52 protein-coding genes (1 of these 52 running past the window's edge) are annotated in these 57,671 nt (G+C 35.2%); 29 read left to right on the forward strand and 23 right to left on the reverse strand.

Going from position 1 to position 57,671, the window contains the following annotated elements:
* From KO509_RS08035 to KO509_RS08055, 5 genes are all read right to left on the reverse strand, one after another.
* Positions 1-831: cache domain-containing protein (locus KO509_RS08035; RefSeq protein WP_215972769.1), on the reverse strand; the 831-nt coding region annotated here is incomplete at its 3' end.
* A 337-nt stretch (positions 832-1,168) separates the two neighbouring features.
* The gene (locus KO509_RS08040; protein ID WP_215972770.1) at positions 1,169-3,070 is read right to left on the reverse strand and encodes a hypothetical protein; all 1,902 of its coding nucleotides are present in this window, start codon (positions 3,068-3,070) and stop codon (positions 1,169-1,171) included.
* A gap of 36 nt (positions 3,071-3,106) precedes the next feature.
* Positions 3,107-3,508, reverse strand: a complete 402-nt coding sequence (locus KO509_RS08045) for a DUF2069 domain-containing protein (RefSeq protein WP_215972771.1) — start codon at positions 3,506-3,508, stop codon at positions 3,107-3,109.
* 32 nt (positions 3,509-3,540) lie between these two features.
* Positions 3,541-3,882 carry an arsenate reductase (glutaredoxin) gene (gene arsC, locus KO509_RS08050; RefSeq protein ID WP_215972772.1) on the reverse strand — a complete coding sequence of 114 codons (342 nt, stop codon included), beginning with the start codon at positions 3,880-3,882 and terminating at the stop codon, positions 3,541-3,543.
* 29 nt (positions 3,883-3,911) lie between these two features.
* On the reverse strand, positions 3,912-5,378 hold the full coding sequence (locus KO509_RS08055; protein WP_252727450.1) for a M48 family metalloprotease: 1,467 nt from the start codon (positions 5,376-5,378) through the stop codon (positions 3,912-3,914).
* Between the two features lie 234 nt (positions 5,379-5,612).
* Here KO509_RS08055 and KO509_RS08060 point away from each other — a divergent pair, with 234 nt between their 5' ends.
* Both KO509_RS08060 and KO509_RS08065 read left to right on the forward strand, forming a co-directional pair.
* On the forward strand, positions 5,613-5,837 hold the full coding sequence (locus KO509_RS08060) for a sulfurtransferase TusA family protein (protein ID WP_215972773.1): 225 nt from the start codon (positions 5,613-5,615) through the stop codon (positions 5,835-5,837).
* Positions 5,838-5,886: 49 nt separating this feature from the next.
* Positions 5,887-6,957 carry an AI-2E family transporter gene (locus KO509_RS08065; RefSeq protein ID WP_215972774.1) on the forward strand — a complete coding sequence of 357 codons (1,071 nt, stop codon included), beginning with the start codon at positions 5,887-5,889 and terminating at the stop codon, positions 6,955-6,957.
* Positions 6,958-7,100: 143 nt separating this feature from the next.
* Here the strand turns inward: KO509_RS08065 and bcp are convergent, their stop codons facing one another.
* A complete protein-coding gene (gene bcp / locus KO509_RS08070) occupies positions 7,101-7,577 on the reverse strand; it encodes a thioredoxin-dependent thiol peroxidase (protein WP_215972775.1) in 477 nt (158 codons plus the stop codon).
* Between the two features lie 34 nt (positions 7,578-7,611).
* A complete protein-coding gene (locus KO509_RS08075) occupies positions 7,612-8,139 on the reverse strand; it encodes an ACT domain-containing protein (RefSeq protein ID WP_215972776.1) in 528 nt (175 codons plus the stop codon).
* A gap of 251 nt (positions 8,140-8,390) precedes the next feature.
* On the opposite strand from KO509_RS08075, the gene bamC reads away from it, so the two are divergent.
* On the forward strand, positions 8,391-9,512 hold the full coding sequence (gene bamC / locus KO509_RS08080) for an outer membrane protein assembly factor BamC (protein ID WP_215972777.1): 1,122 nt from the start codon (positions 8,391-8,393) through the stop codon (positions 9,510-9,512).
* An 87-nt stretch (positions 9,513-9,599) separates the two neighbouring features.
* On the opposite strand, the gene KO509_RS08085 is transcribed toward bamC, so the two are convergent.
* The 5 genes from KO509_RS08085 to KO509_RS08105 all read right to left on the reverse strand — a co-directional run bounded on the left by KO509_RS08085 (position 9,600) and on the right by KO509_RS08105 (position 12,705).
* Positions 9,600-9,794 (reverse strand): hypothetical protein, encoded by a 195-nt coding sequence (locus KO509_RS08085; protein WP_215972778.1) that lies wholly within the window; start codon positions 9,792-9,794, stop codon positions 9,600-9,602.
* Positions 9,795-9,897: 103 nt separating this feature from the next.
* Positions 9,898-10,653, reverse strand: coding sequence for a M15 family metallopeptidase (locus KO509_RS08090; RefSeq protein WP_252727451.1), 756 nt, complete (start codon positions 10,651-10,653; stop codon positions 9,898-9,900).
* Positions 10,650-11,831 (reverse strand): succinyl-diaminopimelate desuccinylase, encoded by a 1,182-nt coding sequence (gene dapE / locus KO509_RS08095; protein WP_215972779.1) that lies wholly within the window; start codon positions 11,829-11,831, stop codon positions 10,650-10,652. The genes KO509_RS08090 and dapE overlap by 4 nt, the downstream gene beginning before the upstream one ends.
* Before the next feature lie 66 nt (positions 11,832-11,897).
* On the reverse strand, positions 11,898-12,269 hold the full coding sequence (locus KO509_RS08100; RefSeq protein ID WP_215972780.1) for a Spx/MgsR family RNA polymerase-binding regulatory protein: 372 nt from the start codon (positions 12,267-12,269) through the stop codon (positions 11,898-11,900).
* Positions 12,270-12,324: 55 nt separating this feature from the next.
* Positions 12,325-12,705 (reverse strand): ACT domain-containing protein, encoded by a 381-nt coding sequence (locus KO509_RS08105; protein ID WP_215972781.1) that lies wholly within the window; start codon positions 12,703-12,705, stop codon positions 12,325-12,327.
* A 329-nt stretch (positions 12,706-13,034) separates the two neighbouring features.
* Here KO509_RS08105 and yfbV point away from each other — a divergent pair, with 329 nt between their 5' ends.
* Positions 13,035-13,505: a terminus macrodomain insulation protein YfbV gene (gene yfbV / locus KO509_RS08110; RefSeq protein WP_215972782.1), complete on the forward strand. Its 471-nt coding sequence runs from the start codon at positions 13,035-13,037 to the stop codon at positions 13,503-13,505.
* 64 nt (positions 13,506-13,569) lie between these two features.
* Here yfbV and rlmA read toward each other — a convergent pair whose 3' ends face one another.
* Complete coding sequence (gene rlmA / locus KO509_RS08115) at positions 13,570-14,379, reverse strand: 23S rRNA (guanine(745)-N(1))-methyltransferase (protein WP_215972783.1); 810 nt, start codon at positions 14,377-14,379, stop codon at positions 13,570-13,572.
* A gap of 55 nt (positions 14,380-14,434) precedes the next feature.
* Complete coding sequence (gene xthA / locus KO509_RS08120) at positions 14,435-15,244, reverse strand: exodeoxyribonuclease III (protein WP_215972784.1); 810 nt, start codon at positions 15,242-15,244, stop codon at positions 14,435-14,437.
* A 312-nt stretch (positions 15,245-15,556) separates the two neighbouring features.
* On the opposite strand from xthA, the gene KO509_RS08125 reads away from it, so the two are divergent.
* The 9 genes from KO509_RS08125 (at position 15,557) to KO509_RS08165 (ending at position 27,969) form a co-directional block, all read left to right on the forward strand.
* On the forward strand, positions 15,557-17,185 hold the full coding sequence (locus KO509_RS08125) for a TldD/PmbA family protein (protein WP_215972785.1): 1,629 nt from the start codon (positions 15,557-15,559) through the stop codon (positions 17,183-17,185).
* Between the two features lie 48 nt (positions 17,186-17,233).
* Complete coding sequence (locus tag KO509_RS08130; protein ID WP_215972786.1) at positions 17,234-18,610, forward strand: TldD/PmbA family protein; 1,377 nt, start codon at positions 17,234-17,236, stop codon at positions 18,608-18,610.
* 130 nt (positions 18,611-18,740) lie between these two features.
* Positions 18,741-19,442 (forward strand): DUF4159 domain-containing protein, encoded by a 702-nt coding sequence (locus tag KO509_RS08135; protein WP_215972787.1) that lies wholly within the window; start codon positions 18,741-18,743, stop codon positions 19,440-19,442.
* A 22-nt stretch (positions 19,443-19,464) separates the two neighbouring features.
* A complete protein-coding gene (locus KO509_RS08140; protein WP_215972788.1) occupies positions 19,465-20,475 on the forward strand; it encodes a MoxR family ATPase in 1,011 nt (336 codons plus the stop codon).
* 20 nt (positions 20,476-20,495) lie between these two features.
* Positions 20,496-21,404, forward strand: a complete 909-nt coding sequence (locus KO509_RS08145) for a DUF58 domain-containing protein (RefSeq protein WP_215972789.1) — start codon at positions 20,496-20,498, stop codon at positions 21,402-21,404.
* Positions 21,401-22,870, forward strand: a complete 1,470-nt coding sequence (locus KO509_RS08150; RefSeq protein WP_215972790.1) for a BatA domain-containing protein — start codon at positions 21,401-21,403, stop codon at positions 22,868-22,870. Before KO509_RS08145 ends, KO509_RS08150 begins: the two co-directional genes overlap by 4 nt.
* Positions 22,863-25,226 (forward strand): hypothetical protein, encoded by a 2,364-nt coding sequence (locus tag KO509_RS08155; protein ID WP_215972791.1) that lies wholly within the window; start codon positions 22,863-22,865, stop codon positions 25,224-25,226. Before KO509_RS08150 ends, KO509_RS08155 begins: the two co-directional genes overlap by 8 nt.
* On the forward strand, positions 25,223-27,259 hold the full coding sequence (locus KO509_RS08160; RefSeq protein WP_215972792.1) for a hypothetical protein: 2,037 nt from the start codon (positions 25,223-25,225) through the stop codon (positions 27,257-27,259). Before KO509_RS08155 ends, KO509_RS08160 begins: the two co-directional genes overlap by 4 nt.
* A gap of 128 nt (positions 27,260-27,387) precedes the next feature.
* Complete coding sequence (locus KO509_RS08165; RefSeq protein ID WP_215972793.1) at positions 27,388-27,969, forward strand: VC2046/SO_2500 family protein; 582 nt, start codon at positions 27,388-27,390, stop codon at positions 27,967-27,969.
* A gap of 122 nt (positions 27,970-28,091) precedes the next feature.
* Here the strand turns inward: KO509_RS08165 and KO509_RS08170 are convergent, their stop codons facing one another.
* A complete protein-coding gene (locus KO509_RS08170; protein WP_215972794.1) occupies positions 28,092-28,679 on the reverse strand; it encodes a YchJ family metal-binding protein in 588 nt (195 codons plus the stop codon).
* Between the two features lie 289 nt (positions 28,680-28,968).
* On the opposite strand from KO509_RS08170, the gene KO509_RS08175 reads away from it, so the two are divergent.
* Entirely contained in the window at positions 28,969-31,455 is a 2,487-nt protein-coding gene (locus KO509_RS08175) for a prolyl oligopeptidase family serine peptidase (protein WP_215972795.1), read from the forward strand.
* 200 nt (positions 31,456-31,655) lie between these two features.
* On the opposite strand, the gene rrtA is transcribed toward KO509_RS08175, so the two are convergent.
* Positions 31,656-32,273, reverse strand: a complete 618-nt coding sequence (gene rrtA, locus KO509_RS08180; RefSeq protein ID WP_215972796.1) for a rhombosortase — start codon at positions 32,271-32,273, stop codon at positions 31,656-31,658.
* Positions 32,274-32,360: 87 nt separating this feature from the next.
* On the opposite strand from rrtA, the gene KO509_RS08185 reads away from it, so the two are divergent.
* The 3 genes from KO509_RS08185 to KO509_RS08195 all read left to right on the forward strand — a co-directional run bounded on the left by KO509_RS08185 (position 32,361) and on the right by KO509_RS08195 (position 36,156).
* Positions 32,361-33,023 (forward strand): tRNA-uridine aminocarboxypropyltransferase, encoded by a 663-nt coding sequence (locus tag KO509_RS08185; RefSeq protein WP_215972797.1) that lies wholly within the window; start codon positions 32,361-32,363, stop codon positions 33,021-33,023.
* A gap of 249 nt (positions 33,024-33,272) precedes the next feature.
* Positions 33,273-35,423 carry a TonB-dependent receptor gene (locus tag KO509_RS08190; RefSeq protein ID WP_252727452.1) on the forward strand — a complete coding sequence of 717 codons (2,151 nt, stop codon included), beginning with the start codon at positions 33,273-33,275 and terminating at the stop codon, positions 35,421-35,423.
* A 262-nt stretch (positions 35,424-35,685) separates the two neighbouring features.
* The gene (locus tag KO509_RS08195) at positions 35,686-36,156 is read left to right on the forward strand and encodes a low molecular weight protein-tyrosine-phosphatase (RefSeq protein ID WP_215972798.1); all 471 of its coding nucleotides are present in this window, start codon (positions 35,686-35,688) and stop codon (positions 36,154-36,156) included.
* Positions 36,157-36,308: 152 nt separating this feature from the next.
* Here KO509_RS08195 and KO509_RS08200 read toward each other — a convergent pair whose 3' ends face one another.
* From KO509_RS08200 to KO509_RS08225, 6 genes are all read right to left on the reverse strand, one after another.
* Positions 36,309-37,154, reverse strand: a complete 846-nt coding sequence (locus KO509_RS08200) for a fumarylacetoacetate hydrolase family protein (protein WP_215972799.1) — start codon at positions 37,152-37,154, stop codon at positions 36,309-36,311.
* Between the two features lie 55 nt (positions 37,155-37,209).
* A complete protein-coding gene (locus KO509_RS08205; RefSeq protein ID WP_215972800.1) occupies positions 37,210-37,986 on the reverse strand; it encodes a glucose 1-dehydrogenase in 777 nt (258 codons plus the stop codon).
* 21 nt (positions 37,987-38,007) lie between these two features.
* The gene (locus KO509_RS08210) at positions 38,008-38,880 is read right to left on the reverse strand and encodes an amidohydrolase family protein (protein ID WP_252727453.1); all 873 of its coding nucleotides are present in this window, start codon (positions 38,878-38,880) and stop codon (positions 38,008-38,010) included.
* Positions 38,880-39,926 carry an aldo/keto reductase gene (locus KO509_RS08215; protein WP_215972801.1) on the reverse strand — a complete coding sequence of 349 codons (1,047 nt, stop codon included), beginning with the start codon at positions 39,924-39,926 and terminating at the stop codon, positions 38,880-38,882. Before KO509_RS08215 ends, KO509_RS08210 begins: the two co-directional genes overlap by 1 nt.
* Before the next feature lie 133 nt (positions 39,927-40,059).
* Positions 40,060-41,262 carry a UxaA family hydrolase gene (locus KO509_RS08220; RefSeq protein ID WP_215972802.1) on the reverse strand — a complete coding sequence of 401 codons (1,203 nt, stop codon included), beginning with the start codon at positions 41,260-41,262 and terminating at the stop codon, positions 40,060-40,062.
* Between the two features lies 1 nt (position 41,263).
* Positions 41,264-41,560: a UxaA family hydrolase gene (locus KO509_RS08225; RefSeq protein WP_215972803.1), complete on the reverse strand. Its 297-nt coding sequence runs from the start codon at positions 41,558-41,560 to the stop codon at positions 41,264-41,266.
* Between the two features lie 375 nt (positions 41,561-41,935).
* On the opposite strand from KO509_RS08225, the gene KO509_RS08230 reads away from it, so the two are divergent.
* From KO509_RS08230 to KO509_RS18005, 12 genes are all read left to right on the forward strand, one after another.
* Positions 41,936-44,695 carry a TonB-dependent receptor gene (locus KO509_RS08230; protein ID WP_215972804.1) on the forward strand — a complete coding sequence of 920 codons (2,760 nt, stop codon included), beginning with the start codon at positions 41,936-41,938 and terminating at the stop codon, positions 44,693-44,695.
* 92 nt (positions 44,696-44,787) lie between these two features.
* Complete coding sequence (locus tag KO509_RS08235; RefSeq protein WP_215972805.1) at positions 44,788-47,187, forward strand: PDZ domain-containing protein; 2,400 nt, start codon at positions 44,788-44,790, stop codon at positions 47,185-47,187.
* Between the two features lie 58 nt (positions 47,188-47,245).
* Positions 47,246-48,706, forward strand: a complete 1,461-nt coding sequence (locus KO509_RS08240) for a sulfatase-like hydrolase/transferase (protein WP_252727454.1) — start codon at positions 47,246-47,248, stop codon at positions 48,704-48,706.
* Positions 48,707-48,829: 123 nt separating this feature from the next.
* Entirely contained in the window at positions 48,830-50,245 is a 1,416-nt protein-coding gene (fucP, locus tag KO509_RS08245; RefSeq protein WP_215972807.1) for an L-fucose:H+ symporter permease, read from the forward strand.
* Positions 50,246-50,253: 8 nt separating this feature from the next.
* Positions 50,254-50,601 (forward strand): L-rhamnose mutarotase, encoded by a 348-nt coding sequence (locus KO509_RS08250; protein WP_215972808.1) that lies wholly within the window; start codon positions 50,254-50,256, stop codon positions 50,599-50,601.
* Positions 50,602-50,731: 130 nt separating this feature from the next.
* Positions 50,732-51,523: an IclR family transcriptional regulator gene (locus KO509_RS08255; protein ID WP_215972809.1), complete on the forward strand. Its 792-nt coding sequence runs from the start codon at positions 50,732-50,734 to the stop codon at positions 51,521-51,523.
* 239 nt (positions 51,524-51,762) lie between these two features.
* Positions 51,763-54,147, forward strand: a complete 2,385-nt coding sequence (locus KO509_RS08260) for a DUF1566 domain-containing protein (protein WP_215972810.1) — start codon at positions 51,763-51,765, stop codon at positions 54,145-54,147.
* A 656-nt stretch (positions 54,148-54,803) separates the two neighbouring features.
* A complete protein-coding gene (locus KO509_RS08265) occupies positions 54,804-55,460 on the forward strand; it encodes a Bax inhibitor-1 family protein (protein WP_159820052.1) in 657 nt (218 codons plus the stop codon).
* A 59-nt stretch (positions 55,461-55,519) separates the two neighbouring features.
* Entirely contained in the window at positions 55,520-55,888 is a 369-nt protein-coding gene (locus tag KO509_RS08270; protein ID WP_215972811.1) for a DUF1304 domain-containing protein, read from the forward strand.
* A gap of 128 nt (positions 55,889-56,016) precedes the next feature.
* Complete coding sequence (locus tag KO509_RS08275; protein WP_215972812.1) at positions 56,017-56,343, forward strand: YceK/YidQ family lipoprotein; 327 nt, start codon at positions 56,017-56,019, stop codon at positions 56,341-56,343.
* Positions 56,344-56,394: 51 nt separating this feature from the next.
* Positions 56,395-57,000: a GDSL-type esterase/lipase family protein gene (locus KO509_RS08280; RefSeq protein WP_215972813.1), complete on the forward strand. Its 606-nt coding sequence runs from the start codon at positions 56,395-56,397 to the stop codon at positions 56,998-57,000.
* A 76-nt stretch (positions 57,001-57,076) separates the two neighbouring features.
* Positions 57,077-57,217: a hypothetical protein gene (locus tag KO509_RS18005; protein WP_252727455.1), complete on the forward strand. Its 141-nt coding sequence runs from the start codon at positions 57,077-57,079 to the stop codon at positions 57,215-57,217.
* 231 nt (positions 57,218-57,448) lie between these two features.
* Here the strand turns inward: KO509_RS18005 and msrA are convergent, their stop codons facing one another.
* Positions 57,449-57,671, reverse strand: partial view of a peptide-methionine (S)-S-oxide reductase MsrA gene (gene msrA, locus KO509_RS08290; protein ID WP_215972814.1) — the final stretch only. The gene runs 368 nt beyond the window's last position; only the last 223 of its 591 coding nucleotides appear in the window; the start codon falls outside the window, past its right edge; it ends in the stop codon at positions 57,449-57,451.

Consider the following 57,671-nt stretch of genomic DNA (forward strand, 5'->3'; position numbering starts at 1 on the left):
AAATAAGTTGAATCCTTTTGATACTTGTCCAACTTCATCTTCCGCATATATTTTTAAGCGGCGGGTTAGGTCACCTTCGCCTTGGCTAATATCGTCTAATGCAAGTGCGGTGTCACATAAAGGTCGGGTGATTTTAGCAGAGATATAAAGACTGATAAAAATTACAAGTGCAATTAACGAAGCACCGACAGTCCCAATGAGCAACATGGCTTTATTAATACTAGCATTCACTTTTAAACGAATACTAGCAATCTCATCTTCAATATCATCAATATAGAAACCTGAACCTACCATCCATTGAAATTTATCAATAGATTTAGCATAACCTAATTTAGTTACTTCCATATCTTTAGATGGTTTATGCCACATATATTCTACATAGCCACCACCATCTTGTGCTTTATCTATTAATTCCTTAATAACAAGCACACCGTTTGGATCTTTTAAATTATAAAGATTTTTGCCTTCAAGCTCCGGCTTTTCTTTATGGGCAATGTTTATACCATCGTATTTATAAATAAAAATATAACCATCTTTAGACTCTTCAAAAACAATATTACGTAAATAGCCGGCAACTACATTTTTTATTTGCTCATCATTAATCCCACTCGCTTGTTCAACTAAACTACTCACGGCAGACAATGATATATCAACATAATTTTTAAGGGTTGCTCGTTTATCCTCCATCATTTTACTTTTAGTATTTTGAACTTGTTCTTCACCAAGTTCTTTAAGTTGGATATTGACCAAAAACATAACCACTAGAACAGCGACTGTTATAGGAGCAATTGAAAGCAACAAAATCCTTTGCTTAATACTGAGTGTGTTCATGATATTCCTTACCAGTTAGAGTGTTTTTTTAAGAAGGTAAAGCTAACCTTAAATCGATTGGAAGCCCTTACATGCTTATTTTTAAATAATATTTTATTTATCAAGGAGTATAGATAAATTAGTTATTTCTACAAAGAAGTGAGTGTAAATTTTTTGTTTTATTATTAGAGTAAACTCTAAAAGAGGAGCAAAATGGTAATCACAAGTGATGTGAACTAAACCAAATCTACACATACTTTACTTAGTCGATTCTAGCGAATTGTAAGAAATATTACTATTATTTACGCTCTCTAATAATATTTCTTACTGCTTTTGATGTCAAAGTTTGATGTTTAAATTAATGCTTGGGCAATGGCTTATGATGATACAAATAGGGGATAGCTTGTTGATCTTGTTTCGTTGTAAATACACGTTTGGCATTTTTAAGGTTATTGGATTGTATCGGGCCTATGGTTAAATTTTCTATCCAATCATTACCACTTGTCATTTGAATAGGGGTAGGTACATTTAGTAAAGCGGTTTCACTATCAAATTCAGGTAATACTCGGCTAGCACTAAATAATACTCTAGGTTTAATATCTTGTTCGCCTATTCTACCGCGTTGACCCCAGGTAACCTTATAATCACTACTGGAAATAGTATCACCAATAGGTTGATTTGTTATTGCAACATCTCTAAAAATATTAAAACGTTTTTGCATCATCAATTCTTCAAACAACATGGCGTAATCTTCTCGTAAACTTGAATAAGCATAAAAGTCGGTGGCAGAATCAGGGCTAAAAATTATTTCTATATCTGTTGGTAAATAGGATTTTTGTGTATTGGTGGCACTTTCACCAGCAAAGCTAACTTGAGCCAAATCACGCATCGTTTGACTTTGCAGAGGGTACGCTACAGACAAGTTGTCTGATTCTGTATTATTGCTAACAGCAGCATCTAATATACGTTGTGAAGAAGAGTAGGTTGACCATCGACTACTAGGAAAAAAATCATTTGCATGGGCTAATTCATGGTACATTAAAGATGTAAGTCGATACAGACCATCACTTTCGGTTCGGTCAGTACGTACTGAACTAGGAATAGTAGAATAAGCGTAATCATTATCTTTTACATAACGCCAAGGCATTACAAATTGAAGATCGTTTCCAAAATCAGCACGATAATCTGGAGCTTCATTTATTGTGTCTCGCTCTTGCGCAGTTAACCAAAAATTATTGGCATCAAGATAAATAGCACCTGTTGCCGCCCAGTAAAATGAGGGACGAACATCGTAGCTGATAACAATTGCAGTTGTTGCTCTAAGTAGGCGTTTTATATCATCATGAGGATCATTATTAATTAAAAACGATTTAAACTTTTCCCCCATCCATTGGTGGGATACAACAACTCGATCCATAATGGTATCTACAGATGGAATATCTGCAGCGTTTTGAACCTCACTCGCAATAAGAGGTAATTTATTTAGCGTACAAGAACTCGTTAAGGCATTTGAGTATACACAATCAACTAAATCATCTTTATAAGGGCTAGATTCATTGTAAGAGAATACCTTAGCAACGCGTGTCTCAAAATAAGCGTTATTGCTGATCGTATCAGCTGATTCAACAAGTATTGTTACTGTATCACTATATTTTACTCCATCTGAGGAAATTGAGGCTGTAAAGCTCAGATAAGTATCTTTATTAACTTGTGGTGCATCGAAAAAAATTGCTAATTTTCCGTTAGTGTCAGTATCAGTTAATGTCACAGTAGGACCAGCAACTTGTTCCCAATTTAATAAATTACTATCAATGTCTTCATTAATTTCAGCTCTTAAGGATACTTTATTACCGCTACGTACTTCATGTGCTAATCGTGTGGTGATTAAACTTGATTCCCCTGTTACCGTGATAGTTTTTGTTAATGTTTGACTTGCACCACCATCATTATTAAAACTTACCGAAAAACTATATTCTCCTGCGCTAGCAGGTGTAAACCCTATAGCTTTACTTTTAGGAGCAAGCAAGTCTACAGCGTCACCAGCTGTTTGTTGCCACTGTATATTGGTTAAGTCACCATCAGGGAAATACAAAATTAAATCTACACCTTGGTTTATTGAAAGTGAGTCTTCAAGTTGCAAAATACTTCCTATAGTATCAACATTATTAGTATTATCAGATTGAGAGCTTCCACCACCGCAAGCTGACAACATGAGTGTTGATGAAAGTGTTAAGTGTAAGAAAGTATTTTTAAATGTCATGCTTTGAATCCTTTAAGTGCAGATAAAACAACCAAGTTAATCAGCTTTATCCGTTTTAGGTTTACGAATACTAAGTCCAAGTTCTTGTCCTTTATATTTTGCATAATAGCTACATCCTAAAAACATAGTAGAAGCAAATATAAGCTCTAATAGCGCCCAAATTCTATCACTTGGTAAGACCCATAATGTAGTTAATGAGTGTAAAAAGTAAATTAATACAATGAAATTTGCCCAAGCATGGGTAAATGGATTACCTTGTAAAATTCCCTTCATAGGGAAGAGTAGTGGCAAAATAAATAATAGAAATGTTGTTAAAGCGCTTAAACTTTCGCTCGGTGATAATACAAGCAACCATAAAGGCATAAAAATAAGTAAAGAAAAATAGCCAAATAAGGCTAATTTTCTGAGGTTTGGGGTAGAGATTTTTTGAGTTTTCATTTATTGCTTATAACCTTTAATCTAGAGCAAAGTTAGCATAAAGCTAGGGCATTTTGTGGCGGTCTACCTATCACGGCTTTATTACCATCACTTACAATAGGGCGTTCAATTAATTTTGGTGTAGCAACCATTGCCGCTATCAGTGTTTTATCATCGGCTTTACTTAGGTTTTGCTCCTTAAACTCAGCTTCCTTTACTCGCATCATTTCGATAGGAGTACAAGATAGTAAGGATAATATTGTTTCAATTTCTGCTTCGGTTAGTGGCTCTTTAAGATATTCAATAACTTTAATTTCTTTTTGTGAATTTTCTTTAATCAGCTCAAGAGTTTGTCTGCTTTTTGAACATCTTGGGTTGTGGTAAATTGTTAACATAATATATTCTTAATCAGTAAGGGTTAGTATTATAAACGTTTCAGCTTATTCTCTTGTTCTTGAAGTTGTAATATTCTAGCTTTTACGCGTTTTTGTAAAAGCGGTTGTCCTTCAATAAAATCATAACTTGTTTGTAATTCATCTACGGCTTTTTTATATGCACCCAATAAAGCTAATACCTCAGCGTTTGTTATATGCATTAAGCCTTTATTTTCTTGTTTTCTATAAACTTTTGTTAAAATATCATAAGCAATAAAGTTCTCTGGACTAACGATTAAAAAATCTTGAAGAACACTTGCAGCTTGTTCATATTTACCAGCAGTAAGTAACGCATTAGCATGATTTAAACTAATAACTTGATTGTTCGGCATCAATAAACTTAATTCACTTAACATGGATATTGCTTTGTCATATTCTTTTAATGATAAATAAACATCAGTTAGCGCATCAATATAAAATAGATTATTTTTATCTTCTTGCCTTAGAGCTTCTAAAATACTTTTAGCTTGTTCATAATTTTTATTTTCGAAATATGATAACGCTAATCCATATTTTGCACCAGCCTCTACAGCATAACTTTGCGTTCGTAATTGTCGTGCAAAATAGGCAATATTGTCGTTCGGGTTACCTTGATATCGAGCTTGAATTCTAGACTTAGCTAATTCAAAGTTGAGACTTGGAGCTAAACGACGTATTGGGTAATTATGAGCACGTTGTCTTGCGTCGGCTATTCGTGATTCAGGTAAAGGATGTGTAAGTAACATTGCAGGTGGTTTACTGGCGTAGCGGTATTTCTCAGACATCTTAGCAAAGAAACTTGGAGCACCTTGAGGATCAAAATTACTGTTTGCTAGCAAAGCAATACCAACTCTATCGGCTTCTTTTTCATTACTACGAGTATAATTGATACTGGCTTGTTGAGAAGCAGCCATAGAAGCACTTAATGCCGCCATGCCAACGGTAGGATTGACTAGGGCAAGTAATATACCTGAAACCATTCCTGCCATCGTTAACGATTGGCTATTACTTTGTGATTCTAAACGGCGTGCTAAATGACGTTGTGTAACATGAGATATTTCATGAGCTATAACAGATGCAAGCTCACTTTCATTATCAGCAGTTGTTAATAAACCACTATGAATACCAACATGACCACCAAAAAAAGCAAATGCGTTGAGTTCATCATTGTTAATTAAAAAAAATTCAAACGGATAATTAACATCATTAGCATTCTTAACTAGTTGATTGCCTAAATGATTGATGTATTCTATTAAAACGGGATCTTGAATGACAGGCTGAGTGGCACGAAGTTGGCGCATCATTGCTGTACCTATTTGTCCCTCTTTATCTAAAGAGAGGACACTAAAACCCGAAATACCTATCTCAGGTAATTTGTTTTTATTGTTTTGCCCATGGGCCTCGGCATCTAAATTAAACGTATTTGCTATTAACGTGGTGATAGCAATGCCTATTAATAAAGGTTTTATGTTAAACAATATGTAATCCTGTAATTAGTTTTATGAGAATGATATAAATAAAAGCAGTATATTAATGCTAAATACCCATCATTCTTTGACACCGATTATGAAGAAAGATTCGGTTAAAAATTAAATTATTATAAATTAAGTTGTTTGAGTAAGCTGTTCATTTAGCTATTTATATAAGAACAGTTAAGATAAGATATCAAATTGATTGTCGCAGATTACCTTGTTAAAAAAAAGAACTAAATAATGATCTTTCAATATGATGCTAGTCAAGAAAAGTGTCCACTTCCATTGGTTCAGTTACGCTTGATTTTGAAGAAAATGACTAAAGATGATGTTTGTGTGTTAAAAATACGTGATTCAGGCTCTAAAGAAAGTATACCTAAATTATTGTCTAAGTTAGGGTATGGTTTTAAGCAAAATATTATTGGCAATAACATTGTAGAAATAACGTTATCTAAAAATAATTAAATTTAATTAATGTAAAATATAATAAAACACAGTGGAGTAAAGGAAATATATGTTTAAGCTTTTTAGCGACTGGTATACCCGTAAGTTTTCAGACCCTCATGCTGTTACGCTTGTGGTTATTTTGCTCGGTCTATTTTTATTCCTCGCCTTATTTAGTCATTTATTAATGCCAGTACTTGTTGCGTTAGGAATTGCTTTTTTATTAGATCTACCTGTCAATAAATTGGTGGCTTTAAAACTTTCCAGAACTGGTTCAACCGTTGTTATTGTAGCAAGTTTTGTCGGGATATCATTAATTTCTCTGCTTGGCTTGATGCCAATTATTTGGCAACAAAGTAGTAATTTATTGCAAGAAGTACCAAACATGGTGACTGAAGGACAAAAATATTTATTAACGTTACCTGAAAAATATCCAGATATTATTCAAGCTTCACAGATTGAAACTTTTATTAATACAATTAAAGATAAGTCCCTTGAATGGGGGGAAGTTGCACTTAAGGCGTCTCTTAATTCTATTTCTGATATTGTAGCCTTAATGGTTTATCTTATTTTAGTGCCTCTGATGGTGTTCTTTTTTCTGAAAGATAAGCAAGATTTGTTTGCTACTTTCAGTCGATTCTTACCTAAAGAGCGTCGTATGGCGACAGCAGTTGGTAAAGAAATGAATCAGCAAATATTAAATTATATACGCGGTAAAGTAATTGAAATTCTTATTGTTGGCGCTTCTACCACTATCGCATTTGTATTTCTTGATTTACGATATTCTGTTTTATTAGGCGTATTAGTTGGTTTGTCAGTATTAGTGCCTTATGTTGGAGCAACGATTGTAACTATTCCTGTTTTTCTAGTTGCCTTGTTTCAGTTTGGTTTTAGTCAAGAGCTAGGATATGTAATGTTGGCTTATGGGATTATTCAAGCCATAGACGGTAATGTAATAGTGCCATTATTATTTTCAGAAGCCGTTAACCTTCACCCTGTCACTATAATTATTGCTGTAATACTCTTTGGTGGTTTATGGGGATTTTGGGGAATATTTTTCGCGATACCTTTAGCAACATTAGTTAAAGCAGTGATTAATGCTTGGTCTTCAACACAGGAAGACTTTGAATCTATAAATTAACTTAACTAGCAAGTAACATAAAGCGGCTATTGTTGTTTGTGCTGTGAAACCAGCGATATTACAGATAGTGATAGATAAATAAACGCTTTTCATTGATAAAGTCTCCATAATTAACATATGGTAGACTTTATCAATATTAACGCTTAAGCTTGGTTTTCAGTTAAGTAATCAATTACTACTTGGTGATGATCTTTCGTTTTGAACTTGTTAAATACATGCGCTATTTTACCATCTAAGCCAATTAGAAAACTTAAACGGTGAATGCCGTCGTATTCTTTACCCATAAATTTCTTTAACCCCCAAACACCAAATTCATCAGCTACTTTATGATCAACATCAGAAAGTAAGGTGAAGTTAAGTTGGTCACGCTCGCAAAATTTAGCTAAACGTTTAGGTTCGTCTGGAGAAATACCAAAAACAACAGTGTTTAGATTACTTAATTCACTTTTATTGTCACGTAGGGCTTGCGCTTGAACTGTACAACCAGGGGTCATCGCTTTAGGGTAAAAGTAAACCAATACCTGCTTCTTACCAATATAGTCTGCTAATGCAACCTTGTTTTCATTTTCATCTTTTAACGTAAATAATGGCGCAGTATCACCAATAGTTAAGGTGTTCATATTTATCCTTTCTTAAATAATTTTGTTTAAATAACTATACAAGCCCGTGAGTTGTTTCTTTTATACACCCTTGTACGCCAAATTGCTCGCAAAGTCGTAAAAAATCATTCTCAATATCATTAATGCTTATTTTTTGCGTTAATGCAATGGAAATACTCGCACTTATAATGCTAGTTTTGGGGTCTATTTCAGATTTCAATGAGGAAATATCGATTTTTCTTGTGGCAAAAAACGCAGTCATTGCCTTGAGTAGACCGGGTTGATCAGTACCGGTGTAATCCGCTTGATAATGTTCAACAAGGTCATAAGTTTTGTGACCAGAAGTGCGTTTCATCATTGTGATTAAATCTAGCGCATGAGCGACCATGGGAAGCCGAGTTTCAATCTTATTTATAGCACGGTTATCGCCATGCAAAAGCATTATAAACGTAAACTCTTGCCCGAATATAGCCATCCTGCTATCTAAAATATTACAGCCGCATTCACTTGCTAATTTAGTTAATTCGCTAACACAGCCTGTTCTATCAGAACCCATAGCGGTTAACACTAAATATTGAGACATTTATTTGCCTAGTCGGTGAAAAGGGAGATTATAACGTATCTAATTAATATAGCGTACCCATATAGGGAAAATAACCGTCACGAATCATAATAATAGGCTTGTGTTTGCAAAAACAGGCAAGTACCATGGTGCGCTAATAAATCGATGTGTTTTAAACTCAATATTTTTTAATGTTACAATTGAACCAATTACGCTTTAAACCATCAAATGAATACTATTATATACCCAAGTGGGATTTCTCAGGAGTTTTAATGAATCGCCAATTGTTTTATTTTTCTGTTATCAGCTTAACATTATCTGCATGTAGTAGTGTTGATAGTAAGCGGGCGCAGGGAGATTTTGATTATGCAAAAAAACAAGAGTCTAAAGAATTTGTTGTCCCTGAAAATTTGGATAAACCAACAAGAAAACAGCAATTTGCTATTACGAGTATTGTAAATACTCGAGGCCCTGTTGGTGAAGAGATGGATATCAGAGCGCCATCTTTGGTATTGCCGCTAGCTGATTCTTCACGAACGATCCCTGAATCAGCGGATCCTATCATTTGGTTTGATAAAGTACTTGAAGATAGAAGCTTACTTACCTTTGTTAAAGATGCTCTTATTGGACAGTTAACTTCAGATGGTGTTAATTATAATACCGTTAATGTTGATCCTAAAAAGAATGATGAAGTAGGGGGCACGACTGAAATCATTGAATCGCAATGGTATCATCAAGAAGTTGAAACAGGTTGGTTGTTTAAAGAAATAGAACAATCTATCAGCATGCGCTTTCGTTATGAGTTTTACCTTAAACCACATGGCCGTAGTTTATCTTTAAAAGTTTCTTTAATTGATTATATGAAAACTGATATGCGTGGTGGTACTAAAACTATTGATCCTATTGATAAACAACGTGTTGAAATGGCGATGTTAAATGAAGTGATCGGACAAGTTGATTATAATTATCGCTTACAACAGCGAGAAAGTCGCTTAGTACGTGCGAACCAAAAACTGGTCACGATTAGTGAAAATAGAGCAGCCGAAAATGCCTATGCTGTTGAAATGAGTTTAGATAATTTATGGGATAATATGCCTATATTTTTCGAAAATCATGGTTTCACAATTACCGATTTAAATGAAAATGATAAAATTTATTATGTAGATTTTGTCAAACCAACTATGAGTCTTTGGGCTAGTATTTGGGGAGACGATCGACCTGTTATTGAACTAAATGATGCTAAGTATCAATTTGTACTTGCACCTATTGAAGACGATAGCCTAAGAACATCAGTGACTATTTATGATGCTAATGGTGAGCCTTTACCTTTATCAGTATTAGAACTGATATTTCCTGTGATGGAAAAAGGGTTATCTTTTAAAAATATTTACTAAAAATAGACTATTGCATATTAAAAAGCGCTGATGGTTCAGCGCTTTTTTTTTAAATTTAATTTTTAATTATTTTTAGTTTACGTAATATTACTTTTTAAACTGATCTTGCTTAATCGTCGGCATTTTATGCTCAGACTTATTTGTTCTTGGTAATGTTTCTTCTCGATCATTTAACGCTTTTTTACGCATTTTATGATTGGTGCTTTTATAGAAGGTACTAAAATTACCAATAAGTAAGGCAATCGTGACACCTATAATTAAAATCGCTAACCAATTTTCCATGTATTATCCTATGTATTTGTTATGCAAGATGCTATTGATAAGATCATCATAAGCTTTACTGAGTTTATTTTAGCAATGTCTCCAACAAAATAATGTTATTCAATCAATAAATTGTATTAACGTTATTGATGTAACGTTTAAAAATTACCGGTAAATGTTCAATTATAGTATCTTTGCCTGCGATATCGGTTTCTAATAATAAGTTTTGTAGTAACTCTATACTCAATATCGCTTGATATTGTTTAGCAAGTGGAGCGTAAGACAAATGCCACGGTTCTTCTGCTATACCACCTCGGAAACGATCATATGGAAAATAAAAACCATATTGTTCAGCATGCTCTACTAACCAAGATGACAGCTTAGCGAAAGGACCTGAAGCAGCATACTCCCATGGCTCTAATTGTAATTTATCATCACCTAATAAATTGGGTGCATAAATATCAATATCACAGCCCCAATGATGCCTACTTCCACCTGGAAGAGCAGAAAATAGTAAGATAGCATTCATTATCTCAAATTCAGAAAGTTTATTAATATTTATTACTTTACCATCAATATCTTTAATGGCCGTTTTACCGGTAAATTTATTATTCCAAATTAACAATTGTCGTTCAAATGAGCGAAAGCCACTTGCAAGTTGTATTTCAATACCTGCTTTAGCTGCATGGTCTACTAATGCTTGGTAATCGTTTTGCATCAGTTTATGTATGCCTAATACTTTTGCATTAGCCGGTTTATCTGTATTAAGTGACGTAGCATTTTCAAAAAAATCGATATGTTGATCAGTTAAGCCAAGTGCTTGCGCTGAAAATTGACCACTTATTTTTTTATTAGTTACTCCAGGGCTCATAGCAGTCATTCAGTTTTATCTTGCAGTAATACTTGCTGTAAACAAGTATAATAAATATCACAAAGTTTTTCTAAATCCTCACATGTAACCGATTCATTGACTTGATGAATAGTTGCATTACATGGCCCTAACTCTATTACTTTTGCACCTGTTGGCGCAATAAAACGGCCATCAGAAGTCCCTCCTGATGTTGAAAGTTTTGGTGCTATACCGGTAACAGAGCTGACAGCTTGTGTTACTGATGTTAGAAAATCACCTTTTTCATTACCCAGTTCGGTAATAAAAGGCTTGCCGTTAAATGTCCATTTTATATCGTAGTCTAATTGATGCTTATTGAGAATTGATTCAACTTGTTGAACAATAATTTGATCTGTTAACTCTGTACTATAACGTAAATTAAACAACGCAGTTAAATGCCCAGGGACAACATTAGTCGCACCGGTACCTGAATTAATGTTTGATATTTGAAAACTTGTGGCAGGGAAGTAATCATTTCCATTATCCCAATGATATTGACTGAGCTCTGTTAAAGCAGGCATTGCTATATGAATTGGATTGATAACATGTTCAGGGTAGGCAACATGTCCTTGTTTTCCTTTAATATCTACATCTGCCGAAATAGAGCCTCGACGACCATTCTTTATCACATCACCAACAAAATCGGTACTTGATGGTTCACCAACAATACAATAAGTTATTTTTTCATTTCGTGCTTCTAATGCATCAATAACACGAGTGGTACCATTAATAAAAGGGCCTTCTTCATCGCTCGTTATTAAGTAGGTGATAGCGCCATGATAGTGAGGGTAATCAGTAACAAATCGCTCTGTTGCCACAAGCATTGCAGCAAGACTGCCTTTCATATCTGCAGCACCTCGTCCATAGAGAACTCCATCAATAATGGTTGGCTCAAAGGGTGGTGTATGCCATAGTTCTAAATTTCCAGCGGGAACAACATCAGTATGACCTGCAAAACAGAATATAGGGTCACTTTCATTTAACGTTTTACCATCACGTCTAGACCATAAGTTAGTCGTATCTTCAAACACCATTGTTTCGTTAATAAAACCAAGCTTTGCAAGTCTATCTTTCATTAATTGCTGACAACCCGCATCTTCAGGGGTTACTGATGGGCGCGAAATTAAATCGATTGCTAGCTTGATCACATCACTAGTTTGGTCAGACATAAGGATCCTTGAAATATAAATAATTTACATAGCTATCATAGGTAATTTGCACAGGTAATTTGATATTTATTGGCAAATACTTTGGTAGAGTTCAGCTTTAAAGCCTAAGTGTAACAGTTGACTTGACTCATCAGATGACTCTATTAACAACAAAGGTCGCTTCAACAAAGTAGGTTGCGCAATAACTTGTTCAAAAGCGACTTCATCAGTGAGATTATTTTTAATATCATCACTTAAGTTGCGATAAGTCGTACTACGTTTATTCAGTAGAGTACTCCAATCATTAAGTTCAACAAATTTAGTTAATAGAGCCTCTGTCAGTGGCTGCTTTTTAAAATCGTAAAATTGATGCTCGATATTATTTGTTGTAAGCCATTTTAAAGCCTTTTTAACTGTATCGCAGTTATTGATTCCGTATAGTGTTAATTTTTTAGTCATAATAGTTACTAGTTGATTATCCTATTGTAAAATTGAATTGTAGCTGAAAAATTAATTATTCAATCACGTTGTAATCGTTTAATTTAAGTGTTTCGATTGCTGCCGAAATAGCCTCTTTTTTTACTAATATGTAGTCGGTATCAAATGTAGAAATAGCGAAAATGCTAATGCTTTCATTAGCCAGCAAAGTGGCAATGCGCGATAAAATTCCTGTTAACGAGAAATCTAATGGGCCAACAACTTCTAATGCTTGCCAATTAGTTTCAATTGCATCGCTATTAATTTTAATGTTTTCAGGTAAAACGATAGAGACTTCATTAAACGTTTTCGCAATAAAATAAATAGGTGCGGTAAAAACTTGATCGGGTATGTCACGCTCTTTAGATAAGCGATGAATAGTAAAAGATTCATTTAAGCGTTTTAAGGTTAAAGCCATTGTAAATCCATATTTTATTAAAGGTGTTATTATAACTATTTTTTAGTATGAACTCTAGCAAAGGACAAAATATTGCAGTAGTGATAACATCCACAAAACCTGTGGACATCTTTGTGTGTAATTATGTGGGTAAAGTTTAAGGTATTGATTGTAATGGGTTTAATGCTGTGTTTGTTTTTTAACACATCGTTAGTTTTCTCGATTGCGCTTCATTTGTGGATGTTATTAACGTTGAAAATGCAAGCTATAAAATAATTTTTTTAGTTTGTCATGCTAAGTTTATTTTCGAGTCACTTTTCCAGACTGTACATTAGTGCTATAGTTTAAATATGAATATATCTGTAATAGACCTCATTAAATTAGGTCAAAAATATTGTAAGCTTTGGCCTGAAAAAGCCGAATTAGCTCGGTATTTTTCTGATTATCGTGCGGTACAAAGTGCACGGTTTGTTTGTCGCTATTTCCCTGCATTGTCGTTATTTACTGTTATTATGCAGCTTTATTTTGCGTCTGGCTTTTTTAGTGGCAATGGTAATATCAATAATGCGATTAACGCATTACCCCAAGCTTTAGTGTATGGAATCTTTTTATTATCTATTCCTGTGCAAGCTTTAGTGATGTTAGGCGTTAAAGCGGATAAAATTTTACCTCCGCCTTTAGCATCTTGGTATCGGAGCGGATTAGAAAAAGCATTAACTCAAGGAAGTAATAAACACCTTAATGATTTAGCCACGTCAAACCCAAGATATATTGATTTAGCCCAATTGTTGCAGATTACTTACGCCTCTCGAAATACATAATTTTAGGTCATATAAGCGTTTTATCACTAATACTTATATTTTAATGAAAGAATAAGTATTATTTTTACTTTTTGTATAAACGTAAAATAAAGTCTGCCTGGCAAGTAAATTGATCCATTGCTTTAATTTGTGCCATTAATTCTTTTGAGGCTTTAAAGGCAAAGGGTGTCATCGCTAATAAGTTTAAGACATCTTCACTGCTGCTAAAGTGCATTGGGTATGTTAATTTCTGCTCTTCAATGAGCGTTAAATTTTCAATAGGACTCTTACTCGTGTCATGCTGGTTAGCTTGTTCATAAATAAGTTCTTTTAATTCAAATAGGTGTTTTTCAGCCGGGGTCACTGTTAAAAGGTAGCCGTTTTCACTAAGAATACGTGTAAATTCCGTTTCTAAAATTGGCGCATACACAGATACAAGCCAAGCAAAGTAATTATCACTAAAACTTAATTTAGATAATGTCCCTACACTAAAGTGGCAGGTCTTATAACGTTTAGCGGCAATTTTTATTGTTTCTTTGGCAATATCAACACCGTACACATTATTTGTACCATTTTTATGTTGATGAGTATAAAAACCTTCTCCACAACCCGCATCAAGTAAAGGCGCACTTGTATTGCCATATTGCTGATAAAGCTCAAGCATTTTATCAACTAATGGTTGATAGAAACCTTTATCAAGAAAAGCTCTTCTGGCAACAACCATTGCTTTATTATCACCTGGCTCTTTTGAGTGTTTAAATTGCACAGGAAGCAAATTTACATAACCTTGTTTAGCCTGATCAAAACTATGTTTATTATCACAACAATAAGTTTTACCGATAAGAGATAATGGTTGCTGGCAAAGAGGGCAGAGGTATTTTTCTAATTGAGACATAGTTTACCTTTAGCATTAACGTATAATAGTTAATGCTAATATTTTATAGAAATATTTAGTGGTTAAAAGTAGACCAAATTGGTGCATGATCAGATGGCTTTTCTATACCGCGTAATTCATAATCAATATCTGATTCAATACATTGTTCACTTAAGCTTTGTGTTGCTAGTACAACGTCAATTCGTAAACCACGATTGTCATCAAAACCCCGTGAACGATAATCAAACCAAGAATATTTTTCAGTCTGTTCAGGATGAAGTTGACGGAAAGTATCAATAAAGCCCCAAGCCATTAATTTGGCTAACCATTCACGTTCTTCTAATTGAAATGAACATTTTCCTGACTTTAACCAACGCTTACGATTTATCTCACCAATACCAATATCTAAATCGAGTGGAGAGATATTGATATCACCCATCACAACAATTTTCTCATCTTTGGTGTGATGTTCATTTAAGTAAGTCATTAGATCTTGATAAAATTTACGTTTATAAGGAAATTTAGTTTCATGGTTAATATTCTCACCTTGTGGGAAATAACCATTTAAAACGGTGATCTTTTCGCCTATATCATTAGTGGTTTCTACCATGATCATTCGGCGTTGCGCTTCTTCATCATCAGTAGGAAATCCTTTTTGAACTTTTATTGCAGGTTTTTTACATAGCATTGCCACACCATAATGGGCTTTTTGTCCATGAAAATATACGTGATATCCCATGGCTTCAACCGCTTCAAGTGGGAATATCTCATCGTGAACCTTGATTTCTTGTAGGCCAATAATATCGGGTTGGTGTTTATCAATAATGGCTTGTAATTGATGAAGACGAGCGCGAAGGCCATTAATGTTAAAAGAGATAATTTTCATAAAACAGACTCAGTAAAAAATTTGTTGAATATGCTAACAGAAACTTTTTTTAAAAACCCTAATTATTACCTGATCTTACTATTTTTACTCAAAGATGTTTATTTTTTAACTTTTGTAATAGATTGTTACCGATTTAGTTTTTTTAAGCTATTGAGCTTTTTTGTATTATTGTTATAAACTGAAGGTATAAGTTATATTAAAAAATATTTTTAGAACCTTTTTTGATATACCTTATGAATGAAGTTAATAACTTGAATTACATTAAAAATAATTACAATGAATAAAACAAATAACTAATAGAAGGGAATACCAATGCAAAGACGTGACTTTATTAAACTCACTGGTGTCGGTGTCGGCGGGCTTGTACTGCCTATGTCGGGCATGGCTGTTTCAGCAGAACAATTATTAGACAAACCAATGGATGTCGTGTTTAAGAAAAAACTTGCCGATATAGCGCTCAATGCTGCTAAAGCGAAAGGCGCAACTTATGCCGATGTACGTATTGGACGGTATTTAAATCAATTTATTACCACACAAGAAAAGCGTGTTGATAACATAGTTAATACTGAGTCTGCTGGTATTGGTGTTCGTGTTATTGCAAATGGTACATGGGGATTTGCTTCTACCTCTAATATGACACCAGATAGCGTAGCTAAAGCCGCTGAACAAGCGGTTGCGGTTGCTGTTGCTAATTCAAAATTTCAAACCGTGCCAGTACAATTAGCACCAGTTAAAGGGGTTGGTGATGTTACTTGGAATACACCAATCACAAAGAATGCATTTGAAGTACCTATTAAAGATAAAGTTGATTTATTGCTGTCAGTAAATGATGCAGCCATGACGAATGGTGCTAATTATATTACGTCAGTGCTATTTCTGGTTAATGAACAAAAATATTTTGCTTCTACTGATGGCTCTTATATTGATCAAGATGTACATCGTTTATGGGCACCATTTTTTGCTACTGCTATTGGCGAATCAGGCTTTAAGCAACGTACAGGTTTAGGTAATCCTGTTGGTATGGGGTTTGAGTACTTAGACGGCAAAGAAGAAGATAAAATTCGTATTTCTGGTGCTAATGTTGGTTATAAAAATTCTTACGATATACTCGAAGATGCTGCTGAAGCAGGTAAACAGCTCAAAGTTAAGCTGAAAGCTAAATCAGTTGAACCAGGAAAATATGATTTAGTGTTAGACCCTGCGCATTTAATGTTAACTATCCATGAATCAGTAGGCCATCCATTAGAGTTAGACCGAGTATTAGGTTATGAAGCTAACTTTGCTGGAACAAGTTTTGCTACTTTAGACAAATGGAAAAGTGGCAAGTTTAATTATGGCTCTAAAATAGTTAATTTAGTAGCAGATAAAACACAACCTTATTCATTAGGGAATGTCGGCTTTGATGATGAAGGCGTTAAAACCAAAGAATGGGATCTAGTTAAAGATGGTACGTTAGTCAATTACCAAGCTACTCGCGATCAAGTACATATGATTGATCAAAAAGAATCACACGGTTGTTGTTATGCACAAAGCTGGCGTGACGTGCAATTTCAACGTATGCCTAATGTATCATTAAAACCAAACAAAGAAGATATTTCAGCAGAAGATGTTATTAAAGATGTTGAAAATGGTATTTATATCGCAGGTCGTGGTTCGTTCTCAATTGATCAACAACGTTATAACTTCCAGTTTGGCGGTCAATTATTTTATGAAATTAAAAATGGTAAAATTACTGAACAAATTGAAGATGTTGCTTATCAATCGAATACGCAGGAGTTTTGGAACAGTTGTACGCAAATGGCAGGAAAATCGGATTACAGAATAGGCGGTTCTTTCTTTGATGGTAAAGGTCAACCTTCGCAAGTGAGTGCAGTATCTCACGGTTGTCCAACGACACGTTTTAACAATATAAATGTGATTAATACCGCACGTAATGTGTAGTCGTTAATTCGATACACAAAGCAAAATAATTTAAAGAAGGAATATGTAATGACTATTTTATCAGAGCAACATGCAAAAACATTGCTTACTAAAGTTTTAAAGTTTTCAAAGGCAGATGAATGTGAGTGTAATTTAGATGGCCAAGTTGGTGGCAATATTCGTTATGCACGTAACACTGTCTCTACCGCGGGCGAGCAAAGTGATTTAACACTTTCAGTTCAGTCTACTTTTGGACTTCGTACCGGTGTTGCGACTATTAATGAGTTTGATGATGCTTCAATTCAAAAAGTAGTACAACGCTCGGAAGAGTTAGCTAAATTAGCACCAGAAAACCCAGAAAGAATGCCTGTTTTTGGTCCGCAAAAATATAGTAAACCAACAGGTTTTTTTGATTCAACAGCTAATGTTACTCCTGAAGATAGAGCACAAGCAGCTGAAAACAGTATTAAACCCTCAAAAGCGAATAAATTAGTCTCTTCAGGTTTTTTACAAGAAGGTACTAGCTTTACTGCAATCATGAATAACAAAGGTTTGTTCGCTTATGACAAATCAACTAATGTCGATTTCACGGTAACCATTAGAACTGAAGATGGTAAAGGATCGGGTTGGGCAACGAGCGATTACAGTGATGTGAGTTTACTTGATACTAAAAAAACTTCAGATGCGGCTATTAAAAAAGCATTAGGTTCGGTTGATGCTAAAGAAATGGAGCCAGGTAAATATACGGTAATTTTAGAGCCTGCCGCGAGTGTGCAACTACTAAGTAACATGTTTGGCAGTATGGGACAGAGACCAGCAGATGAAGGCCGTAGTTTTTTAAGTAAAAAACAAACTAAAGATAGTGAAGGTAACTTGGTTGGTGCAACGAATAAATTAGGTGAGAAGCTTTTCGATGAGCGAGTTCATATTTATTCAGACCCAATGCACCCTGAAGTACCAACACCACCTTTCTCTGGTGACGGTTATAGTGTGAGTAAAACTGACTGGGTAAAAGATGGCAAAATTATCAATATGCCAAATTCTGCTTATTGGGCTAAAAAAACGGGTGTTGAATATAAACCTACAGCTTATGCGGGTTCAGGTATTTTTGGTGGTGCAGCACAGTTTATTATGGCCGGTGGTGATGAAAGTCTTGAAGAGATGATCAAAAATACACGTCGAGGGGTATTGGTTACTCGTTTATGGTATATCCGCGCTTTAGACCCACAAACCTTGCTTTATACTGGTTTAACGCGCGATGGTACTTTTTATATTGAAAACGGCAAAATTAAGTATCCAATTAAAAATTTCAGATTTAATGAAAGTCCTATCGTAATGTTAAATAATATCGAAGCATTAGGTAAGTCAGTGAGAATAAATGGCTCTATGGTACCACCTATGAAAATTCGTGATTTTACCTTTAGTAGTTTATCTGATGCGGTATAAATCTATTTCATTATCGTAAATATGCTGAATTAACTTCAAACCTTGGTTTATTGTTTGAAGTTAATTCAATTCTAGTAAGAAGAGTTTATATTCTTTACTATCATCTTCTAATTACGCTAATTTTTTTATTATGAATAGACGCTATTTTCTAAAATCACTTTCTGCACTTACAGGTATTACAGCCTTAGGAAAGGTACCTTCAGTATTATCAGCGCCTTATTTTGATTTTTACTTCACCCGTTTAAGTTATGAATCGGGAGATTGGGAGGTTGATGAGCGAATGCCTGCCAATGTTTTAAATTCGCTGATTGAATACACAAGTTTACGAGTTGATATAAAAGAACGAATTGTCCCGTTATCTGATCCCATTATGTTAACCGCACCATTTTGTTATTTAGCGGGCCATCGGTTAGTACAATTTAATCATGAAGAAAAACAAAATTTTAAACGTTATGTAGAAAATGGCGGCTTCGTTTTTGTTGACGATTGTAATCATGATATTGATGGCATGTTTGCACGTAGCTTTGAACAACAAATGAGGGAAATTTTTGGCGAGAACTCATTAAACAAAATACCAAATGACCATGCTATTTACTCTTCTTTTTTTAAGTTTGATGGGCCGCCTCGAACATCTATTGAGCTGAATGGCTGGGGAGACGATCTAGTGCATGATTATCTAAAAGCGATTGAAGTAGATGGCCGAATTGGTGTGCTTTATAGCAATAAAGATTTAGGATGCGAATGGGATTATGACTTTAGAAATAAGCGTTGGTTAAAAGTTGATAATACACGCTTTGCCGTCAATATTGTTATGTATGCAATGACAGCTTAACCGTACAACAATGGATGAAAGAATGAACGAACAAGAGATTACCGCGACATTAGATAAACTTTCTCAAGTCATCGATGAAGTTGGAAAAGTAATTGTTGGCCAAAAGAATGTGATGGAAGAGTTGCTAATCAGCATTTTAGCAGGAGGGCACTGCTTACTTGAGGGTGTACCAGGCTTAGCAAAAACGTTAATGGTGAGTTCATTAGCGCAAACATTAGAACTAAACTTTAATCGCGTGCAATTTACCCCTGATTTAATGCCGAGTGATATTATTGGTACCGAAATATTAGAAACAGACCATAGCAGTGGTGAGCGTTTTTTTAAATTTCAAAAAGGACCTGTTTTTACCAATATTTTGTTAGCGGATGAAATCAATCGTACACCACCGAAGACGCAAGCCGCACTCCTTGAAGCAATGCAGGAAAAGAGTGTCAGTTATGGTGGGGAAAGCCATGCCTTACCTAAACCATTTTTTGTTTTAGCAACCCAGAATCCAGTTGAGCAAGCAGGCACTTATCCTTTACCAGAGGCACAATTAGATCGTTTTTTAATGTTTATTCGTGTGGGCTACCCAACTCAAGCCGAAGAAGTAGAAATATTAAAAAGAACCACAGGTAACGCAGAATCTACCTTAACACGCGTATTAAAAGGTGAAGAGTTACTCGTATTGCAACAACTTGTACGCTCAGTTGAAGTATCTGATACTTTGCTTGATTATGTGAGTGCACTTGTTAGAACAACAAGGCCCGATTCAAGCGATAATGAGCTTGTTAAGTGTGATAAAGTTAACTCGTTTGTACGTTGGGGAGCAGGACCTAGAGCAGGGCAAGCATTAGTACTATGCGCTAAAGCTAAGGCATTATTGTCAGGACGTTATGCGATGACTTTAGCCGATCTTATTTTTGTTGCCCCTGCTGTTTTACGGCATCGAATTTTACTTAATTTTCAAGCTGAAGCTGACAATGTATCAACAGATGATGTAATTAGTGATTTATTATTAAGCGTTCCAAAACCTACTAGTCCGTTAGCATAGGTTGGGTTTAAGTTATTACAATGCATGAATTTGTTGATCCCAAAACATTATCTCGAATTAAAGACCTACCTTTAGTTGCTAAAACCTTAGCACAAGGTTTTTTACATGGCCTACATACTGGTACTCAACGAGGCGTTGGCATAGAGTTTAGCCAATACCGTGTTTATGAGCCTGGTGATGATCTGTCTCGAGTTGATTGGAAGCTGTTTGCTCGTTCTGATAAGTATTTTGTCAGAGAGGCTGAGCGGGAAAGTGACATTAATGCTTGGTTTGTCTTAGATACCAGTGCTTCAATGTTACAAAAATCTCAGTTCAGCTCAAATGAAAATTCATGGCATAAACTTGATTATGCGCGTTGCTTAGTAGCAACGGCTGCTTATCTTGCCCAAAAGCAAGGTGATAATGTTGGCTTTTTATCCTTAGATAACGATAATCAAACGTTTCTTCCTGCGTTATCTGGCGAACGTCATTGGCAAAAAATTCTTCTAGGATTAACGCGCTTAAAAGCACAAAACACTTTTCCTACGCTTGAACATGTTATGAATCAATTAGGTCGTGTACAAAGAAACGGCATTATTTTTGTTATTAGTGACTTTCATCAGCAAAGTGATGAAATTGTTGAGCTGGTAGGGCAACTCAGTAATACCAGAACTGACGTCGTTACTATTCAATTAAGCTGTGATGATGAGGAGCTATTTCCTTATAAAGGTGCGATTCGATTTGAAGATTTAGAAACTAAGGAGCAAGTGTTAGTTTCGGCAAATCAAGTTAAAGAAAAGTACTATGTTGAAAAGAAAAAATATCAAACGGACTTGCTGAATAGATTAACCAAAAACAAAGTGAAACACTTTATTGCTAATATAGATGAGCCGCTTGATCAAACCTTATTTGATATTCTAACGATGAGAAATAAGGCTGTTATAAAATGACATTTCCTTCAATAGCCTACTGGTTTGTACAATCGCCTTGGATGCTACTTGCGCTTTTGAGTTTACTTGTACCGTTAATTATTCATTTATTCAGTAAAAGTAAGGGGAAATTAGTCCCTTTTGGTAATATTCGGTTAATTCAATTAAGTAAACCGGTAAAAATGAATGAAATACGTTTAGTTGAGCGCTTATTATTATGTTGTCGTTTACTTATGCTGTTTTTTTCGGTGCTATTGTTAGCTCAGCTTTATTACGATGAGAGAAGTAATACTGATGGCGCTACTGAAGGTAATATCTTAATTACTAATGATTGGCTAAATAATGCCACTGAAGCGGAATTAAAGACCTTAGCATTAAAAGCTGAAAATGTGCCTACTTATCTTTTATCAGCAAGGGTTGAACGATTAACCAGTGATAAAATTGTTACTTGGAAAAATACGGTCACCAATACTAATAAAAGCAATTATTTAAAAGAAAGTAAGCAACAAAATACTTGGTTACTTGTTAATAACTATGCCAAAACTTTACCTAATAACGTAAATATCAAGGTTTATACTACTAATCGTTTATCACAATTTATTAACGGTAAAATCTATTTTCCGGATAATATTACATGGAATATTAAGCACTTATCTGAAGATGAAATCACTAACTCAATGGAGTCATTAATCAATAAAACACTATCAGTAGTCGTCATTAGTGATAAAAGTAATAGTGAATATTTACCGGCGTTAAAGGCTGTTCTTTCTATTATTCAAACGACTAAGCTTGAGAACTTAGCCTTTAGTTTCCACCTTTCTGATGAACTTAACGATGAACTATTTCAATATGAGCAACCTAAAGATGATTTACCTAAAGGTAACTCTCTTGAATATGAACCATCCAAAAGTGATCAGCTTCATAATAATATTACAGGCAAGTATGATTCGATTTTATATTTAAGCTCTGCGCCAATTCCTTTGTTTATTAATCAAGAAGTTCGAAAAGGAACAAGCTTAATTGCTGATATAACGCATGCAAAAGATCCTACTGTGACTCATTTGGTGAACTGGGATGAACTTGTGACAAAAATAACGTTTCCATCAGAATTGATGTCACTATTGCTAGATGAAGCAATAAAAGATCACCGAATGCAGCAACAGTTAAGCGATGAACAAATAACGAGTCAACTTGTCCATGAAAGCTCTGCTATTGCATCGACCTTAGGTGATAAAGATGATTATAAAGAACAAACTAATAAAGAACACTATGCAAGTAAGTATACGGAATCATTTAAAAACGAATCAATGACTCAATTATTGATTATACTGTTAGTGCTTTTCTGGTCGCTTGAGCGCTTGTTAAGTGAAAGATTTCGAAAAGCGCAGGAGGAAAGTACGCTAACTAAGGCGTTTAACTCAGATAATGTCAGTCATTCTAGTGACATGCTTGTTACTCAGACATTGAGAGGTAAGGATAATGTCTGATAATAATAACGCAGAAAATTCGATTAACGTTCAACTTAATGCTGTAGTGAAACAACTAAAAGTTAGATGGCATTGCTATACTGTGGTTAATTTTTTGCCATGGCTAATAGTATTGTTAACTATGGGGTTTTACATAAACATACCTATTATTTTACTCATTATAATAAGCACATTAACTCTTATTTTAACTATTTGGATAAGAATTAAATCTTCAAGTTATCAACAACTAACGTTAAGTAATTTATTACAGCATTTAAACCGGCTATACCCTGAACTACAAGAAAGTGCACAACTCGTTACTCGAGATGACGATTCACTTTCAATATTACAGACATTACAAAAACAAAAAACAATTAGCAATATTGAACTTTTATTAAGCGATAACCAGGGTGCAATTTACCCTAAAATATCTTATCAAAATAGTATTGTGTCATTTGTTTGTGCGATGATAATTTTACTATTAATGTATTTTAGTCATCTATGGTTACCATTACTGACTGTAAGCGAGAATGACGCTATTAAGGTAACTGTTAGTAAAGATAAAATGGCAGAGACTAGCCAAACACTTTTATTGACACAACATGAAGTCCTTATAACACCACCAGGTTATACCAAGTTACAAAGCCGCCAGCAAAATGATTTAAATGTATCAGCTGTTGAGGGCTCAATTCTGCGTTGGCAATTAGCTTTTACTAACACTGTCGATAATGTTTTCATTGAATTTTCAGATAATCAAAAATTATATTTTACCAAAGAAAGCCAAGATTTTTATAGCCTAGAAAAATCCGCTGATTATACCAGTGTTTATCGTTTGGGCATTCTCGTTAACGGCGTTGAGACCTTATTACCTGAGGTTTATACTTTAACAATAGTTAAAGATCAAAAAGCTAAAATCACTATTATTAGCCCGAAAAAAACGATTACTGAAATTGCGACACAAGATCATACTGACGTGTTGACACAGGTTAAAATAACCGATGATTATAATGTCGCTAAGGTTGAAATATTAGCTTCTATCGCTAAAGGCTCTGGTGAGTCGGTTAAGTTTAGAGATCAAACTTTTAATTTTGATTCCACTGACGTAATTGACGGGGTTGATCATTATTATATTAATTGGCAGTTAGAAAAATTGGGTATGGAGCCAGGTGATGAACTTTATTTTACTGTCAAAGCATGGGATAACCGCCAACCAACTCCGCAAATAACACGGTCAATAACAAAAATAATACGTTGGCTTGAAGATGAAGATCAGGCTGTGATGTTTGACGGTGCATTGTTTGATTTTATGCCGGAATATTTTAAAAGTCAGCGACAAATTATTATTGAAACCATTGAGCTTATAAATGATAGAACAGAGTTAACTACGGAACAATTTGTTGAAAAATCAGAGTTATTAGGTATTGCTCAGCGTGAGTTGAAAGAAAAGTATGGCCAGTACTTGGGTGATGAAGTAGAAGATGGCGGCGGTAGCCATGCCATGAGTCATGAAGCTAGTGAGCAAGTTTCGAGTCGAGTAGAGAGTGTCACGAATCAAGATAATCATGATGAATCAGAAGAACATCATCATGCTCCTGAGCATCACCATGAAGAAGCAGGACACCATGCCAGTGATGATTTTGCAATGAAAGGCTTTGGTACAGATAAATCAGGTAGTAGTGAGGTTATTAGTCAATTTGGGCACAATCATGAAGAAGCAGATATTGGTATTATGGCACGCCAAGACCCTAAAGCTTTAATGAAACGTTCTATCACTAATATGTGGCAAGCAGAGTCGCACTTAATGTTATCAGTACCTGAAAAAGCGCTTCCTTATGAAGAAGAAGCATTAAAGTATTTAAATATGGCAAAAAAAGCAGAGCGTATTTATGTTAAACGCCTTGGGTTTGAACCACCACCGGTGACTGAACAGCGGCGATATCAAGGTGACTTGGATGATATTTTAAGCTATCGACACCATCAAACCATAGATTTAACTGATAATGAAAAAAATCAGTTAAATAAATTTTATCGTTTATTAAATAGATTGCTAAGTCGTGTGAACAATAAGGTGCCAACGTCAAAAGAAATGTTGCTCTCAAATACAGAGCGACAACTTGTTAGCAATGTAAAAAAGCAACTTGAAGCGTTACTTGATAAACGCCCTGTATTGATAAAATATGTCGCTATTATAGAGCGAATATTACTCGCTAATAGTTTTACACTTGATAATTGTCAATTGTGTTTACCTGACTTAGCAGAAAAAATTTGGCAATTACTACCTGAGCCTAATGCAAAACCCCAAGTATTGAGAAAGCCTTACCTTACTACAGATGCTTTAACTCAGCAGTACGCTGAATTTTTGTCGGTACAACCATGATTTTTAATATAACGGAAAACTTACAGTTAGCTCTTCCAAGCCATCTTATCGCTATTGAATATGGGCTTATTATGCTGAGTTTTATTATCTTAGGCATTACCATTGTTGCAGCTTATCAACGCTTAACTTATTCACGCCGCTTTTTTGTGATTGTTTTACTTAATATGCTCTCATTTTGTGCAATTATTGGTTTGATAAGTGATATAAAAATAAAAACGCAAACTGAAATGTCAGCTGTGTTATTAACCTATGGAACGAGTCAGCAACAAATTGAATCAATACCTAAGGATAATAATACACAGATTTTTCTTTTATCTTCGCTACCCAATTGGCAAGCTTCGTTAGATTTATCTACGTTAACTAAACCCTTGCTCATTGATAATGTGGGTGAAATATTGTTATATCAGCCTCAGATTACTCAGTTAAGTGTTTATGGCGATGGCTTGGCGACACCAGAGTGGCAAATATTGAATAGCTTGATTAATTCAACAGCGCATGAAAACTTAAGTAAACAGCAATTTAATGTTAATTTTTATCCTTCAAGTATTCGAACTGGCCCAGTAAAACTTAACTGGCCTAAACAATTAGTACTAGGCCAACCTTTCTATATTTCTGGAACATTAAGAGCACAAAAGCAAGATGAAGAACGAATTTTTAAAATAAGTTTATCAAATGCTTATGATGAAGTTGTTGATGAATTTTTAATTAAACATAATGAACGTTTTAATTTATCGGCTTCGTTAAAAAGCCAAGGTTTATTTACGTATCAGTTGAAAGTTTTCGATGATGATCAAACGTTGCTAATGTCAGAGCCGGTATCATTTAGTGTTACTTCAGCTGAAAAAATAAAAGTTGTTATTAAGCAGTCGGCAGCTTCTTTTGAAAGTAAACATTTAAAAAATTGGTTAGCAGAGCAGGGTGAGGAAGTATTAGTTTTTACACAAGTGAGTAAAAATAAACATATTCAGCAAGTTGTTAATGCGACGACTGATGTAGAAGTTATATCTAAGCCAAATAAGGGAGATAAAAGTACTGTAAACATAATTGACAAAGCGTTTACAAGCATTTTATTGAAAGATACTGACTTACTTTATATGGATGGTCGTGCAGTTTTATCCTTAACGCAGGAAGAAAGTACACAAGTTGAAATGGCTGTAAAAAATGGCCTAGGTTTAATTATTATTGTCGATGATGAATTACTGTTATCTTCTAATGAAGCGTTAAGTCATTCATTATTAAAGCGTGTTTTTTCACAAGAATCATGGCCATTAAGTACAAAAGTGAATCAAGGGTTAACCACTATACCGCGTTGGTTACATAGCCAAGAAGAGCATACTTTATCCTATACCAATGCAATTTTACCTAAAGTTAACGGTGAGGTGCTTGTTGAGGGCAATGTTGAGGGCAATGACAGTCAAACGTTGGCGATTGCACATAATTACGGTTTAGGCACCGCAACTTTCTCATTAATTAATAGCAGTTACCAATGGCTAACCTCTGATAATAAAAGTCATTATAGTCGCTATTGGCAGCATATTATTGAAAATACTGCGCGTTCAGCGCAAGAGTCAGGATGGCAAAAATCACCTATTGAACAGATTTATTTTCAAGGTAATACACAACCAATGTGCGCGCAACTAAATGGAGATGATATCAGTGACTTACAAGTTGAAAATATTAATTTATTACCGTCAGTTGTTCTCGATTCTGCTTATTGTGGCGTGTATTTAAGTGATTATTTAGGTTGGCATAACTTTACTCTTAAGAATGAAAAGACGGATTTAAATCAAGTTAATATGAGTACATCATTACAAAATAATATACGCTCAAATAGTCAATCAGTTTTTGTGTATTCACAACGAAATTGGCTAACTTGGCAACAATTATTGAAGCATGAAGCGAGTCATTTAGCACATAAAAACTCATCAAAAATAGCAGACAAATTCAGCTACTTACCTATTGATAAATTGGCGTTTTGGTGGTTATTGTTTATCAGTTCATCTTTATTGTGGTACGAAAGAAAAATATTTTAAATTTTTATTAAATTAATACTAAAGCTTTACATTTTTGGGTCGATAACTTCTTTACATAACATTATTTAATCAACAACTTTTTTAAATTTAAATTTTTAATTATAGTTTTGTAAAGAAGAGATAATCCTTTGGCTGTAAACGTTGTAGATGACACAGTTAACACTAATTCGGTAGCTTCAAAGCCTTTATTGCATGAATTGCAATTAGGTGAGCAGTTAAACGAATGTGTGCATCAGTCAAGACGTTCCGACTTTTCTTTAATGTTAGCGATGCTTTGTGATGATGTTAGAGAGCAAAGCCAATTTATCTTACCAAAGTCTGCACCAATCGATGGTACGTCAACAGATATCAAAGAAGTTAACAATAAAACGTTAAGAAAACATTTTGATCTGCCAGATGAAGCACCGTTAGCATTAAAAAACATGCAACAAATTAATCGCTATAACCAAAGCCAATTGATTATTGATAATGATTTAGCTTCCTTGCATTTATCTAATGCTATATCACCAAATCCACTTGCGTTTCGTGATGATAAAAAACATATTGAGAGTAATATCTTAACTAACACGAATGTGATCTGCCAAGAAAAACATGCCAATAAACAAGAAGGGCAAGTGATGAACAAGCCGTTAAATATGGATGTTGATGGTTGGTTGAAAGCGGTTCAAAATTCAGTTGTTGAATCAAGCTTAGTTAATGTAGCAGCTTAAGATCTCATATTTTAAATAACTCTTAAATCTGCGTTACCTCTACTTAAGTTAAAACTTAATTGATGAGTCTGAAAATTAGTAGTTTTATTTTCTAACAACTCTTATGAATGTTCGTCAATTGCTCACTTATCACAACATTGTTTAAATTTTTTGCCTTTTTTTATTGACCAGGCAGTAGGGTAATTATTGCAAGGGCATAAATCTTTTCGTTTTATTTGCTTTAGTTCGCTATGTTCAATAATTTCACCATCGATATAACGCCATTGTAAGTTTTGTCTTTCTTCAGCATTATTCTCTAAGGTAACGGGGTTTGATGAAACATGCTCTAGAATAAAGCGTGAGTTTTCTCTTAATTCACACAGAGTATTATTTGTTATATAAAAAGCTGAAAATTCAACAAATTGATCAGAATATTCATTATATATTGTATTTGAATTATTGTTTATTGCATGAATTTTAAGTGCTATCCATGTACAAGACTTCCCCCAATCATTAATTTCTTTCACCGACTGTGAAGCTTGGCTTATTTTGGCGTAAGTGTCATAAATGTATTGACCATTTCCCAAGGCATAAGCACTAAAGCGTGAGCGCATTAATTGTTCAGGGTCCTCAGGATATATTGCTTTTATTTCATTATTTTCAATAAAAACTTGGCAGCAATTAGCAAAGCTTTTTTCTGAGCCGCAAAAACAGGGATTATTAGTTAACATAGAGGACTACACATACAAAAAATAGGACTTTAGTGATTAATGAATTAGGATTCGTTTTATTATAGCTTTTATTGTTGTTAACCTTAACTTGGTTTTCGTGTTATTTAGCGAGTTTTATCGCAGAAACCAGGCTACTGGTGGTTTTCCCTTACACTTTCGCAAAAAATTACAATACTCTATTCTCCTATGAGTATTGATCAATTCCTATTTGATTAGTATAACTGTGAACACGTGAATAAATTAATCCAATATATTAATTCTTACTCTCAAATTAAGAGACTATAACTTTATGAAATTAAACTTAATAGCGGCTGTTTTAAGTATTTCTTTAGTTGCTTGTGCAAGCACTGAAGATACTACAAAAACTAGCTCAACTTCGTTAAAATCGCCTGCCACTGTTTTATCACCTACAAGCAATAGTGGCGATGTAACCAATAATAATGAAGTTATTACATTAAAAAAAATCACATTAGAAAAAATCATGTCAGATCCTGACTGGTTTGGACGTGCGCCTGAATCTTGGTATTGGGGTGATGATAGCAATACCATTTTCTATAAACAAAAACAGTTAGGTAACCCGCTAAGAGATCTTTGGGTTAAAAATTTAGGCTCAGGCTCACAAGCACAGCAAGTTAGTTTATCTGAGCTACATAAAGTTGCAGACAGCAATGCAAAAAGTAATAGCGATGGTAGTCTTGAGATTTATAGCTTTGAAGGTAATGTTTTTGTTAAAAATGTTGCGACTAAATCAGTAAAACAGATTACGTATACTTCTGCCAATGAAAGCGATGCGTTATTTTTAACTAACGGAAAAATCGCTTACCGTATCGACAATGTTTTTTATGCACATGACTTAGTCACCGGGCAGGTTGTTGAATTAGCTAACTTACAAATGGCTGAAAAACCTAAAGGTATTGAAGCACCTACAAGTTACTTAGCTAAAGAACAGCATAAACTGATTAACTACATTGCATTACAGCAACGTAATGGCGAATTAAAAGAGCAACAAAAAGACAGCTTAACAGCACAAAACACGACAGTGACACAAACCAAATATTATTTTGGTAAAGATAATCAAGTAAGCCACGCAAGCTTGTCGCCAGCGGGTGATAAATTATTTGTGAGTATTACTGAGGCTAAATCAAGCCGAGATGATTCGGATATTATGCCAAACTATGTTACTAAAGATGGCGTGATTGCCGCTGAAAAAGTACGCGCTCGTGTGGCTAATAACCGTCAGTATAAAGAAGAGCTATTTTTTATCGATTTAAAAGCAGGTAAAAAAGTGGCGTTGAACTACGAATCACTGCCTAATTTTGATACTGATGTGCTTGCAGCAGTAAAAAAAGAGAACTATGCACGTGAAGGAAAAACCTATAAAAGTAGTAAAACGGCTAGAAATATTCATTTATTACAAATGTGGTTTCCTGTTAAATGGAACGACGATGGCAGCCAAGTTGCTTTAATGTTAGAAGCTTGGGACAACAAAACTCGTTGGTTAGCTACTGTTGATTTTGAAAAAGAAGCCTTAGTTAATCAGCACGAGTTACAAGATGATGCTTGGATTAACTGGAGCTTTAACGAATTTGATTGGGTAGGAAATGACGCGCTTTACTATTTATCAGAAGAAAGTGGTTATTCTCATCTTTATTACAAAACGTTAAATAATGGTAAAACTAAACAGCTAACGTCGGGTAAATTTGAAGTAAGTGACGTTACTCTAACAAAAGACCAAAAACGCTTTATTTTTAAAGCCAATAAAAAACATCCTGGTATACATGAAATTTACCAAGTTGATTTGGCTAACAATGTTACGGCATTAACAGATCTTGGTGGTCAAAATAGCTATGCTTTAAGTCCTGACGAATCTGCATTGCTTATTGAACATTCTAGCTTAACTATGCCGCCAGAATTATATGTTCAATCATTAACGTCAAATGCACCAGCTACACAAATAACGCATACCGTTTCTGATGAATTTAAAGCTTTACCATGGGTTTCACCAAGTATTGTGGCTATACCGTCAAGCAAGCAAAAAGAGCCGATTTACTCGCGTGTTTATTTACCTAAGAATTATGACAAAACAACTGAGAAAAACCGCGCAGTAATGTTTACGCATGGTGCTGGGTACTTACAAAATTCTCACCTTGGTTGGTCTGGTTATTTCCGTGAATTCATGTTTCATTCAATGTTAGTACAGCAAGGCTACGTGGTTATTGATATGGACTACCGTGCTTCAGCAGGTTACGGCCGAGATTGGCGTACTAGTATTTATAGACATATGGGAAAAGTTGAAGTTGAAGATATGCGTGATGGTGTTAACTGGATTGTTGACAATGCTAACGTAGATGCTAAGCGTGTAGGCACTTATGGTGGGTCTTATGGCGGGTTCTTAACATTAATGTCAATGTTCACAGACCCTACGTTATTTGAATCTGGCTCAGCTATTCGTTTAGTATCAGATTGGGCTTATTATAATCATGGTTATACGTCTAATATTTTAAATACTCCTGAAGATGATGCCATTGCTTATGAGCGTAGTTCACCTATTTATTTTGCCGAAGGTTTAACTAAACCCTTATTAATTAACGCACCAATGGTTGATGATAATGTGTTTTTTGAAGACACTGTTCGTTTAGTTCAACGTTTAATTGAATTAGAAAAACAAGACTTTGAAACGGCTATTTATCCGGTTGAACCACATGGTTTTGTACAACCGAGTTCATGGTTGAATGAATACCGTCGTATTTATAAGTTGTTTGAAAATACATTATAAAGATAAATTTATAATGAAAACCAATTAGCTAAGCTAAATTAGTTAAACCAAATTGGATAAGATAAGTAGTTTATAAAGCTTTTTAGCGATCATCAGTGGTTGCTAAAAAGTTTTTTTTAAACAAAATAATTATTTAGAAAAGAAGATAATACGTGAATTAAAAGCGTTAGGCTTTTGGCGTGAAAGGTGAGTTTATTTCACTAATCGATAGTAATGGTTTTAAAACGAAAGAAACGTAAATAAATCACCGTAAATACTAATCCACCAATCGCGCCCCATAAATGCGCATCAACAGCAACACTCGCTTCAATTAAATCACTGACCTCGGTACTAGCACCATAAATTTGTTCGTGAGCTATTTTCATAAAAACGCCGATAAAAAGTAAATAACCTGTTCTATCTTTTGCAGCAATATCCATTATCGCCCCGAACACAAATATGCCATGTAATACACCAGATAAACCAACATATTGTATTAATGACGGTGAGCCATAATAAATACCCATGCTGGTAATGAAGGCGCAGAAAGTAAATAAAGCACAATAATTTTTAATGGTGTAGAAACGCCCATGTAATGCCCAAAGCAGAACTAGTGCGGCTAAGTTGAGCAATAAATGATAACCGTTAGTGTGTAATAAATGTCCTGTGAATAATCGCCATATTTCACCTTGAGTAATTAAATTACGGTTATAAACGAATACCTGAGTAACAGAATCATTAATGAAAAACTCAGCAGCAAAAGCAACAATTGAAATAACAGCAAGAATTAATACCATTAGCACGTGCTGTTTTGAAAATGGAAAAGAACTTAATTTCATTTATGTTGATGCTTTAGGCTGAACTCATTGAAAGTTGAGTATACAATGTTAGCCTATTAATTTTAAGATTCTTGATGTTTTTCTTTTATGGCCAGAAATTTATGCACACAATGCCAACGCCCCACAAGCGCTTGTATTTGTCGTTTTATCATAGAAACACACAATAAAACGCCTTTGTTAGTATTACAACATCCGAATGAAGTTAAACAAAGTAAAGGCACTGTCGCTTTATTAAATGGTTCGCTAACATCTTGTAAAGTACTGGTAGGCGAAGACTTTACTCATCACACTGAGCTGAATGAAATATTAGCGTCGCATCAAGTTTTACTACTTTATCCTGGTGAACACTCACAAATTCTCTCTTTACCTGATAAAAAGAATGGAGGTAAGTTTACACAAACAGATAAGGCTAAGCCGCTTTTGTTACTGGTACTCGACGGCACCTGGAAAAAGTCGTACCGTATGTTTATGTTGTCTAAAAACCTACATTCATTGTCACAAGTCAGTTTACCTGATTATCTGGCGAATAATGGGCAATACTTAATTCGTAAAGTCGCCAAAAAAAATGCGTTATCGAGTTTAGAAGCAACTTGTTATGCATTAGCATTATTGGAAGGGGAAATGAAAATTACAACAGCAGACAAAAGGCTGAATACGGTAGGAGTCGATAATATCGATTGTGGTAATTATCAACCTATGCTAAATAATTTTATAAAATTCAATCACTTTCAGTTATCTTTTAGAGGGTAACAGTTTTAATATTAGTGTTAAGTACCATCGTAACTTTTCATTATTCCTGTTTTAATATAAATAATAACTGTCATTAAATGCTTTCTAAACCCCTTTTAACATTATCTACGGTGAGTTTACTGTTAATTAGTAATCTACGAATATTCAATATATTCTCCTTTCATCGAATAAAACAGGTGTTTACGAGTAACAACTCCCTTTGTTAAAGTGCTATTTTTCCCGCAATACCTCTTAAAGGATACAGTATAGATGTTATCAGGATTCCCCAGAACAGTTGTTAGCACGGTTTGTTTATCTATGGTTAGTTGCTCAACCTTAGCTGCTACTAATAAAACAGTGTTATCCACGTCGAATGATAGTAAGAATATAGCAGAGGTTATCGTTGTTACCGGTACGCGTCATCAATCAGATCTTCTTTCACTAACCGGTAATATCGATCGTATATCAAGTGATGATATTGCTTTAGTTAACGCTGTTCATCCAAGTGACATTTTAAACAGAGCAACAGGCGTTCATATACAAACTAATAATGGTATGGAAACGTTACCTTCGTTACGATCTCCGGTGTTAAGTGGTCCAGGCGCTGCAGGCGCTTTTTTATTTCTTGAGGACGGTGTTGCTACCCGAGCAGCCGGCTTTGCTAATAATAATGCGTTGTCAGAGTTAAACTTAGCTCAGGCGAGAGAAATAGAAATAATTCGCGGTCCTGCCAGTGCAATTTATGGATCAAATGCGGTTCATGGCGTGGTGAATGTTCTAACTAAAGCTCCTAAAAATGGTGGGGATGTAACACTACTTGCTGGGCCTAACGACAGGTATCAACTGCAGGGAACAATTGGTAGCGAATCAGATAATCAAGGTGTTAGTGCTAGTGTTCAAGTTGTTGATGATGGTGGTTACCGTGATGATAGTGACTTTCGCTCTTTAAAATTGGGACTTCGTCATGATTATGTTAACGGAGATGATCATTTCAAAACGGTCATTGCTGGTTTTGTGCTTGATCAGAATACCGCTGGGTTTGTATCCTCTGGAGACAATGGCAATGAATGCTATAGTTCAATTTATTCAGATGAAACACTTTACAAAGATACTAACGCCATGCAAAAAAATTGTGATAGCGATGCTTATCGTGAATGGTCTTCAGTTCGTGTTGCAACGAGTTGGCAAAGAGAGTTAAGCGCAGACAGCAGCTTTACTATAACGCCATATTTTCGACTTAACCAAATGGAGTTTAGCCAGCATTATTTACCGTCAAAGGCTATTGAAGAAAATAGTCATTATAGTGTGGGCATCATAAATAACTATCATTGGCAGATCGATCAAGACCTTGCTGTTGTAATGGGTATTGATCTGGAATGGACAGAAGGGGAGTTAACACAAACTCAAGAACAGCCTGACAGCTATAGCTTTGGTAAAGCACGTCAACAAGGCTTACATTATGACTATAATGTTGATGCCTCAATTATTGCTCCTTATATCCAAACAGATTGGCAATTAACAGAACAATTGCAACTTACCGGTAGTGTCCGCTTTGATGCAACTCAATATCGATATAATAATTTAATTGCCGATGGCACGACTAAAGCCGACGGCAGTGCATGTGTAAATAGTAATAACGAGCCTATAGCTTGTTTATTTAAACGTCCTAGTGATAATAACGATAGTTTTAATAATACTAGTACTAAATTAGGGTTTAATTATCGATTAAATAACAAAATTGCATTTTTTGGTAGTTGGTCACAAGGCTTTAGAGCACCGCAAACAACCGACATGTACCGACTTCAAAACCAACAGTTGGTTGGTGAGATTGAAGCTGAACAACTTGACAGTTTAGAGCTAGGTTTACGTGGAATAAGTAATAGCCTCACTTATGAACTTGTTATTTATAGCATGAATAAAGATAATTTCTTTTTTCGTGATGACGACGGTTTAAATGTTACGGATGGTGAAACCTCACAGAAAGGGCTTGAACTGAGTATTAATTATGATTTAACTGAGCAATTTAGTGTGGCAGTTAATTATAGTTATGGTCAGCATGAATATGAATTTTATCGTGCTAGCAGTGGAGTTACTAAAGGCAATAAAGTAGACACAGCACCAGAGCAAATGGCTAATATTCGCTTTGCTTGGCAGCCTACAGATAACAGTAAACTTGAACTAGAATGGCTACATATGGGTGAATATTATTTAGATCCTGCTAACGAACATAATTATGCTGGACATGACTTATTACAACTTAGAGCCTCACTAGCACTCAATCATAATACGCGTATATTTGCGCGAATAGAAAACCTTACGGATGAGCAATATGCAAGTAGGGCTGACTTCGCCTTTGGAACATACCGTTTCTTTGGTGGTCAAACTCGAGCATTACACATAGGTGCCGCTATTTCTTTTTAAACAAAGTGAATGGCTTAAATTAGTTTGTATTTTAATCATACCTAAGCCATTTTTTCATGGTGATGATTTATATTACTTATGTTAATGTAATGTAAATTTATTGCGCACCTATTTATTACACGCTTAGTTTTCCTCTTTTATATTGATAGAAGACAGAGCAAAGTGTTTTCTATACTGTGAAAGCGAAAATAACGCAATAATGGATGTCGCATGGTAAATGCTAAACATTACATATTAAATACATATATTGGTTGATAAGTTTATGAATTATAAAGCAGTTAAGAGTGTACTTTTTGTTTGTATGGGCAATATTTGTCGCTCACCAAGCGCTGAAGCTGTTTTTAGGCAGAAAGCACAAGCGGAAGGTTTATCATTAAAGGTTGATTCAGCTGGTACTGTAGGTGCTCATGTTAGAGAAAAACCTGATCATCGAGCGCAAAAAGTAGGTGTTGAACGTGGCTATTCATTTAAAGGTATTAAAGCCCGAAGAGTGACAGTACAAGATTTTGATAACTTCGATCTTATATTAGCGATGGACAATGCTAACCTTGCAGAACTTCATAAAATTGCACCTGAGCACTTACAATATAAAGCTAAACTTTTTTTAGATTTCGCTGATAACCATGACGAAGAGGAAGTACCAGACCCTTATTACGGTGGCGCTAATGGTTTTCGTTTTGTTCTAGATTTAGTTGAAGATGCCAGTGACGGTTTACTAAAACAGTTGAAGTAAGTGCTTATAAAGTTATTCAATTTGAACTGTTTTATGATTTTTAGAAAATTATCAGAATTTAAAAAGGAGTACACGTGTTGTACTCCATATAGTTATGAACCTTTGCGATAGTAAACAATTTTTTATAGCGTTTTTAATATAATAAAATCACACTACTTTAGTGATGTAACTACTTGCTCTTGGCTACCTAAACCTTCAATACTTAGAGTGATTTTATCACCTGGCTTTAAATATAAAGGTGGAGTTTGACCTAATCCAACACCTGGAGGCGTCCCTGTCGAGATAACATCACCCGGTTGTAAACTCATAAATTGGCTTAGATAACTGACAATATATGCGGGCTTGAATACCATAGTTTTGGTATTACCATTTTGAAATGTCTTTCCGTTAACAGCTAAATGCATTGATAAGTTATTTGGATCTTTCACTTCATCACTGGTAACTAACCAAGGTCCAATAGGACCAAAAGTATCACAGCCTTTACCTTTATCCCACTGGCTGCCTTTTTCTAGTTGAAAAGTGCGCTCAGAAACATCGTTACATACACAATAACCAGCAATATAATCGGTCGCTTCTTCTTCGCTAACATAGGAAGCATGTTTACCTATAACTATGGCAAGCTCAACTTCCCAGTCTAACTTATCACTGTTTCTAGGTTGTACTATGTCATCATTAGGGCCAGAAATGGCACTGGTGGCCTTAGTGAAAACTTCAGGCTCGTTTGGAATTTTCATACCAGATTCTGCAGCATGATCTGCATAATTAAGACCAATACAAAGAAACTTTCCTACATTACCCACACAGGCACCTAGTCGAATATCAGTACTGATTATTGGTAAACTTGATAAATCTAAAGCTTGAATACGTTGCAAGTTATCATCTGATAATATCGTACCGTCAATATCACTAACAACACTATGTAAACTCCTAATATTGCCATGATCATCCATAATTCCTGGTTTTTCTTGACCTACAGGTCCATAACGAAGTAATTTCATTTGATTTTTCTCTTAATTTCAGTTGTTCAGTTAAATTTTAGTAAGTTCTGTTACCTTAATTATTTAAGGTGACAAAGCCGCCATCTATCGGAATATTACTTCCTGTAATGAATGCCGCATCATCTGTACAAAGATAATCGACTAATCCTGCAATTTCATCAGGAGTTCCCATACGGCCGATAGGCTGACTTTTTGATAACTTTTCAAACATTTCTGCTTTGTTATCTGCATAATTATTTTCTAAAAAATTATCTACAAAAGGGGTATGAACTCGACCAGGAGATATACAATTACAACGAATACCATCAGCCAAGTAATCTTTAGCAACAGAATACGTCATAGTTAACACCGCACCTTTAGTCATTGAATATGCAAATCTGTCAGCAATACCAACGGAAGCAGCCACAGATGCCATATTAATAATAACTCCACTTTTTTGTGCTTTCATTGCCTCGATAGTGCCTGATATACAGTTATAAACGCCTTTAACATTGATATTGTAGAGTCGATCTAAGTCTGATTCGCTGGTGTGTTCAATATTACCAATATGTGCTATGCCAGCATTATTAACTAATATATCGATAGTGTGTTCTTCATTAATTTTTTTAAGTAAAGCTAATACTTCTTTATTGTTTGCTACATCAAGAGCATAGGCTTCAGCATTTCCGCCTGCACTGATGATTTCCTCTACGGTTATCTGAGCGGCTTCAAGATTAAGATCCGCAACCAATATTTTTATATTTTTTTGTGCAAGGCGCAAACAAATACTTTTACCTATACCACTTGCACCTCCAGTTACTAATGCAACTTTCGTTTTATTTTCTAATGTCATAATTAATTCCTAAATTGATAATTAATGTGAAGGTAATTGATAAAACTTGCGAGCATTGTCTGCCCAAATTTTATGTTTATCTTCATCTGTATACTTGCTGAGTAATAATTGGGTTAACTCTATCCATGAGTCATAGTTACCATTGACTTTGAGTACCGGCCAATCACTGCCCCACATGATTCTGTTTGAGCCAAACTCTTGAATAATGTGATCAACATAGGGTTGTATAATATTGGCATCAACTTGCCCATGAGGCGCTTCTGTTAATAAGCCCGACAGTTTAATGTAGACATTTTTGCAGCTAGCAATGCTCGTTATATGTCTTTCCCAAAATCGAGATAGTGGCGTAGATAAATTTGGCTTAGCGCAATGATCTATCACAATTTTTAACGTTGTATGTCTATTGGCAATGCTCTTAATATTTGATAAATGAACATCGTTAACTAACGCATCAAAAGTTAATTGCTTTTTTGCCATATATTCAAAAATAAGATTAAACTTATCGTTTAAGATCCAATTCACGTCGTCAATATCTTGTAGCATTGGACGAAGGCCTTTGAAGTAAGGATTCTGAGCCAAACGTTCTAAGGTTGTTATTGCGTTAACGTCTTCCATGTCAATCCAACCAACCACGCCTGCTACAAACCTTGTATTCTCGGCAATTTTAAGTAAAAAATGTGTTTCTTCTTCAGTAGCAGCTGCTTGTACTAATATGGTTTGATTAATACTTTGCTGCTCAAGATCAGGAGCCAATTGTCCAGGTAGAAAATCTTGATAAAGTACCGACAATTCAGGGGTTAGCCAATGATAGTCACCCCGCGATAGTTGCCAAAAATGTTGATGACTATCAACGCGCGCTATATTGGGTTTATTGTCTATTTTTGAATTAGCCATTACACAGTACCGGCTGAGGAGGGTAATGGTGCGTCTTTATCTAGCAAGTTTTCATCTTTCAATGTTTGCCAAAACTCTGCAGGGATAACCTCATTAAATAGCGCGATAGTTTGCTCTACACGTTTAGCACTACCTAGCCCAGGAATAACAGAGGCAACAACTGAGTGCCCCAAGGGAAATTGTAAAGCAGCGGCAGCTAAGGTGACTTGATATTGATGACAAACTGCTTCAATTTTGGCAACTTTATTAATAATATGCTGTGGCGCAGGCTCATAATCATAATAAGGCGTGTTATTACCTTTGACCCCCGTCGCTAAAATACCTGAATTATAAGGGCCGCCTAAAATAATTGACGCGCCATGAGCTTCACATTGTGGAAAAAATTGCTGAAGCGGTGCTTGCTCCAATAATGAGTATCTTCCCGCTAGCAAAAAGCAGTCAAACTGACCAATATTCATGACCCGTTCGCAAATTTCAATTTCATTCACACCTAAGCCTACTGCTTTTATATGGCCATGTTTTCTTAGCTCATCTAAGGCTTTATAACCATCAATCTCAAATTGGTCAAAGTAGCGTTTGTCACTATCTCCATGCGTATAAGCACCCAGATCATGTACCAACAAAACATCTATTTCAGCTAAACCTAAACGTTGTTGACTGTCTTCAAATGAACGCATAATGCCGGTGTAAGAGTAATCATAATGGGCATCGAAGGGCATAGGAGTAATAAAGCCATGACGCAATTGACTGATATCGGCTTTCGCGTCAGGTTTAAGCAATCGGCCAACTTTTGTTGATAACACATACTGGTCATGAGCTAAGGGTCTTAACGCATCTCCTATTCGGCGCTCACTAAGACCAGCGCCATAACGAGGTGAAGTATCAAACAAAGTCATACCCAATTTAATAGCTTTATCTAATGTGGATTTTGCTTCTTTATCTGACACAGGTTGATACAGGTTACCCATTGAAGCAGCGCCAAAGCCCAATGTTGATAAGTAAAGTGAGGTTTTACCGAGTTGTCTTTTATCGTCAATATTATTCATAAGTAATTACTTCTTTTAAGTACCGCTTTCATTAACTACATTGTTAATAAAAATGTTACGTTTTACATCTTAGCTGTTTCATTATTTTAGTTAATTTCAGCTTATTCGAATTAATGGTATGAACTCTTCCTCATTACCTAAGGCAAGATGGGCCTATTGCAATAGGCTTTCCAGTGTCATTAAAGGCTTTATAAGTCAAAATAAACTCCTTGTGTCCTAATTGTTCTGACTTACTCATATTACCACTAGCAACACTAATCACTTGATCTAAAATAGTTTCCCCTACTTCAGTAACAGTAGATTTACCTTCAATTATTGATCCTGCATTCACATCCATATCTTCGCTTAAATTATTATATGTTTCAGGATTTGCGCATATTTTTATTACAGGAGATATGGCCGAGCCAACTACAGATCCTCTTCCAGTAGTAAATAAAATTAATAAAGCGCCAGAGGCAATCATTTCAACAATTTCAGCATTATCTGATATATTTGGGAAGCCGAACATTGGTTCACCGTCGGGTACGACATCCATAAGAAATAAACCTTTCTTATTAGGAAGCTCGCCTGGTTTAATCAATCCGTTAATCTTTGACGCTCCAGATTTTGCATAGGCACCCATTGATTTTTCTTCTTGAGTGGTTAATCCACCTTCGGCGTTCCCGGGTGCAAAACTACCATAGCCCATTTTAGTGTAGTATTTTTCAGCTTTTTCAACACAAGTGACTAGAGCTTTACCTAATTTTGGTGTTTCAGCTCTATCAGCCATAATGTGTTCACAACCAATTAATTCACCGGTCTCCTCAAAAATACAAGTAGCCCCTTTAGCTAATAGCATATCAAAGCAAACTCCTACAGCTGGGTTTGCACTAATTCCGCTAGTTCCGTCTGAACCACCACAAATTGTACCTATAACTAAATCTTCAATGGCTAACTCTGCGCGATCTGCTGTTGCTATTTCATTTAATATAGCTGTGCCTTTCTTAATACCTAACTCTATAGTCGTTTTGGTTCCACCACATTTTTGAATGATTAAGGTTTCTACTGGGCGTTTACTGTCAATAATAGTTTGTAATAGTTTCTCACGATTAAAACCCTCACAGCCAAGAGAAACTAGTACTACACCACCTACATTAGGGTGTGTACAAAGCTTTTCCATCATCTGTAAAGAATAGTCATTTGGGTAACAACCAGGAAAACCAATAAGTTGTACATCATCATGATCTATTTTGTTAACAATAGTTTTTGCTACATGATGTGCACACTCTACTAAATAAGCAACAATGACAGTATTTCGAATACCTTTACGGCCATCTGATCTTAGAAACCCTTTCATATTACTCTCCAATTACTAATGATTGTCTGGTATGGCTAGGAATGTAATCACTTTTCATATTATGCAAATGCACATGCTCACCGACTGCTATATCAGAAATAGCAGAGCCAATAGGAACACCGTATCGAATTATTTTTTGACCATTTTTAATCGCTTTCTTAGCTATTTTATGACCAACATCTATTGAAGTAGTTAAGGGGTACTCTAGCTTATCAATACATACGCTTTCTCCTGCTTTTGCTGCTTGACAACAGATAAAAACATTATCTGCATTATTCAGTAAAACAAATTTTGACATGTCTATTTCATCCTCTAAAACTTCAAATTAGGTATTTTTATAGGTATTGCAGTGGTGAATATATATCCAATACACTATGTTTTATATATAAAATATTATTTTATGTACAAAACATAAGTCTTAATGTTAAACAAGTCAACTTTTTTTAATTTTTATTCGATATAATAGTTCATATTTACACTTACTTTTTAAGTTAACGTGTTGATAATATGGAGTATTTAAAAAAAACATATCTTTTAAGTGTAAAAATGATTTGCATATATGAAATTATTGTGTGAGTCTATAGTTAGTTTATATACAAAAAATAATTCTAAATGTAAATAAATAGACCTTCCTTAAAGAGAAGGTTAACTTAATGATAACGGGGAGATAAAAATGAAGAGTTCAATAGGTGTTAATAGATTTGCACATAACAAGACTGCGAAGTTAGTCAATTTAGCAATAAAGGGAATGGCGATTACTGCGCTCAGTATGCCGATTATGTTCCAGGCATCTGCTGAAGAGAGTAAAGAAGAAATTGAAAAGATAACTGTGACAGGAATTAGAGGTAGTATAGCTAAAGCTACCGAAGTTAAACGTTCGTTAGATGTGGTCGCTGATGTTATTTCAGCGGAAGATATTGGTAAGTTTCCAGATCAAAATTTAGCCGAATCTTTACAACGTATTAGTGGCGTCCAGATTTCTAGAAATAGAGGTGAAGGTGACGATGTAAGTATAAGAGGTTTAAGCCCAGCATTTACACGTATTCAATTTAATGGTAGAACATTACCTTCAGCTACAGGTGGTCGTAGCTTTGACTTTACTATTTTGCCTTCAGACTTTGTAAGTTCATTAGAAGTATATAAAACACCTTCTGCAAACATGGAAGAAGGCGCTCTATCTGGAACAGTTAATGTAAAAACTCCTCGCCCCCTTGATTTAGGTAAAAGTTCGCTCATTGCAAGTGTCAAAGGTATTTATGAAGAAAACTCAGGGAAAACAACGCCTGATTTATCTGTACTTTATACTAATGTTAATGACGATAATAGTTTTGGTATAACACTCGGCGCGCATTACGATAAACGGACATTAGAATCTCATTTTTATGAAGCCTTTGGACTAGAGCCTGCCTCTGAATCTGCGAAAGGTTTGGATTATGATTTAAATGGCACTATTGATGGTTCACGATATCAATTTGATCACGCGACAAACTTTGCTCAAGCACAAGAAGATCGTGAACGAACTACTTTTTTAGCAACAGCGCAATGGCGTCCATCTGATAAAGTAGATATATGGTTAGAGGGCTTATATTCAGAATTTGATATTGCTGGCGCTAAAGCGTTGAACTCATTCCGTTGGACTAACGTTGTTGCTGGTGGTTCAGTATATGATAGCCAAATTTCAGGTGATTTAATTGAGAGTTTAGGCGTTATTGGTGTTGATAACCGTAACAATGCCAGAACTTCAGATTCAAACGATACTTTAACCTCTGTGTCTTTAGGCTCTGATTATCAGCTTAGTGATGATTGGCTTATTTCGGGGGAAATTGCTTATGCTAAATCTGAAAATGTTAGTTCGTCACTTTCACATGAAGTCATCGGCCGTGCTAATGCAGCTTATGACTTTAGTGATGACTACGCTGGTATACCAACATTAACGTATGCTTCAGGTTACGATCCTTTAGACGGTAATAGCTTTCGCTCACTTGGCTTTAATGGTGCTCTTGACCAACCAATAAGCGATAAGAATATTGATCTTAAAATTGACGTGAAACACAGTATAGAATGGAAAATGGGAGATAGTATTTCTTTTTATAATCTAGAGTTCGGTGCAAAATATAGCTCAAGAGAAAAATTTAATGGCTTTCGCAATATTGGTGTAAGTTCAGAGTCACTGGCTGGCCTTTTAGGTGAAACATTTGATCCAAGTATTGAAGGCGGGAGCTTTAATGCTGCTAACTATATGTCTGTGTATAGCCCAAGTAATTTCTTTGATGGTTATGGTGGTTCTGCCACTTACCCAACACAATGGCTTTCTGCTAATGTAGATACATTGTTATCGCATGTTTCTTTAGCTGAATTAATTGCAGCAGGCACGCTTACAGAAGGTGGTTCAAGCGTAATTGATGTCAAAGAAAATGTATTTTCTGGCTATGCAAAACTTAGCTTTACCAGTGCTGATGATCGACTTAATGGTAATTTTGGTATTCGCGTAGTTTCAACTGATCAAGAGTCAAGTGGTAATATTCCTGACTTTTCAACAGTTAAGTTTGACCAAGGTGGTGCCCAAACTTTTGTAGACACTTCTGAAAGCTCAGTTAGCCGTTCATACACTGAAGTACTGCCAAGCTTTAACTTAGCCTATGACGTTTCTGACGATGTCATCGTTAGATTTGGCGCGGCACGAGTTATGTCTAGACCTGATTTATCGGTATTGTCTCCAGCGACAACGATCAATGTAAACATTAAATCAATTAACTCAAGTAACCCAAATGTAGATGCCTACTTAGCAGATCAACTCGATTTGTCTTTTGAATGGTATTTTGAAGAAGCAGGTATGCTTTCCGTTTCACCATTTGTTAAATTTATTGACTCGTTTGTTGTTTCTTCAACAAACCAAGAAGAGGTAACTTATACCAACTTAGATGGCAGTAATTCAAAAACAGAAACGTTTACACGATTTTTGCCAGATAACGGTAAAGGCTCAGACATGTATGGTTTTGAAGTGAACTGGCAGCAACCACTTGATATTATTGTTGAAGGTCTTGGTTTTATGGCCAACTTTACTGTGGTTCATGCTGATGAAATTCAAACAGCAGAAAATGGTCCACTATTGACCTTAGATGGTTTATCTGAAACAAGTTATAACATGGTTGCCTATTATGAGAACGAAACCTTCGGAGCAAGATTAGCTTATAACTACCGAGATAAATTTGTAAACAATGGTACTAACTATTTTGGTGATGGTTCATTTACTAATGAATATAAACAGTTAGACTTTTCAGCTAGTTACAATGTAACAGAGAATATATCAATTGATTTTGAAGCACTTAACTTAACTAATGAAGTTCAAATACAAACTAACTCATTAGGTGTTAACCGTGGTTTAGAAGATGTTGGCAGTCGTTTCACTCTCGGTGTTAGGGCTTCATTTTAAAGGGAGTTAATCTTTTAATATAGCTCAGGAGATAGCAAGTTCAGCTATCTCCTTTTTCAATTATTATCCAAATTTAATCTTAGGTGTAGTCAATGCGTATTCTTATATCGTTTATTAGTCTCTTTTTATTTTCATGCTCAGGAATGAATGAAAGTTCAGAAAAGGAAAGTAACTCTTCTATTAGCACGACAGAACGCTTAATTGTTTATCCTGAAAGCCAACAGGACAAAAATGGTTTCAGCTTAGATGACGCTCTGGCGAAAGCTAAAATATTATTATCAGCGAAAAAGAATGTTGAAATAAGACTAACTTCTGGCACCTATTACTTAACAAAACCTATTATTCTGGGTCCTGAATTTTCAGGAACCAAAGAACAGCCTTTTATCATCCGTGCAGATGAAAATGCGACGGTAATCTTGAGCGCTGCAAAATTATTAGATGTTAATTGGCAAACTAATAACCAACTGATGAAAGCTCAACTTTCGGTTGATAAAATAGACCAATTATACATTAATGGACAAAAACAAATTAGCGCACGCTTTCCTAATTTTGATTCATCGGTACAAGTGTTTAATGGTTATGCTGCAGATGCCATTTCACCTGAACGTGTCGCCACATGGAAAAATCCTAAAGGTGGTTTTGTTCATGCTCTACACGAAGGACGATGGGGTGGAATGCATTACTTAATCAAAGGGGTTACTAATCAAGGTGAGCTGACCCTTGAAGGTGGTTTTCAAAATAACCGTCAATCACCTATGCATAAAAAATACCGCTATGTAGAGAATATATTTGAAGAGTTAGATGCCCCTGGTGAATGGTATTTCGATCAAAACTTGTCGGTCTTATACTTTTATCCCCCCGCAGATTTAGACTTAAGTAATGCTAGAGTTGAAATATCACAGCTAGATAATTTAATAGAATTACGCGGTAACTCAAAAAATCCAGTAAAACATATTAATATACATGGTTTAACGTTTACCCAAACTAATCAAACATTTATGAAAACTAAAGAGCCACTTTTACGCAGTGATTGGGCTATTTACAGAGGTGGGGCAATATTATTAGAAGGTACAGAAAATATTCATATTTCTAATAATGAATTTAACAATCTAGGCGGAAATGCCATTTTTGTTAGCAACTATAATCGTAATGCTAATATTTCTGGCAATCAGATATTTGATATAGGGGCCAGTGCTATTAGTTTTGTTGGTAATGCCTCTGCCGTTAGATCCCCTAGTTTCGAATACCATGAGTTTGTTGATATTACTAAAATGGATATGAAGCTAGGGCCAAAAAATGAAAACTACCCTGCTCATTCAATTGTTAGTGATAATTTAATTCACGACATTGGTTTAGTTGAGAAACAAGTTGCTGGCGTGCAGCTATCTATGTCATCAGATATTACGGTTAGCCATAACTCGATCTATCGAGTACCACGCTCAGGTATCAATGTAAGTGAAGGAACTTGGGGCGGCCATATTATTGAATATAACGATGTTTTCGATACTGTGTTAGAAACCGGAGATCATGGTGCATTTAATTCATGGGGCAGAGATCGTTTTTGGCATCCAGAACGTGCTGAAATGGATAAATTAGTTAAAGAGCACCCTAATTTATACAAAGCTGACGTACTTAATCCAATTATAATAAGAAACAACCGCTTTCAGTGTGATCATGGTTGGGATATAGATTTAGATGATGGTTCTTCCAACTATAAAATTTACAATAATGTTGCGTTAAGTGGCGGTTTAAAATTGCGTGAAGGCTTTAATCGCACCGTTGAAAACAATATTCTTTTAAATAACTCTTTTCACCCTCATGTATGGTTTGAGAACAGTGATGATACTTTCCGCCACAACATAGTATTAGCAAGCCACAAGCCAATATTAAATAACTATTGGGGGAATGAAGTCGATAAAAACTTTTTTACCACCGAGCAAGCCTTACTAAAAGCTCAAAAATTGGGACTGGACTCTCATTCAAAATTTGGTGACCCAAAATTTATAGCACCTGAAAAAGGTAATTATCAAGTCAGTAAAAATTCACTCGCGCTAACCGTCGGTTTTACTAACTTTCCTATGGATGAATTTGGTGTAACAAGTGAAAAGTTAAAAGCAAAGGCAGAAAAACCAGAATTCCCTAATTTATATCTCAATGCTAATGATGTCTCTAACTCAGCCGATTTGGAGTTATTTGATGCGACCTTTAAGTCAGTAATGACACTTGGTGAACAGTCAGCTTTAGGTATCCCCGAAATTGCAGGAGCGCTTATTCTAGAAATTGTTCCTAATGGTAAGGCGCATTTAAGCGGATTAAAAAAAGGTGATGTTATTTTACGTGTTATCGATAGTGAGTTTGGTGGTATGGATAAAATTACAACTATTAAAGATTTGTTGACCTCATACCGTTCGCGTAAATGGCGCGGTAACTTAGAGGTGGTTATTATGAGAAATCAACAAGAACAACTTTTAGTTATTAATTTACTCGATTGATATTTTATTTCAGTTTTTTATTAGCAATTATTTAGAGGCAAACATGGTAATCAATAGAATGTTAGTTAAATTTGTTGGCGCTTCACTACTAACAATTTTCAGTATGTCAAGTGCTTACGCACAAAATAGTAAACCTAATATATTATTTATTTTAACCGACGATCAAAGCTTTGATGCTTTAGGTAGCGCAGGCAATACTGTAATAAAAACACCTAACTTGGATAAATTAGCTGCCCAAGGGACAAAGTTTACACATGTCTATAATCAAGGCTCATGGTCTCCAGCCGTTTGTGCTCCAAGTAGAGCAATGATTAATACAGGACGAAATTTATTTGAAACAGGTATGCAAAACCGAAAAATCCCTCTTAATGCTAGGCCTGATTACCCACTGTGGGGAGAAACATTTAGGAATGCTGGCTATGAAACTTTTATCACGGGCAAGTGGCACATCTCGCGAGACGCATTGCTACGAAGTTTTAGTGTAGGTAAAGCGGTTCATGAAGGCGGTATGACTTATGATCATTATAACGCTGTCATGCTAGATATTAATGATTCTGAAAATAGAGTTTCTGCAACCTACCCATCGAAGAAACATACGAGTGAATTAATTGCTGATGAAGCTGTTAATTTTTTGCAGAAAAATAAAGCAATTCAAGATAAACCTTTCTTAATGTATGTCGCTTTTTTAGCGCCTCATGATACACGACAATCACCAAAAAAATTTCTTGAAATGTATTCCAAAGCATCAATACCGTTGCCAAATTCTTTTAAGCAGCAACACCAATTAGATCAAGGTGATTTTTGGATTAGAGATGAGAAATTACTCAGCATTCCAAGAGACAAAGATAAAACAAAACAATTTATCGGCGAATACTATTCAATGATCACTCATTTGGATGAGCAAATCGGTCGGATACTTGATTCACTTGACTCATCACCTTATGCAGATAATACCCTTATTGTTTTTACTTCTGACCATGGTTTAGCGGTAGGTCGTCATGGATTATTAGGTAAACAAAATCAATATGACCATAGTGTTCGTGCCCCATTTATCATTGCGGGAAAAAAAATTACTAAAGGAAAAACACTTAAAGGTAGTATTTATTTAAATAGTATTTTTCCAACAACAGCTGAATTAGCAGGTATTGAAATTCCTAACACTGTACAAGCACAAAGTTTTGTTCCTTTATTAACAGGTGAACAAGATTCAATGAATAAATATATTTATGGTGCTTACCGTCATTTTCAACGCATGGTTAGAACGGATGATTTAAAATATATTTACTATCCAATGATAAAAGAAACTCAGCTTTTTGATTTACAAAATGATCCTGAAGAATTAATTAATATAGCTACCAATCCCAAGTATTCTAAGCAGCTAGTAGATATGCAGAGTAAGCTTAAGGAATTAATGACAAAATACAATGACCCTGTCGATCTTGATAGTCCAATGAAATCATACAGTGAAGCTGGCTTTAATACTGATGCTTGGTCGCTTCAGTATACAGAATATCATTAACAAGCTAGAAAGTAATCATGTCAGATTAATTTTGTATTAAAGCTAGAGATGATCCTTATTCCTCAAGCTAATGAAGTGCGTTAATTCTTTATTATTTGAATATTTACATTGAAGGAAAATTATATGAGTAAACATACGAGTTCTGAAGTATTAGCTGAATCAGACACTAAACACTCGCTTGTCGCACCTGGGATGTTAATTCCATTTTTAATGATTACTGCTTTATTTCCGCTTTGGGGATTTGCAAATGATGTTACGAACCCTTTAGTTAAAGCGTTTAAAGACATTTTTCTCATATCAAACACGCAAAGCAGTATGGTGCAATTTGCCTTCTATTTAGGTTATGGGATTATGGCTATTCCTGCGGCTATTTTTATCCGCAACTACTCGTATAAAGCTGGAATTCTATTGGGGCTTGTACTATATGCTGCAGGGGCAATATTGTTTATTCCTGCGAGTATGTATATGGAGTTTAACTTTTTTCTCGCAGCGCTTTGTATTTTAACTTGTGGCTTGGCCTTACTTGAAACAACAGCAAACCCTTATGTGTTATCTATGGGACATCCAGATACGGCAACTAAACGTTTAAATTTAGCACAAGCATTTAATCCTATAGGTTCGTTAACAGGAATGTTTGTTGCTTCGACACTAATCCTCAATAAGTTACAAGTTGAAGAGTTTAGAGCAGCAGAGAAAGCCGCTCACCCAGAATATAATGATTTATTGCCATCGGTGGTTGATGGTAAGTTAACCGAAGCATTAAAGAGTTTTTCAGTTGATGACCCCATTGCTCATCAGGCAATGCAAGCTGCAGATTTGGTAACCGTTAGAGGTCCATACGTGGCCATTGCCACTATTGTTACCGTATTGTTTTTTATTTTTTTATTTTATAAATTGCCTAATACCATGTCGCATAAGGCGCCGTTAACCTTGCATGAATTAAAAGCAACCTTTGCGCGTTTATTCAAAAATAAAATATACAGGGAAGGCGTTATTGCTCAAGCTTTTTATGTTGGGTCGCAAATCATGTGTTGGACCTTTATTATTCACTATGGCATGACTGTTGTAGGCTTAACGTCATCACAAGCACAAAACTATAACATTATCGCCATGAGTATATTTTTAGTTAGTCGATTTTTGTGTACTTTCCTTCTTGGCTATATGAAGGCAGCACAATTATTGATGCTACTTGCCATTGGTGGCAGCAGTTTAATTGTTGGTGTGATTTTCTTAAATGGTTTTGCTGGTTTATATTGCTTAATTGGTGTTTCCGCGTGTATGTCGTTAATGTTTCCTACTATTTATGGTCTTGCGCTACAAAATATGGGCGATGATGCAAGCCTAGCTTCTGCCGGTTTAGTGATGGCGATAGTTGGTGGGGCGCTAATGCCACCGTTACAGGCGTCTTTGATTGATGCTGAGCCTTTGATTCAATCTATTCCATCAGTTCAAACTTCATTCATTATGCCTCTGATATGTTTTGTTGTTATCGCTATATTTGGCTATAGAGCCTATTTCATTCATCAACCTAGGAGGTAAAACCACCGATGAATAAACAATATTGTTTAACATTAGAGCTTCAAGATGATGATGAACTTATTAAGTTGTATGAGGTTTATCATCAAGCAGGTAATGTATGGCCTGGAGTTATTAAAAGCATAAGAGATTCTGGCATTAAGCACATGGCTATTTATCGGCAGGGTACTCAGCTTATGATGATATTAGATGTTGATGAGACTTTTAGCTTCGAACAAAAATCACTGAGTGATTTGGGTAATGAGCGAGTTCAAGAATGGGAGTTACTCATGGAGAAATTTCAGAAAATTGAGCAAGGTAACTCTACTAAAAGTAAGTGGAAACTTGTAAATAGAATTTTTTATTTGGATGAACATTAGTTTTTACTTTACGTGATTTGAATAACAAATTTCATTTCATATATACAAATTTTTTTATTGATTGATTATGAGTTATAATTACAATTAATACAGTTAAGCTACTCAACTACCTTGTTGAAATGGAAGTCAAATGACTGAAAAAAATACCACTAAAGAAACTGGCTCACGCAAGAAACATTATTCAGCTCCGGCACTTGAAAAAGGCTTAGATCTATTAGAATTACTTTCTTATGAAGTTGATGGTCTTAATATCGCAGAAATTACTCGCAGACTCGATAAATCAGTAGGCGAATTATTCAGGATGTTAGCGGTATTAGAGCAACGCGGTTTTATTGAAATGCCAATGGGGAGTGACAGGTATAGATTAACATTAAAAATGTTTAGCTTATCTAATCGCTTTCCTCCAATAAAAAGATTAACGTCTTTAGCTAACCCATTAATGCAAAGTCTTTCATATACAATTGAACAGTCTTGTCATTTAGTTATTTATTATGAGGGTAAAGGGCATGTTATTGTTCAACAAGACTCTCCATCTACTCGTATTTTTAGTGTTAGGTTAGGAGCTGAGGCGCCTTTAATGAATACCTGTTCAGGTCATTTGCTACTTGCATTTTCTAGTCCTGAAAGAAGAGAGTTGATGCTAAAGAGAATACCTAAAAGTCATCCTAAGCCGAATAAAAAAGCATTAAACAATATAGTGACAAAAATAGCAGAGCAGGGTTTTGAAAAAATTATCAGTGCACAAGCTCAAGGTGTTGAAGATATTGGTTATCCTGTTTTTGATGATACAGGTCAAATAGCTGCTGCACTAGTAGTACCTTTTATTGGTTTTCTTGATGGTTCACGTTTAGTTAGTTCAGATTCAGCTCATGAAAAAATTAAAGCTACTGCGGAAGATATGTCGCGATTGTTAGGTTATTAAGCGGTATTTATCATTTTGAGTATTTAGTTATTAAATTTTATTTTAGTATCTTTTTGCTTAAGCTGATAAAAAGTAGATAACTAATAGTACTCATGTGTGAACTTCAATTTTATAACGGAGATAGCTATTTGCTTGAGTAAAGTTTTGTAAATTACCTGAAAACAACTGCATAGCTTTGTATAGTCACCCAAGTTAAAGAATATGAAATCATTATATTCTTGCAATATTGGGTGTTTACTATGAAAAAAACCATCATTACAGGACTTCTATCGGGGTTTGCGATATTTCTATCCGCTTTTATTTTTTTACCAACTGTTAATGCTGCTGAGCAACTTACCGCGACCATTATTGGCTCAGGTTCGCCGATTTATAATGAAAGCCGTGCAAGTGCTAGTACGTTAATTTCAGCAGGTGATACCCATATTTTAGTCGATATGGGAAACGGCACACAGGCTAATTTGAATAAATTAGGTTTTGATGTCCGTAACCTTTCTGCATTAATGTTCACTCATCATCATCTTGATCATAATGAAGAATTTGTACCTATGTTCATCCGTTTGTTATTAGGGCGAGGTGATTTCAACATTGTGGGGCCGCCTAATACTGTTACGCTTACCGAGTCAAATTTAAACTTTTATGAAGAGGATATCTCATACCGCTTAGGTAAAACTAATCGAAAAATTTCAGAGCGTGTGAAAGCCTTTGAAGTGAATGATTTAACCGGTGGGGAATCCTTTAAGATTGGCGATATTCTTGTTACTACGTTGAAGGTACCACATACTATTTATACCCTTGCTTATCGTTTTGACTATCAAGATCAAGCGGTTGTTATTACGGGAGATCTTACTTATTCTGACGAGTTACCAACACTAGCCAAAAATGCCGATTTTATGATTATAGATTCAGGCGGTATGGTAATGAAAGATGGACGTCGTAATACGAATAAAGGCAATAAAGTTAATAAAAATGGTAGTCAAAGTCTTCGTGGTAAAGGGAAACAGTCAACAGAGCGTGCCCATCTTAATTTAGCCGACTCAAGTAGTATGGCAGAGCAAGCGAATGTTAAAAATTTAGTGTATACCCATTTTAATGCTACTACGGTTGATACGGTTGCCAGTTTAAAAGAAATTCAAAAGAATTACCGTGGTAATGTAATTTTTGGTGAAGACTTAATGGTTATACAAGCAGGCATTGTTTCGGTGCCAACTGCACCGTTAATATCAACTTCTAATTTGCCTAAAGTAGATAGCAGCTACGCTATTGTTGATACTGGGCAACGAATTGCTTATAGCAATAATGATATTATTTCATTACCGGCGGATAATGATAAGTTTTTCGGGCAAGATTCAAGTTATATCATTAATGCACCGTCTTATACTGACAATAATGACGGCACTATAACCGATAATGTTACAAGCTTAGTATGGCAAAAAGATATGGGACAGAAACTATCTTTTGAGGAAGCGTTAACAAAAGTTAATGAAGTGAAATTAGGTGGCTATAGCGACTGGCGCATACCTACAATTAAAGAGCTTTATTCGTTAATTCAATTTTCAGGCAGTGTGAAAGGCGAAAAAGCGCTTTATCCTTTTATAGACACAAGATTCTTTACTCAACCTATTGGTGATACAAGTTCGGGCGAACGTGAGATAGACGCGCAAACCTGGTCGAGTACTGAGTATGTTGCTAAAACAATGAAAAATGATGATACGGTTTTTGGTGTTAATTTTGTTGATGGCCGTATTAAAGGTTATCCAAAGTATAATCCACGTAGCAAAGCAGCTAATAAAATGTACTTTAGGTTTGTACGAGCTAATACTGATTACGGCAAAAACAGTTTTGTTGATAATAATGATGGTACGGTATCAGACACTGCAACAACACTAATGTGGCAACAAGCGGATAGTACGCAAGGACTAAACTGGCAAGAGGCACTGGAATATGCACAGCAATCGACGTTAGCTGGTTACAATGATTGGCGTTTACCTAATGCGAAAGAGCTACAAAGTATTGTTGATTACACACGTTCACCAGAAACCTCAAATTCAGCAGCGATAGACCCTATATTTAAGGCTTCATCAATTAAAAATGAAGGTGGTGAGCTAGATTATCCGTACTATTGGAGTTCAACGACTCACCTTGATGGCCCTGTACCAGAATCAGGTGCTGTTTACGTTGCTTTTGGTAAAGCTTTAGGTGAAATGCAAGGTAAAACAATGGACGTTCATGGTGCGGGGTCGCAGCGTAGTGATCCGAAAACGGGCGAGCCAATGTCTAGAGGTCCACAAGGTGACATGATTCGCGTTGAAAACTATGTACGTTTAGTGCGTGGTGGCGAAGTTAGTATTGCAACAGGGGAATTATTAGAAGTAAAAAGTGAATATAACAATCCTAGTTCATTACAAAGCAGTTCATCACTAAGCAATTCTATATCGAAAAACACAGAAAAATCGCTAAATAGTAGCAATAAATTCATTAATCGCTTTGATAAAAATAATGATGATAAGGTTGAATTGTCAGAGTTTAAGGCGGGTGAACAACGCTTTAAGCATTTTGATAAAAATAACGATGGTTTCATCAGCGCAGATGAAGCACCAACCGGACCACCGAAAGGTGATCATTAAAATATTATTGATTTATTTACTAATTACGGCGGTTTCTATGCTACCTTTTACTGATAATGTTGGGGATAACAAAGATGATAACCGTGTCTATGCAGCAATTTCAGTCATCTTTTGTGGCTGTATTGCAAGGTGAATTATCCTAGTTTGCAAAGTTTAGGCTAGTACCTTAAAGCCCTAACTAATAAAATTAATAAGCATAAAGACGTTTCATCACAGGTTGAAATATAGTTATGCTTTTTACCTATTGTTAGCGTTATTAGGAGTTTTAATAAAATGTATTCAGCAGAGCTATCAATTTTATTCTTAAATTTAATTATTATTTTACTTGCGTACTTCTCTATCTATCCAAAATTAGCAGGCAACAGCTTTAATAGAATTTCTTTTTATGACATTTTCACATCTGGCTTTGCTTTGTGCGTTGTTGGATTTAATTACTGGGAAAGTGGGCATCAATTCAACTTGTTATTTTATCCAGTAAACTGGTTTTGGTTTACGCTGTTAACTTATGCGGCAATAGAAATACCAATTATGCTTTTGTACTTTAAAAAATATAACGTTAAGCTATGAATAACGCTAAAACAAAACATACAGTAATGGGTTTTTCAATAAAATAGTTGATTAGGCTTATGGGAAGTTAATGTAAATAAGGAAATGAAATGGATGTAGATGTATTTAGTAGAACAGAAACGAGTGACAAAATAATAGGCGCTTCAACTTACAACTTGGTTATTGGTTTGACGCTGATATGGGGTTTTGCCATTAACTGGTTTATGGTGCAAAATATTTCAGTTGAATCTATTAGTAATATCAATCCAATAGTTTTTTTTATTGGTTATTTTGCCTCGTGTTTTTTCGGTATTTATTTGTTTCGTAAATCTGACAGTCCATTAGTTAGCTTTATTGGTTACAATTTTGTGGTTGTTCCTTTTGGGCTAATTATTAATTTAGTCGTTAGTCAATATAACCCCGACATTGTTCTCGAAGCGATAAGAGTTACGGGCATGGTAACCTTTGTTATGATGTTGTTAGGTTCAATGTATCCTGCGTTTTTTAATAAAATAGCCGGGGGGCTTACTATTGCTCTGTTTTGTGTGATTGTAGTAGAGCTAATTGAGATATTTATATTTAATACGCATCATGGCATTTTAGATTGGATTGTTGCCGTTATTTTCTGTGGTTATATTGGTTACGATTGGGCAAGAGCAAATGCGATCCCAAAAACATACGATAACGCGGTTGATAGTGCCGCGGCTTTATATATGGATATTATTAATTTATTTATACGTATACTAAGAATATTGGGCAGAAAATAGTATTTGAACTAATAATAAATAACGAATTGCTCAATCGAGAGAATATGGAAAATATATATATGAAATTATTAGCAAATATTTTTGTTTTTTTTGTGGCAATAAGCCATGTTGGCATTTTAGTTTTAGAAATGTTTTTTTGGAATCACCCTATTGGGCAAAAAATATTTTTGATGACGCCTGAAGTCGCAGAATCATCAGCAGTGCTTGCTATGAATCAAGGTCTTTATAATGGTTTTCTTGCCGCGGGCTTGTTTTGGGGGCTGATCATCAGTCGTTTTGATATTAAAGTGTTCTTTTTATCTTGTGTCATCGTTGCCGGTATATTTGGTGGCCTTACTGCAAAAATGAGCATTATATTTACACAAGGGTTACCAGCATTAATTGCTCTAATTTTTGTGATTATCAGTTCCCGTAAAACTGTTCATTAATAGTGTGTTAGGCTCGGTGGTGCTTGCAAATAAATCATTCAAGCATCACATTTACAGTCTTTTCCATTTTAAATTAGCTTTAGTTTTATAATACCTTATTCCATTATTCACCTAAGAAGTAAGCAGATATGAAAGTACTCACTGTTTTTTTGTTCACTTTGTTTATATGCTCATGTGCAACAATTAAAACGATTAATCCTTACAATAACCATATTAATATCTCTCATTTTGGCAAGAAAAGTTATTGTAAAGATATACCAAGAATTTATAGTGGTATTTCATACAACCTTTGTCTTATGTACGGGGAACCAAGTAACAAAAAAAACATAGGTAGCTCTGTTAATAATGTTCCCTTAGTGTTTATTGATACGGTTTTCTCTGCCGTTTCAGATACAGTTGTTTTACCCTATACCATCGTTATGCAGGCTGAAAAGGGCGATATTAAGGTTAATTAATAAAAACTTCAGTTTCATTACTAAGTACACAAAGGGCGAGTAACTCATTATATGTATTGTCGATTTAAATCAATTGTTATCTTAATCTTTTTGTTTATTGTTATTGTTGGTTGTTCAGAGCAAAATAAAACAATTAAATTAACGCAAGACAGTGTCATTCTTGCTTTTGGTGATAGCCTTACTAAAGGCACAGGGGGGACAGTAAATAAGAGTTATCCAAATATTTTACAAACAACCTTAGGTATCACGGTAATCAATGAAGGTATACCTGGTGAAACAAGTAGTAAAGGTCTACAGAGGTTAGACAAAACACTTAAATTAACAACACCAAGCCTTGTTATTTTATGCCATGGTGGAAACGACATTCTTAAAGGTTTATCCAAAGAAAAACTTGAACATAATTTGGCACAGATGATTGAGTTGATTCAGTCTTATGGCGCAGAAGTCATGTTAGTTGGTGTGCCCAAACCTTCAATCAATTTATCAACGTTACCCTTATATGAAAGGTTAGCGAGCCAGTATATGTTGGTGTCTGATCTAAAAAGTTTACCTGATTTACTTAAGCAGCGAAGTATGAAGTCAGATAGTGTCCATTTAAATGACAAAGGTTATCGTCAATTAGCGTTAAACCTGGCCGCTAAAATTCAAATTATTTAATGTAAATAACTAATATCTATCAGGGAGTGCTCAATCAATGAAACTGGTATAAGTTTTTTTTGAGCAAGCATTTGTATTGTCCTTTGTAGATTTCTGGCCTGAGTATACGGCATTTACCAATCAAGGAATTGATGGTGGTTTTTATCAGTCAGACTTCACGCTAACAACAGCTAGCGGATCTGCTTTGCTAGTGTTACTAAGCGATAACCTTGAATAATTTCTACGTCTTGTTGAATCAGTGGAAGGGAAAATTACTAAACCTATGTTCTCTTTTCCTGGCGGTCTTAGATTTCAACTTACTGACCCCTATGGTAATGAATCACCGGTATGGGCGAAAGCTAGTGAATCGTTTGAGCCTTGCTTAGCTAATATTTAGTTATTATCCCACTATATTAATTTTTAACAATATAGTGGGAATTATATTCTCTAATGCTTTTATATTATATTTCTAGTGAGTAGCGTTTTCGCCCCAAATTTCTTGTAAGCGTTTATCTCGACCACAACCCCAACGATAAGCGTTATAACGAACAGGACTATTTTTATAAAAGTCTTGGTGATAGCTTTCATCTCCCTTAATAGGGTAAAAAGTACCAGCAGCTAAAATAGGGGTAACAACGAGTTGATTTGGGAACTTTGCTACAACAGCTTTTTTTGTCTGTTCAGCTAATGCT

This window comes from Colwellia sp. C2M11 (assembly GCF_018860915.1).
Lineage (GTDB): Bacteria > Pseudomonadota > Gammaproteobacteria > Enterobacterales > Alteromonadaceae > Colwellia.

What these genes read in the sequence shown, in the direction of transcription:
- KO509_RS08040 (WP_215972770.1), bottom strand. Translation starts at nt 3,070, where the DNA reads ATGACATTTAAAAATACTTTCTTACACTTAACACTTTCATCAACACTC.
- KO509_RS08045 (WP_215972771.1), bottom strand. Translation starts at nt 3,508, where the DNA reads ATGAAAACTCAAAAAATCTCTACCCCAAACCTCAGAAAATTAGCCTTA.
- arsC (WP_215972772.1), bottom strand. Translation starts at nt 3,882, where the DNA reads ATGTTAACAATTTACCACAACCCAAGATGTTCAAAAAGCAGACAAACT.
- KO509_RS08060 (WP_215972773.1), top strand. Translation starts at nt 5,613, where the DNA reads ATGATCTTTCAATATGATGCTAGTCAAGAAAAGTGTCCACTTCCATTG.
- KO509_RS08065 (WP_215972774.1), top strand. Translation starts at nt 5,887, where the DNA reads ATGTTTAAGCTTTTTAGCGACTGGTATACCCGTAAGTTTTCAGACCCT.
- bcp (WP_215972775.1), bottom strand. Translation starts at nt 7,577, where the DNA reads ATGAACACCTTAACTATTGGTGATACTGCGCCATTATTTACGTTAAAA.
- KO509_RS08075 (WP_215972776.1), bottom strand. Translation starts at nt 8,139, where the DNA reads ATGTCTCAATATTTAGTGTTAACCGCTATGGGTTCTGATAGAACAGGC.
- bamC (WP_215972777.1), top strand. Translation starts at nt 8,391, where the DNA reads ATGAATCGCCAATTGTTTTATTTTTCTGTTATCAGCTTAACATTATCT.
- KO509_RS08085 (WP_215972778.1), bottom strand. Translation starts at nt 9,794, where the DNA reads ATGGAAAATTGGTTAGCGATTTTAATTATAGGTGTCACGATTGCCTTA.
- KO509_RS08090 (WP_252727451.1), bottom strand. Translation starts at nt 10,653, where the DNA reads ATGACTGCTATGAGCCCTGGAGTAACTAATAAAAAAATAAGTGGTCAA.
- dapE (WP_215972779.1), bottom strand. Translation starts at nt 11,831, where the DNA reads ATGTCTGACCAAACTAGTGATGTGATCAAGCTAGCAATCGATTTAATT.
- KO509_RS08100 (WP_215972780.1), bottom strand. Translation starts at nt 12,269, where the DNA reads ATGACTAAAAAATTAACACTATACGGAATCAATAACTGCGATACAGTT.
- KO509_RS08105 (WP_215972781.1), bottom strand. Translation starts at nt 12,705, where the DNA reads ATGGCTTTAACCTTAAAACGCTTAAATGAATCTTTTACTATTCATCGC.
- yfbV (WP_215972782.1), top strand. Translation starts at nt 13,035, where the DNA reads ATGAATATATCTGTAATAGACCTCATTAAATTAGGTCAAAAATATTGT.
- rlmA (WP_215972783.1), bottom strand. Translation starts at nt 14,379, where the DNA reads ATGTCTCAATTAGAAAAATACCTCTGCCCTCTTTGCCAGCAACCATTA.
- xthA (WP_215972784.1), bottom strand. Translation starts at nt 15,244, where the DNA reads ATGAAAATTATCTCTTTTAACATTAATGGCCTTCGCGCTCGTCTTCAT.
- KO509_RS08125 (WP_215972785.1), top strand. Translation starts at nt 15,557, where the DNA reads ATGCAAAGACGTGACTTTATTAAACTCACTGGTGTCGGTGTCGGCGGG.
- KO509_RS08130 (WP_215972786.1), top strand. Translation starts at nt 17,234, where the DNA reads ATGACTATTTTATCAGAGCAACATGCAAAAACATTGCTTACTAAAGTT.
- KO509_RS08135 (WP_215972787.1), top strand. Translation starts at nt 18,741, where the DNA reads ATGAATAGACGCTATTTTCTAAAATCACTTTCTGCACTTACAGGTATT.
- KO509_RS08140 (WP_215972788.1), top strand. Translation starts at nt 19,465, where the DNA reads ATGAACGAACAAGAGATTACCGCGACATTAGATAAACTTTCTCAAGTC.
- KO509_RS08145 (WP_215972789.1), top strand. Translation starts at nt 20,496, where the DNA reads ATGCATGAATTTGTTGATCCCAAAACATTATCTCGAATTAAAGACCTA.
- KO509_RS08150 (WP_215972790.1), top strand. Translation starts at nt 21,401, where the DNA reads ATGACATTTCCTTCAATAGCCTACTGGTTTGTACAATCGCCTTGGATG.
- KO509_RS08155 (WP_215972791.1), top strand. Translation starts at nt 22,863, where the DNA reads ATGTCTGATAATAATAACGCAGAAAATTCGATTAACGTTCAACTTAAT.
- KO509_RS08160 (WP_215972792.1), top strand. Translation starts at nt 25,223, where the DNA reads ATGATTTTTAATATAACGGAAAACTTACAGTTAGCTCTTCCAAGCCAT.
- KO509_RS08170 (WP_215972794.1), bottom strand. Translation starts at nt 28,679, where the DNA reads ATGTTAACTAATAATCCCTGTTTTTGCGGCTCAGAAAAAAGCTTTGCT.
- KO509_RS08175 (WP_215972795.1), top strand. Translation starts at nt 28,969, where the DNA reads ATGAAATTAAACTTAATAGCGGCTGTTTTAAGTATTTCTTTAGTTGCT.
- rrtA (WP_215972796.1), bottom strand. Translation starts at nt 32,273, where the DNA reads ATGAAATTAAGTTCTTTTCCATTTTCAAAACAGCACGTGCTAATGGTA.
- KO509_RS08185 (WP_215972797.1), top strand. Translation starts at nt 32,361, where the DNA reads ATGGCCAGAAATTTATGCACACAATGCCAACGCCCCACAAGCGCTTGT.
- KO509_RS08190 (WP_252727452.1), top strand. Translation starts at nt 33,273, where the DNA reads ATGTTATCAGGATTCCCCAGAACAGTTGTTAGCACGGTTTGTTTATCT.
- KO509_RS08195 (WP_215972798.1), top strand. Translation starts at nt 35,686, where the DNA reads ATGAATTATAAAGCAGTTAAGAGTGTACTTTTTGTTTGTATGGGCAAT.
- KO509_RS08200 (WP_215972799.1), bottom strand. Translation starts at nt 37,154, where the DNA reads ATGAAATTACTTCGTTATGGACCTGTAGGTCAAGAAAAACCAGGAATT.
- KO509_RS08205 (WP_215972800.1), bottom strand. Translation starts at nt 37,986, where the DNA reads ATGACATTAGAAAATAAAACGAAAGTTGCATTAGTAACTGGAGGTGCA.
- KO509_RS08210 (WP_252727453.1), bottom strand. Translation starts at nt 38,880, where the DNA reads ATGGCTAATTCAAAAATAGACAATAAACCCAATATAGCGCGCGTTGAT.
- KO509_RS08215 (WP_215972801.1), bottom strand. Translation starts at nt 39,926, where the DNA reads ATGAATAATATTGACGATAAAAGACAACTCGGTAAAACCTCACTTTAC.
- KO509_RS08220 (WP_215972802.1), bottom strand. Translation starts at nt 41,262, where the DNA reads ATGAAAGGGTTTCTAAGATCAGATGGCCGTAAAGGTATTCGAAATACT.
- KO509_RS08225 (WP_215972803.1), bottom strand. Translation starts at nt 41,560, where the DNA reads ATGTCAAAATTTGTTTTACTGAATAATGCAGATAATGTTTTTATCTGT.
- KO509_RS08230 (WP_215972804.1), top strand. Translation starts at nt 41,936, where the DNA reads ATGAAGAGTTCAATAGGTGTTAATAGATTTGCACATAACAAGACTGCG.
- KO509_RS08235 (WP_215972805.1), top strand. Translation starts at nt 44,788, where the DNA reads ATGCGTATTCTTATATCGTTTATTAGTCTCTTTTTATTTTCATGCTCA.
- KO509_RS08240 (WP_252727454.1), top strand. Translation starts at nt 47,246, where the DNA reads ATGTTAGTTAAATTTGTTGGCGCTTCACTACTAACAATTTTCAGTATG.
- fucP (WP_215972807.1), top strand. Translation starts at nt 48,830, where the DNA reads ATGAGTAAACATACGAGTTCTGAAGTATTAGCTGAATCAGACACTAAA.
- KO509_RS08250 (WP_215972808.1), top strand. Translation starts at nt 50,254, where the DNA reads ATGAATAAACAATATTGTTTAACATTAGAGCTTCAAGATGATGATGAA.
- KO509_RS08255 (WP_215972809.1), top strand. Translation starts at nt 50,732, where the DNA reads ATGACTGAAAAAAATACCACTAAAGAAACTGGCTCACGCAAGAAACAT.
- KO509_RS08260 (WP_215972810.1), top strand. Translation starts at nt 51,763, where the DNA reads ATGAAAAAAACCATCATTACAGGACTTCTATCGGGGTTTGCGATATTT.
- KO509_RS08265 (WP_159820052.1), top strand. Translation starts at nt 54,804, where the DNA reads ATGGATGTAGATGTATTTAGTAGAACAGAAACGAGTGACAAAATAATA.
- KO509_RS08270 (WP_215972811.1), top strand. Translation starts at nt 55,520, where the DNA reads ATGAAATTATTAGCAAATATTTTTGTTTTTTTTGTGGCAATAAGCCAT.
- KO509_RS08275 (WP_215972812.1), top strand. Translation starts at nt 56,017, where the DNA reads ATGAAAGTACTCACTGTTTTTTTGTTCACTTTGTTTATATGCTCATGT.
- KO509_RS08280 (WP_215972813.1), top strand. Translation starts at nt 56,395, where the DNA reads ATGTATTGTCGATTTAAATCAATTGTTATCTTAATCTTTTTGTTTATT.